Annotated in this window: 44 protein-coding genes and 10 pseudogenes; 17 read left to right on the top strand and 37 right to left on the bottom strand. The window is 69.2% G+C overall.

The features are described 5' to 3' along the window. The 9 genes and pseudogenes from AC3ETA_RS43400 to AC3ETA_RS43360 all read right to left on the bottom strand — a co-directional run. Nucleotides 1-358 (bottom strand): transposase family protein (locus AC3ETA_RS43400; RefSeq protein ID WP_432198418.1); only part of this gene is annotated, 358 nt, incomplete at its 3' end. 88 nt (nt 359-446) lie between these two features. Beyond that, nucleotides 447-962 carry a hypothetical protein gene (locus tag AC3ETA_RS43395; RefSeq protein ID WP_432198417.1) on the bottom strand — a complete coding sequence of 172 codons (516 nt, stop codon included), beginning with the start codon at nt 960-962 and terminating at the stop codon, nt 447-449. A gap of 9 nt (nt 963-971) precedes the next feature. Further along, a pseudogene (locus AC3ETA_RS43390) lies at nt 972-1,232 on the bottom strand (ATP-binding protein); the annotation flags it as partial. Between the two features lie 666 nt (nt 1,233-1,898). Beyond that, entirely contained in the window at nt 1,899-2,930 is a 1,032-nt protein-coding gene (locus AC3ETA_RS43385) for a hypothetical protein (protein ID WP_432198416.1), read from the bottom strand. Between the two features lie 58 nt (nt 2,931-2,988). After that, a complete protein-coding gene (locus AC3ETA_RS43380) occupies nt 2,989-3,216 on the bottom strand; it encodes a hypothetical protein (protein ID WP_432198415.1) in 228 nt (75 codons plus the stop codon). Further along, complete coding sequence (locus AC3ETA_RS43375) at nt 3,213-3,416, bottom strand: hypothetical protein (protein WP_432198414.1); 204 nt, start codon at nt 3,414-3,416, stop codon at nt 3,213-3,215. The genes AC3ETA_RS43380 and AC3ETA_RS43375 overlap by 4 nt, the downstream gene beginning before the upstream one ends. 477 nt (nt 3,417-3,893) lie before the next feature. After that, complete coding sequence (locus AC3ETA_RS43370; protein WP_432198413.1) at nt 3,894-4,466, bottom strand: hypothetical protein; 573 nt, start codon at nt 4,464-4,466, stop codon at nt 3,894-3,896. Further along, nucleotides 4,466-6,976 carry a DnaB-like helicase C-terminal domain-containing protein gene (locus AC3ETA_RS43365; RefSeq protein ID WP_432198412.1) on the bottom strand — a complete coding sequence of 837 codons (2,511 nt, stop codon included), beginning with the start codon at nt 6,974-6,976 and terminating at the stop codon, nt 4,466-4,468. The genes AC3ETA_RS43370 and AC3ETA_RS43365 overlap by 1 nt, the downstream gene beginning before the upstream one ends. Before the next feature lie 480 nt (nt 6,977-7,456). Further along, nucleotides 7,457-7,679 (bottom strand): annotated as a pseudogene (locus AC3ETA_RS43360) (hypothetical protein); the annotation flags it as partial. A gap of 421 nt (nt 7,680-8,100) precedes the next feature. Here AC3ETA_RS43360 and AC3ETA_RS43355 point away from each other — a divergent pair. Then, a complete protein-coding gene (locus AC3ETA_RS43355; protein ID WP_432198411.1) occupies nt 8,101-8,739 on the top strand; it encodes a hypothetical protein in 639 nt (212 codons plus the stop codon). Between the two features lie 37 nt (nt 8,740-8,776). Here the strand turns inward: AC3ETA_RS43355 and AC3ETA_RS43350 are convergent. Next, nucleotides 8,777-8,935: pseudogene (locus tag AC3ETA_RS43350) on the bottom strand (helix-turn-helix domain containing protein); the annotation flags it as partial. 120 nt (nt 8,936-9,055) lie between these two features. Next, nucleotides 9,056-9,379 (bottom strand): hypothetical protein, encoded by a 324-nt coding sequence (locus tag AC3ETA_RS43345; RefSeq protein WP_432198422.1) that lies wholly within the window; start codon nt 9,377-9,379, stop codon nt 9,056-9,058. Between the two features lies 1 nt (nt 9,380). Here AC3ETA_RS43345 and AC3ETA_RS43340 point away from each other — a divergent pair. Then, nucleotides 9,381-9,844, top strand: a pseudogene (locus tag AC3ETA_RS43340) (IS1380 family transposase); the annotation flags it as partial. Between the two features lie 123 nt (nt 9,845-9,967). On the opposite strand, the gene AC3ETA_RS43335 reads toward AC3ETA_RS43340, so the two are convergent. Continuing rightward, nucleotides 9,968-10,684 (bottom strand): NAD(P)-dependent oxidoreductase, encoded by a 717-nt coding sequence (locus AC3ETA_RS43335; protein ID WP_432198410.1) that lies wholly within the window; start codon nt 10,682-10,684, stop codon nt 9,968-9,970. 103 nt (nt 10,685-10,787) lie between these two features. Between AC3ETA_RS43335 and AC3ETA_RS43330 the strand changes: the two genes are divergently transcribed. From AC3ETA_RS43330 to AC3ETA_RS43320, 3 genes and pseudogenes are all read left to right on the top strand, one after another. Next, on the top strand, nt 10,788-11,471 hold the full coding sequence (locus tag AC3ETA_RS43330) for a TetR/AcrR family transcriptional regulator (RefSeq protein ID WP_432198409.1): 684 nt from the start codon (nt 10,788-10,790) through the stop codon (nt 11,469-11,471). A gap of 51 nt (nt 11,472-11,522) precedes the next feature. Continuing rightward, nucleotides 11,523-11,717, top strand: coding sequence for a hypothetical protein (locus AC3ETA_RS43325; RefSeq protein WP_432198408.1), 195 nt, complete (start codon nt 11,523-11,525; stop codon nt 11,715-11,717). 7 nt (nt 11,718-11,724) lie between these two features. Beyond that, a pseudogene (locus AC3ETA_RS43320) lies at nt 11,725-12,099 on the top strand (helix-turn-helix transcriptional regulator); the annotation flags it as partial. A gap of 4 nt (nt 12,100-12,103) precedes the next feature. Here the strand turns inward: AC3ETA_RS43320 and AC3ETA_RS43315 are convergent. The 7 genes and pseudogenes from AC3ETA_RS43315 to AC3ETA_RS43285 form a co-directional block, all read right to left on the bottom strand. Next, entirely contained in the window at nt 12,104-12,412 is a 309-nt protein-coding gene (locus AC3ETA_RS43315) for a YdeI/OmpD-associated family protein (protein WP_488187669.1), read from the bottom strand. Continuing rightward, nucleotides 12,404-12,508, bottom strand: a pseudogene (locus AC3ETA_RS43310) (YdeI/OmpD-associated family protein); the annotation flags it as partial. The pseudogene AC3ETA_RS43310 and the gene AC3ETA_RS43315, both read right to left, overlap by 9 nt. A 122-nt stretch (nt 12,509-12,630) precedes the next feature. After that, nucleotides 12,631-14,004, bottom strand: a complete 1,374-nt coding sequence (locus AC3ETA_RS43305) for a DUF3500 domain-containing protein (protein ID WP_432198406.1) — start codon at nt 14,002-14,004, stop codon at nt 12,631-12,633. A gap of 798 nt (nt 14,005-14,802) precedes the next feature. Then, the gene (locus AC3ETA_RS43300; RefSeq protein WP_432198405.1) at nt 14,803-15,045 is read right to left on the bottom strand and encodes a hypothetical protein; all 243 of its coding nucleotides are present in this window, start codon (nt 15,043-15,045) and stop codon (nt 14,803-14,805) included. 88 nt (nt 15,046-15,133) lie between these two features. After that, nucleotides 15,134-15,787 (bottom strand): GAP family protein, encoded by a 654-nt coding sequence (locus AC3ETA_RS43295; protein ID WP_432198404.1) that lies wholly within the window; start codon nt 15,785-15,787, stop codon nt 15,134-15,136. 184 nt (nt 15,788-15,971) lie between these two features. After that, a complete protein-coding gene (locus tag AC3ETA_RS43290; protein WP_432198403.1) occupies nt 15,972-17,282 on the bottom strand; it encodes an alkyl sulfatase dimerization domain-containing protein in 1,311 nt (436 codons plus the stop codon). 430 nt (nt 17,283-17,712) lie between these two features. Further along, nucleotides 17,713-18,333, bottom strand: coding sequence for a TetR/AcrR family transcriptional regulator (locus AC3ETA_RS43285; RefSeq protein ID WP_432198402.1), 621 nt, complete (start codon nt 18,331-18,333; stop codon nt 17,713-17,715). A 340-nt stretch (nt 18,334-18,673) separates the two neighbouring features. Between AC3ETA_RS43285 and AC3ETA_RS43280 the strand changes: the two genes are divergently transcribed. From AC3ETA_RS43280 to AC3ETA_RS43265, 4 genes and pseudogenes are all read left to right on the top strand, one after another. Further along, complete coding sequence (locus AC3ETA_RS43280) at nt 18,674-20,194, top strand: ricin-type beta-trefoil lectin domain protein (RefSeq protein ID WP_432198401.1); 1,521 nt, start codon at nt 18,674-18,676, stop codon at nt 20,192-20,194. A gap of 417 nt (nt 20,195-20,611) precedes the next feature. After that, nucleotides 20,612-21,226 (top strand): hypothetical protein, encoded by a 615-nt coding sequence (locus AC3ETA_RS43275; protein WP_432198400.1) that lies wholly within the window; start codon nt 20,612-20,614, stop codon nt 21,224-21,226. A gap of 465 nt (nt 21,227-21,691) precedes the next feature. Then, nucleotides 21,692-22,138, top strand: coding sequence for a hypothetical protein (locus tag AC3ETA_RS43270; RefSeq protein ID WP_432198399.1), 447 nt, complete (start codon nt 21,692-21,694; stop codon nt 22,136-22,138). Between the two features lie 273 nt (nt 22,139-22,411). After that, nucleotides 22,412-23,289, top strand: a pseudogene (locus tag AC3ETA_RS43265) (transposase domain-containing protein); the annotation flags it as partial. A 253-nt stretch (nt 23,290-23,542) separates the two neighbouring features. On the opposite strand, the gene AC3ETA_RS43260 reads toward AC3ETA_RS43265, so the two are convergent. The 3 genes from AC3ETA_RS43260 to AC3ETA_RS43250 are packed head-to-tail and all read right to left on the bottom strand — an operon-like array spanning nt 23,543 to nt 27,698. Beyond that, nucleotides 23,543-24,832 carry a hypothetical protein gene (locus AC3ETA_RS43260; protein ID WP_432198421.1) on the bottom strand — a complete coding sequence of 430 codons (1,290 nt, stop codon included), beginning with the start codon at nt 24,830-24,832 and terminating at the stop codon, nt 23,543-23,545. Nucleotides 24,833-24,837: 5 nt separating this feature from the next. Continuing rightward, complete coding sequence (locus tag AC3ETA_RS43255) at nt 24,838-25,653, bottom strand: cupredoxin domain-containing protein (RefSeq protein ID WP_432198398.1); 816 nt, start codon at nt 25,651-25,653, stop codon at nt 24,838-24,840. Beyond that, on the bottom strand, nt 25,650-27,698 hold the full coding sequence (locus AC3ETA_RS43250; protein WP_432198420.1) for a right-handed parallel beta-helix repeat-containing protein: 2,049 nt from the start codon (nt 27,696-27,698) through the stop codon (nt 25,650-25,652). Before AC3ETA_RS43250 ends, AC3ETA_RS43255 begins: the two co-directional genes overlap by 4 nt. 489 nt (nt 27,699-28,187) lie before the next feature. Between AC3ETA_RS43250 and AC3ETA_RS43245 the strand changes: the two genes are divergently transcribed. Then, the gene (locus AC3ETA_RS43245) at nt 28,188-28,829 is read left to right on the top strand and encodes a cyclase (RefSeq protein ID WP_432198397.1); all 642 of its coding nucleotides are present in this window, start codon (nt 28,188-28,190) and stop codon (nt 28,827-28,829) included. Between the two features lie 428 nt (nt 28,830-29,257). On the opposite strand, the gene AC3ETA_RS43240 is transcribed toward AC3ETA_RS43245, so the two are convergent. The 4 genes and pseudogenes from AC3ETA_RS43240 to AC3ETA_RS43225 all read right to left on the bottom strand — a co-directional run bounded on the left by AC3ETA_RS43240 (nt 29,258) and on the right by AC3ETA_RS43225 (nt 32,522). Beyond that, on the bottom strand, nt 29,258-29,773 hold the full coding sequence (locus AC3ETA_RS43240) for a GNAT family N-acetyltransferase (RefSeq protein WP_432198396.1): 516 nt from the start codon (nt 29,771-29,773) through the stop codon (nt 29,258-29,260). A 552-nt stretch (nt 29,774-30,325) separates the two neighbouring features. Then, nucleotides 30,326-31,189: pseudogene (locus AC3ETA_RS43235) on the bottom strand (IS630 family transposase); the annotation flags it as partial. A 70-nt stretch (nt 31,190-31,259) separates the two neighbouring features. Next, the gene (locus tag AC3ETA_RS43230) at nt 31,260-31,940 is read right to left on the bottom strand and encodes a DsbA family protein (protein WP_432198419.1); all 681 of its coding nucleotides are present in this window, start codon (nt 31,938-31,940) and stop codon (nt 31,260-31,262) included. Between the two features lie 354 nt (nt 31,941-32,294). Then, on the bottom strand, nt 32,295-32,522 hold the full coding sequence (locus AC3ETA_RS43225) for a hypothetical protein (RefSeq protein WP_432198395.1): 228 nt from the start codon (nt 32,520-32,522) through the stop codon (nt 32,295-32,297). A gap of 719 nt (nt 32,523-33,241) precedes the next feature. On the opposite strand from AC3ETA_RS43225, the gene AC3ETA_RS43220 reads away from it, so the two are divergent. Beyond that, nucleotides 33,242-33,481: a hypothetical protein gene (locus AC3ETA_RS43220; RefSeq protein WP_432198394.1), complete on the top strand. Its 240-nt coding sequence runs from the start codon at nt 33,242-33,244 to the stop codon at nt 33,479-33,481. A gap of 1 nt (nt 33,482) precedes the next feature. On the opposite strand, the gene AC3ETA_RS43215 is transcribed toward AC3ETA_RS43220, so the two are convergent. Then, the gene (locus AC3ETA_RS43215; RefSeq protein WP_432198393.1) at nt 33,483-33,623 is read right to left on the bottom strand and encodes an ATP-binding protein; all 141 of its coding nucleotides are present in this window, start codon (nt 33,621-33,623) and stop codon (nt 33,483-33,485) included. A 141-nt stretch (nt 33,624-33,764) separates the two neighbouring features. Here AC3ETA_RS43215 and AC3ETA_RS43210 point away from each other — a divergent pair, with 141 nt between their 5' ends. Then, nucleotides 33,765-34,358 carry a TetR/AcrR family transcriptional regulator gene (locus AC3ETA_RS43210; RefSeq protein ID WP_432198392.1) on the top strand — a complete coding sequence of 198 codons (594 nt, stop codon included), beginning with the start codon at nt 33,765-33,767 and terminating at the stop codon, nt 34,356-34,358. Between the two features lie 86 nt (nt 34,359-34,444). Continuing rightward, nucleotides 34,445-35,134 carry a type 1 glutamine amidotransferase domain-containing protein gene (locus AC3ETA_RS43205; RefSeq protein ID WP_432198391.1) on the top strand — a complete coding sequence of 230 codons (690 nt, stop codon included), beginning with the start codon at nt 34,445-34,447 and terminating at the stop codon, nt 35,132-35,134. Nucleotides 35,135-35,199: 65 nt separating this feature from the next. On the opposite strand, the gene AC3ETA_RS43200 is transcribed toward AC3ETA_RS43205, so the two are convergent. The 7 genes from AC3ETA_RS43200 to AC3ETA_RS43170 all read right to left on the bottom strand — a co-directional run bounded on the left by AC3ETA_RS43200 (nt 35,200) and on the right by AC3ETA_RS43170 (nt 42,100). Then, entirely contained in the window at nt 35,200-35,388 is a 189-nt protein-coding gene (locus AC3ETA_RS43200) for a hypothetical protein (RefSeq protein ID WP_432198390.1), read from the bottom strand. Nucleotides 35,389-35,417: 29 nt separating this feature from the next. Then, nucleotides 35,418-36,512 (bottom strand): hypothetical protein, encoded by a 1,095-nt coding sequence (locus AC3ETA_RS43195; protein ID WP_488187668.1) that lies wholly within the window; start codon nt 36,510-36,512, stop codon nt 35,418-35,420. A gap of 242 nt (nt 36,513-36,754) precedes the next feature. Then, nucleotides 36,755-36,922, bottom strand: a complete 168-nt coding sequence (locus tag AC3ETA_RS43190; RefSeq protein ID WP_432198388.1) for a hypothetical protein — start codon at nt 36,920-36,922, stop codon at nt 36,755-36,757. Nucleotides 36,923-37,226: 304 nt separating this feature from the next. Further along, a complete protein-coding gene (locus tag AC3ETA_RS43185) occupies nt 37,227-38,417 on the bottom strand; it encodes an XdhC family protein (protein WP_432198387.1) in 1,191 nt (396 codons plus the stop codon). Then, on the bottom strand, nt 38,410-40,536 hold the full coding sequence (locus tag AC3ETA_RS43180; RefSeq protein ID WP_432198386.1) for a xanthine dehydrogenase family protein molybdopterin-binding subunit: 2,127 nt from the start codon (nt 40,534-40,536) through the stop codon (nt 38,410-38,412). The genes AC3ETA_RS43185 and AC3ETA_RS43180 overlap by 8 nt, the downstream gene beginning before the upstream one ends. Continuing rightward, complete coding sequence (locus AC3ETA_RS43175; RefSeq protein ID WP_432198385.1) at nt 40,533-41,525, bottom strand: FAD binding domain-containing protein; 993 nt, start codon at nt 41,523-41,525, stop codon at nt 40,533-40,535. Before AC3ETA_RS43175 ends, AC3ETA_RS43180 begins: the two co-directional genes overlap by 4 nt. Further along, on the bottom strand, nt 41,522-42,100 hold the full coding sequence (locus AC3ETA_RS43170; RefSeq protein ID WP_432198384.1) for a (2Fe-2S)-binding protein: 579 nt from the start codon (nt 42,098-42,100) through the stop codon (nt 41,522-41,524). Before AC3ETA_RS43170 ends, AC3ETA_RS43175 begins: the two co-directional genes overlap by 4 nt. 418 nt (nt 42,101-42,518) lie before the next feature. Here AC3ETA_RS43170 and AC3ETA_RS43165 point away from each other — a divergent pair, with 418 nt between their 5' ends. Together AC3ETA_RS43165 and AC3ETA_RS43160 are read left to right on the top strand one after the other, a co-directional pair. Further along, nucleotides 42,519-43,097 (top strand): TetR/AcrR family transcriptional regulator, encoded by a 579-nt coding sequence (locus AC3ETA_RS43165; RefSeq protein ID WP_432198383.1) that lies wholly within the window; start codon nt 42,519-42,521, stop codon nt 43,095-43,097. An 89-nt stretch (nt 43,098-43,186) separates the two neighbouring features. After that, entirely contained in the window at nt 43,187-43,594 is a 408-nt protein-coding gene (locus AC3ETA_RS43160; RefSeq protein ID WP_432198382.1) for a hypothetical protein, read from the top strand. Between the two features lie 376 nt (nt 43,595-43,970). Here AC3ETA_RS43160 and AC3ETA_RS43155 read toward each other — a convergent pair whose 3' ends face one another. Both AC3ETA_RS43155 and AC3ETA_RS43150 read right to left on the bottom strand, forming a co-directional pair. Continuing rightward, nucleotides 43,971-44,645: a transposase family protein gene (locus AC3ETA_RS43155; protein ID WP_432198381.1), complete on the bottom strand. Its 675-nt coding sequence runs from the start codon at nt 44,643-44,645 to the stop codon at nt 43,971-43,973. Between the two features lie 257 nt (nt 44,646-44,902). Next, the gene (locus AC3ETA_RS43150; RefSeq protein WP_432198380.1) at nt 44,903-45,382 is read right to left on the bottom strand and encodes a hypothetical protein; all 480 of its coding nucleotides are present in this window, start codon (nt 45,380-45,382) and stop codon (nt 44,903-44,905) included. Between the two features lie 731 nt (nt 45,383-46,113). Here AC3ETA_RS43150 and AC3ETA_RS43145 point away from each other — a divergent pair. Both AC3ETA_RS43145 and AC3ETA_RS43140 read left to right on the top strand, forming a co-directional pair. Then, nucleotides 46,114-46,299 (top strand): annotated as a pseudogene (locus AC3ETA_RS43145) (transposase); the annotation flags it as partial. A 1,058-nt stretch (nt 46,300-47,357) separates the two neighbouring features. Further along, nucleotides 47,358-47,726 carry a transposase gene (locus AC3ETA_RS43140; protein ID WP_432198379.1) on the top strand — a complete coding sequence of 123 codons (369 nt, stop codon included), beginning with the start codon at nt 47,358-47,360 and terminating at the stop codon, nt 47,724-47,726. Between the two features lie 234 nt (nt 47,727-47,960). On the opposite strand, the pseudogene AC3ETA_RS43135 reads toward AC3ETA_RS43140, so the two are convergent. Further along, nucleotides 47,961-48,309: pseudogene (locus tag AC3ETA_RS43135) on the bottom strand (MerR family transcriptional regulator); the annotation flags it as partial.

Below are 48,309 nucleotides of genomic sequence, written 5' to 3'. Positions count from 1 at the left end.
ACTCCTTGACCACCGCCTTGACTTGCCTGGTCAGGTGGGTGGTGCGTCGCTGGTATCGGTCCAGGACTCCGGGCACCTGCTCGCGGAAGGTATGTCGGCAGCCGCGGGTGGGGCACACCAGGCGCCGCACCCGCACACGGACCACCACCCGCCGCCCGTCGACCGGCACGTCAGCCACAGTCCGCCAGCGATAGCCGTGCACCCGCCCCGACGACACCCCGCACACCGGACACGGCGCCATGTTCTGCGGCGTTCGCGCACGCACCACGATCCGCTCACCCTCGTCGACCACGTCGTCTATGACCAGCGGGAACAGGCCCGAAAACACCACCTGGACAAGCTCGTTGACATCCTTCACGCGAATGCCAACGAGGCGTCACGACGCTCCGTCACCACCGAAAGTGAGACAGGGCCGTTAGATTTACACTCCCACATGACAGCAACCGTCAGGAGCCTTGCGTGTCCCTCCTTCGCCACGCATCAGGTCTGTTTCCCCGCCAGCGCTGCCGCTGTTCTGTGCTCGAATGGCGGAGCATCCAAGCATGCAGGGCTTCGATGTCGTGAGCCATCTCGGTATGCGTCGGAATGAGCATCGTGTGGAACGTCGTGTCATACCACCAGGAGAACGTGTCGCCGAACAGGCGCACTGCGTATTCCTTCTGGAGAGCGCCGAACTCGATCGCGATCCAGAGCCGCTGGAAAAAGTAGATGACCTGTTGGAGGTCGGATATGCCTGAGAAACCCAACAGGTCCCGCAGCTCCTGGTAGTCCTTGTCCGCATACTGGTCGACGAGTTCGGCTGCGGCGTGCCGTGCGCGCATCATATCCGGTCCGTGCAGTTCCTGGTGCAGGTCAAAGGTGACGCTCAGTCGACGCTGCCGATCGGCTGACCGCTGGGTCAGGGAAGCTCCCACGAAGACACCGGCAAGGCTTGCCACGACGCCAATGATCGTTTCCATCATGGCCCCAGATCAGCTCGCTGTGGCGTGTTCGGCCTGCGCTTTGGTCTGGGCGAGGCGGTTGGAATCGGTGCCGGTCTCGATGATGTTCCCGCCAAAGGTGACACGGTCGACGATGGCCGCGCAAAGTCGCGGGTCCGTGCACGCCTTGGTCCACCCTCCAAAACGTTCGTTGGAGGCAATGGCGACGCTGTTCTTCTCTTCCCGTTCGGTTAAAACCTGGAACAACAACTCGGCGCCGTGTTTGTCAAGTTCCATGTATCCCAGCGCGTCGGTCATGGCACTTCTCCCTCCGGATTGGGTCGGCCGCCTGGCCGGCGTCGTCGCAGTAACCGGTCGTGGACGGACACGGAGGGCAGCGGCCGGGTGCCCGGCGGCAGGTGCACCAGCCTCCGCTCGGTCAGCGACGTGACTTTCGGCTGCCGGAACCGGTCCGACCCCGCAGGCCCGGACGGCGCCGAGGCCGAGGTGTCGTCCGCCTCCGCGGCCTTGCGGGCCTCCAACGTGACCGCGTCCGAGGTCATCGCTCCCGCTCGCAGGGCTGCGGCGAGTCCGGCGATCAGGGTGCTCGTGGGGCATGTGCCGGCTCCCCAGCAGGACCTCGATCAGCGCTCTCGTGCCGTCCCGGTCGCCGTCGGCCTTGCAGGCAGCGGCCCACCAGGCGTCGTGGACCGGGGTGCACTTCTCGGCGGAACGGACTTGTTCCCGTCTTCCGATCAGCTGCACCGGCACCGAGTAGTGGTTCGTGCGGACGCTGATCTGGCTGTAGCGGTCCACCCCCAGCGCGAACAGCCGGCCCGTCTCGAACGGCTCTGCCGCCAACGGCTTCAGCAACGCCTGTTCCGCGGCGAAGTACACGCCGACCGACCGCGGACGGGAGCGGATCCGCCGAGCGTCGTCCTCCTCGCCGGAATCAACACATTGATGATCTGCAAGCTCTCAGGAGATCCTTCGTGTCTCGAACAAGTAGGTGAACGGGGACTGCGGGGTGGGAGGAGGTGCGAAGCCCGCTGCTGCTCCCAGCGCTCCGAGAACTGCCCCCCAGATATCGGCTTGGTGCAGGGTCCACGCCGCACCAGCGCCCGCAAGTGCCAGCGCCGTTACTGGGCGCCCCCAAGCACGCCGGGCACGGCGAATCTTTGCAGCGTGGTCCGCGATCGACTCTGACCGCTCGTGCAGCATCCGCGGGCGGTCAATTGGTTCGGCGGCCTCAAGGTCACCGACGAACTCCCGAAGGCCTCGAGCGTAGGTTCGGTAGGCCTCGCCGTGTTCGCGCCGATAGTCCAAGATCTCGTCCAAAGGAGCCGCGGATAGGTCCACACCGACGTTCAGGACGTCTTCATGGAGAAGCCGACCTATCCTTTCGGCCCTTGACAGTGCTTGCCCTACTTGCGGCAGCGGGTCGCTTTGCTCTCTGGTCGCCTGACTCAGGTCACCCACCAGATGGATCCGGTGACTGGCCACTTTCGTCTGCGCGGCAAGGCCTAGAGTCAGCAGGACTGCGGCGCGTGCACGCATCGGCATGTCGACCATGTCCGGTCCCAGGTCTGGCCGACGACGGATGATGGTTCCCGAGCGCAGCATCTCGTCCACGATGCGATCGGCGGTAGGGGGATCGGCAGCCATGTGACCCATGGAGATGGACACCGGCCCCGAAAAGTGTCTGCTCGTGATGGAGCCTGAGGAGGACCCTTCCGGGCGACTGCGTATCGCAGCCCGCCGAATGATCTGCGCGGTATCAGCATCCAGCCAGGTCCTCGGCTCGAAGTTGTGCAGCAGACCGGCCTCTTGCAGGGGCTGTGCCAACTCTGCTTCGTGAGTCACCGCCGCCTGGAAGTGTTCTTCGGGCAGAAGAAGGGCGAACCCGTCAAAGAAGAGAAGCAGGCTCTTCAGTTCGCCTACGGACTGAGCATCCCAAATCCAACCCGGATAATAGTGTGCAAGTTCGGGAGGAACCCCCTGAATGGTCATGGAAGGAGTGTGCCAGTACGACGAGCAGTCGGCCGGTGAATCTCGTGAACTGGCGATTTCAAGAAGCTGCCTTGACCGTACGAGCCAGGCTCAACGCGTCCTCCTCTGCTTCATGCGCCCGCTCAGGACGGCAACCCCAACCGATCTTCGCGCCGAAACGCCAGTACTTGGTGAAGCGCTCCAGCGTCAGCTCGGCGTCGATCTCGTCGTTCCACACCGCGTCGAGCCACATCGGGACGGTGTCGAGATGCTCGCAGACCACAACGCTCTCCGGCTGGTGCGTCAAGTAGCGGCGGCTCTTGTCCGCCGAGCGGCCCGCCCGGCCCGTACTTCCCGTAGAGCTGCGCCAGGCGCTCCCCTTTTGGCCTCAGCGAAGGTCTCCAGCTGCCGTACGCAGCCGACCTGTTCTTCGGCGCTGACGCATCTCAGGACGGCCGTGAGGATCTCCTCCGACAGGTCGCGGTTGTAGCCGGTGTGGCCAGTCACGGTATCGAAGATCCGCTCGGCCGCCTCCAACACCCGGTGGCCTGCCCCGCCCCCACGGCCTCGGCCGCCGTGGTCGCGCGGCGTGGCTCCGGGCTCGACATGGCCGACGGCTCCATCGCAGCGACCGTGCGCGCCTGGTGGACGCTGCGGTCAGCGATGTGGGTGAGCCTGCTCATCACTGCCTGGGCGGCACCGACCCGGCCCTTACCGAACTCGTCGCCGCCGCCGACGGGCGCTCAGGCGCCCAGTTCGGGGCCTTCGGCGTGGGCACCTTCCACGGCACCGGCCTCGATCACCGCCAGGAGATGCTGTGCCTCCCCCGACCTGCACCTGCGGCTGTAAGGAGATCGGCCACACTGCGGCGGGCGTCCGCGTCCGCGGGCGCGGGCACGGGCACGGGCACGGGCACGGTGATCAGTGGTAACGCGGGCCGTTCAGGCTTTGTGCTCATGCTCGGGGTGGGTCCCCTCTGGTGTCTTACCTGAGCTCGACGGAGTACGAGCTGCCGTCGAAGGTCCATCCGTCGGTGCCTTCGCCGATGTCCTGCACGATGACGTCGTCGATGAAGTGGTCCTCGAAGTCATCGTCGGTGAGTTCGCCGGCCATCCAGAGCTCCTCGATCGCGTTCCAGTCGCCCCGGCTCCCGTCGATCCGCAGGGGCGCGGCGTCCCGAGTTCCGCGCTGGCGCCGGTCGCTGCCCGTGGTGACCCAGCCGCTGATCTCGTACTGGCCGTCCTTGACGCGGTCTGGGATCGGTTCGGCAGGGACGATGGCGACGTTCTCGTATGCAGCGTGGATGAGGTCGCGGTAGCCGCGGCGGACGTTGTACTCCGGATCCGACAGCCACGCGAGCAGCGTCTTGACGGTCACGTCGAGACCGGCATCCTCCAGGGCCTGGTAGCCGCGGTGGGTTCCGGTGAGCTGACTGAGCTGGGCGTGCCAGTGCTTGGCGTTGTACGACGACAGCCGGTGCCTGGGGGTGACCTGGCCACGCAGAAGGTCACCAAGGGCGGCGCCCAGGGATCCTCCGTGGCCAGTGGGCCCGGCCATCAGTCGTCGCCCTCGGGAATGACCTCGCCGGCCTGGACGAACTTGGCCTTGACCTCGCCGAAGCCAGTACCGATCCGGTACGTGTCCGGAGGCGTGTCGGGCGGCGTCCAGAAGACGGCCGCGTCGACGTTACGCAGGGCGATGAGCGTGTGGCCTTCCTGGACCGCCTTGAAGGCCGTGGTCCAGTGACGGACGGAGGCCTCGGCGACCATGCTCATGCGCCAGTCCGGCCGCCAGAACGGGGACTTCTGCTCCTCGCGCTTGGGCCACAGCAGGCGCAGCGCGATGGACAGCCGGGTCTTGTACGCCTTGTACGGCTCGCCGCCGGCCTGCACGAGTTCCATGCGGGCCTGGCGGGCGGCGGCGTAGAAGGGCTTGAACAGGGACTCGTTGGCCTTGCCGGTCCAGGAGTTGTGGATGGTCGGCATCGCGGCGAGGTGGCCGTCGCGGACGAGCCTCTCCAACTGCTTGATGTGCGGGGTGGTGACCCACACGCGGCCCTGGGCGTCGGGCCGGTCGATGATCCGGCCCAGCGGGTGGGGCATGTCGGTGCGGGTCCACTTCGGGATGTCGATGAGGTAGATCCCGGCGCCGCCCTTGTCGAATGCGGCAAGGGGCCCGGTGTGCAGGAGCTTGTTCGGGGCCAGAGGAACGGCCGAACACGCCGACGGGTAGGACCCGTTGCGGTCAATCAGGCACAGCACGCCCGCCCCGAACCCGGCAGGAACATCGAGCTGATCACGTCGCACCCGCTTGCCGTTCGCCCTGATGAAGGGCACCCGTGTGCTGCTGACATCGGGGTGGACCCACCGCGGCTCGCCGTCCATGTGCTCACTGATCAGTGGCCACGGACCGCTCTCCCGCTCGTCCGTGCGGATGACCTTGATCGGGTGCATCTTCGAGCGGTCGACCGCGTCCTTGAGGATCCTCAGGGCAGGGAAGACATGGCCCTTGGGCTCGTCGTCCTCATCTCCTGGCGCCAGATCGACCCGGTCGTCGTCCCGGTCCTCCGTGACGTCTTCGCGCGCCCGCTCACTGTTCGCTGGGACTTGGAGGCTCCTCTCGGTCGCAGGGTCCTGGCCGGTGCTGCCGGAGGTGCCAACGGAAACGGGTGAGGTGAAGGCGCGTAGCGCGCCGGCGAGGCGGTGTCCTTCGTGAGTCTTCGGCAACTGCGGTGCGGCTGCAGCGGCCTGAAGCAGGGAGGGCAGGATCGCCTTCAGGGTCTTCTGATCATGGTTGGCGACGGCGGTACGCCAGGCCGCCAGCTCGTGGGTGAGGGCGGCGGGGATCCCCTGATGCCCACCGGAGGTGTAAGGGAGGGCGGCTTCGGCCAGATCCAGAGCTGCCGTTCCGCTGCCGGCCGCAGGCACCGAGGCAGCAGGGCCGGGGGCATGGTCACTGGTCCCGGCGTCCGCGTCGAGGAAGCGGGCGTGGAGCAGGTCGGGCTGCAGGTAGGCCGAACCGACGGTGCCGAGGTCGCGTTCAGCAATGGTGATGTGGACCTGGGCGGGGTTCGCGGTCACGGCAAGCGTCAGGAGGACGTCGGCATCCAGGAGGCTCAGGAGCGTGGGATCGTCACTGTCCACGACGGCCAGAACAGGGACAGGCAGAGAGCGGGCGAGGGCCGCCAGAACCTGGGAGGCGTCCGGCAGACGGTCCCCGGACAGCGGAAGCCGAGCGCTGTGGGCAGCCTGGAGCCGGTCCACCACCACGAGGGCCAGGTCATCCACGTGCGGAGCGGTGTCCGCGATCGCCTCGGCAGTCAGGCCGCTGCCGTCATCGATCAGCAGCGGGGCCTGGCCCAGTTGCTGTGCGACCTCCTGCTCGTGCGGGGTGAACCGGCCCTGCTTCAGGCGGGGGTAGTCGCCACTCGTTTCCGCCGCGAGGATCCGGCGGAAGATGTCATCCCGGTTCGGCCCGGACGCGGCGTACAGGACGCGATGCTTGTCGACGAGCGCAGTCCGCCGGGCCGCGGCCAGCCCCAGCAGGCTCCCGCCGACGTTCGGCGGTGCAGCCACCACTGTCAGCCGGCCTGCCGGCAAACGGCCGACGACGCTGTCCAACCCGGGCAGCCCGAACATGGGGCCTGCGGCAGGACTGGCAGTGAGCATCGCACCGATGGCGTCGCCGAGCGTGGCAAGCCTACGGTGCACGCTGCGCTCGTGAGTGCCGGTCACCACGCCTCCTCCAGTCGCCGCGAGCGCGGCCGGGTCGGGCCAAGAGGTTCCAACGGCAGGGTCGACTGGCAGCAGGACCGCGACCGGTGTGGTGCCACGCCGCAGCAACTGCGGCGCGCCCTGAGCCGCTTTGGTGACGAGCTCGCCGAACCTGCTCTGGGCCGCGCTGAGGGTGTGGGACGGGAGTGCCTCTCCCTGCCGGGCTGCCGGAAGCCGGTCAAGCGGGGCCAGCAGAGCGCGATCCTGCCGCTTGTGGATCAGTGTGGTGCGCCCGTCCTCCTCGACACGCTTGACCAGGGCATAGAGATCACTCCGCGCCTCGGTCGCATTCATCGCGACTTGACCGTATCCCAACTGGCCCACTCACCCTCCCATGCCAGCTCGTGCACACCGATACTATCGACGATCCACTCTCTTCAAGGGTCTCACTCGCACTGTTTCGCAAGATCAGTGACTCGCTCAACGCAATCTCGGTGTGGATTGCCCCGTACCGGTCTCTGCTGTCTGTTCAGCACGAGCCACGCCATCCACACCTGCCAGGGATGCCGGGCCGGTAGAAGCCCCTCGATCCGTGTTCGGCCGTCCGCAACCGCGTCAGCGTCATCCTCGCGCTGCCCCACGACAGCAGCCTCCAGTGCCCAATCACCCATGGCTCGCTCGAAGTCCCCTCCGGCAGCACCTCGCGCCGGCCCTCCGCCAGGTGGCTGTACCAGGCGACCGCTCCACGCCCTCGCTGTTAATGCGGCCCCACCCAGAGGACGGCGCCCTCCTCGACCACGGTCGCACTTGGCGCTCTGCTCCGGCTGCTGCTCTGTCGGACCCGTAGGCGGTGTAGCGGTAAGCGACCTTGGTGTCGCCGGTGTCGTCGGTCAGGGTCTCGACGTCGGTGTGGCCGTAGTAGCCGTCCTCGGTCGTGCCGTCGCCGTTGCGCTTGATCTGCGACAGGCGCTCACCCCCGGGGGGGCTGAACTCGTACGACTTTGGTCAGCGAGTCGGCGACCTTCTCCTCCAGGACCTCAAAGGAGAGGCCCGGGTACGCGAGACATCCACAGCCAACACCATCCGGCCCTCCGCCGCCCCCGGCATTGGCACCTCCACCAGGACACTCCCCTCAGCAGACCGGGGAACTCCCCCGACCGGCCGGTGACCACACGCACTCTGCAGACATGGCGGCACGGCCGCAAGACCGACGAGGTGTTCTGACAACTGCCCAAGCAGCAGGCCCAGTCGCGTTCCGCCGCTACCTCGCGGACACCAGCCATGAGAGTTGTGAGGCTGTCTCAAGAGTAAGAAGTCGCCACCTGGTACGAACAACCAGCGCTGCTTGTCCGTACCATCTGTGCACCGAGGCATCATGCACGACTTCCTGCCAGGCCGCCTAGACCTCCCCCAAGCGGGCTGTCACTTCCATGTGGTGCAGCCCGCAGGACGTTCATTCACCGAGAAAGGCCAGTCCCATGCCCGAGACAACGACTCGCGCCACAGAACTGACATCCCACTACGTCGCCCAGGTGACAAGCGACCTCGAACGCAATGCGAAAGAGCAGGAACGTATCACCGCGGAGATCGCCTCCCTGCAAGAGCAGCTTGCCGCGGTGCAGCACGACCACGCAGTGCTGGTGAACGTGCAGCAGGCGCTCGGCATCACCCAGGCGCCGGCCCACTCCGAAGCCGAGGCCGAGAGCGCCACGGTCCCCTCACCCCGGCAAAACACCGGCGCCGCACGCGGTGGGAAGACGGCCCGCAAGTCCACCGCCACACCGAAGAAGGCAGCAGCCAAGAAGGCAGCAGCCAAGAAGCCCGTTGCCAAGCCGGCCGATGCCGCGAAGGCGACCCAGCCCACCCTCGTCGAACTCATCCGCCGCCACCTCCTCGAGTTGAAGGAACCGCGCTCGGCTGCGGAGATCTCCGCCGCGCTCGGCCAGGCCCACCCCGAGCGCCAGTTCGCGGACAAGGTCGTACGCGTCACGCTCGAAGGGCTCGTGGCCAAGAGCCAGGCAGAGCGCACCAAGCAAGGAAGGTCTGTCTTCTACACCGCGCCCAAGTCAGCAGCAGTTCCTGAGGCCGAGGCACAGCACGCAGAGACTGAGCGCTGACAGCTCCGCGTGGAGGGGCAGTTGCCTTCAGGTCCGGTCAGGGGCGGCGCCAGGTACGGACCTCCAGATGGATGATGTGGGCGTCCGGGCGGATGCGTCCGGTCTCGACCAGCCACAGGTGCACGGCGGCGGTGACGTCGCCGCCTGCAGCATCGACGCGGCAGGCGAAGTCGGCGGCGTCAAAGCCGCCGGTCTGCGGCGCTGGCCTCGGACAGATCACCGAAGAACTGAACGGGTCCATGCTCAAGCTCAACCCACAGGGCCCTGATCTCATCATCTCGTCCCTGTCGGAAGCGTCCTACGGCATGAGCCGGAGCTACTCCGGATCGTGCTCGGGACCTCCGAAATCAGGGCTGACGAAGTCTGGGCTGGTGAAGCTCGGGCGCGCCTCCGGCTCGGTTTCGTCCTCCGCGCTGCTGAGGCCGGGGCGGCTGTATCCGAGGTGTGGGATACGGCCGCGCAGGGATGCGGCTCTGTCGGGTGCCGGCGTCGTGCTGAAGTCGGCGAGCGCGTCCCGCAGGAAGGAGATGATGCCGCGTTCCAGCAGGGCTTCGCGCCAGGCTTCCCGTGCCCGGTTCACCTCGGCGCTGAACTCGCCGGCCGTCTCGGTCTCCGTCCCGTTGCGCAGTGCGTGGAGCAAGGTGAAGAGGCGTATCGGGTCGTGCCCGCGTGTCCGCGTCGAGGGCGGCGGCCGGGCGGTCTCGCGGGCCGGGGGCGTGCCGCTGGTCGAGACCGTCCGCGGCCAGCTTGGACACCGCGATATCAGCGGCGCTGACGCCGTGGTGGAAGGCTCGGGCGGTGCACATCCGGGCCAGATCTACTGGACGCGGCTCGGGCAGTCGCACTGGGCGGGGACTGCCCAGCCAACGCGGGATCGCACACGGCGGCCGACCACATCACCGTCGTCCAACTGGCCCTGGCCCAGCTGCCGAAGAGGAACCGGCGCGGGCGCCGGACCCTGATCCGCACCGACTCCGCGGGCTGCACCCACGACTTCGTCGCCTGGCTCGCTCAGCGAGGACAGCGGCTGTCCTACTCGGGCGGTATGGCGATCACGAGGCGATCCACCGGCCGTCGGCGCATCCTCCGCCGCCCCTGCACCGCCCCGCCGGCAAGTCCTCCGGTGCCCTGGTGGTGGAGGCAGCGTCCACCGGTCGGCCGCGCCTGTGTCCGGGCTGCATGCCGATGGCCGACTCGGGTTGTTCGCACCACCACCTGTCCAGCATGGCTAGGCGTGGTCATGAGGGCCGCCGGTGTGGGCGAGGGCACTGGCTGTTCGGCAGCCGACGATCGCCGGGGCTTCCTGGACGAGCATGTCGTTGGTGAGCGCCTCCACCATGAACAGCGCAAAGTCCACCCGGCGCGTCAGGTTGCTGGACAGTACCGGGTCACCCACGTGCCGGCTCCACACGGGCAGGCCCTGGCTCTCGCCCTCCTCCAGGGAGCTGCCGCGCACCACGGTCCACCGGGTGTCGCTGGCGAACACCCGTCGGCACGCCTCGACCTGGTCGTCGATCTCGACGGCGCGGACGAGCTTGCCCAGCACCGCGGCGGTCCGGACGCCCATGGTGAACGTCCGTGAGTACTTGTCCTTGCCGTCACGCGAGATGTGCCAGCCGCAGGAGAAGACCAGGCGAGCGCCGGGACGTGCGTGGTCGAGAACCGCCTGCGCCGTACCCGACGCGTACTGCTGCACGCCCCAGGGCACCAGGACCGTCAAAACGCCGTCGCACCCGGCGACCGCCCGCCGGATCACATCCGGGTCGTTCGTGGGTCCGGGGACGACGGTCATCCGGCCTTCGAATGCGGCCAGCTTCGGCACGCTGCGCTCCCTGCACACGCCGACCACCTCGTAGCCGCGTTCCAGCGCGTGCCTGGCCATGTACTGCCCGAGCTTCCCCGAAGCCCCGACGATGCAGACCCTCTTCACTCGATCCGTGCCCATCGCCCAGCCCTTTCACCAGATGTCCACCTTACGTCGTAAGGCAAGCTAGCCTTATGCTGTAAGGTAGTCAAGAGGAGCCGAAGGGAAAGAGAAGGATGGGAGCATGCGCGAGAGAGGCAAGGACCGACGCGGGACGTCAGCGCGCACTCCGCTCAGCCGGGAGCGCGTGATCCGCACAGCGGTGGCGGTGGCGGACGAGAAGGGGGCGGCCGCGCTTACCATGCGCGCCATCGCCGAACCGCTGGGCGTCGAGGCGATGTCGCTCTACCACCACGTGGCAGGCCGGGAAGACATCCTCGACGGCATGGTGGACACGGTATTCAGCGAGATCGACCTACCGGCACTCGAAACGGAGTGGAAGAGCGCCATGCGCCACCGCGCGGAATCCGCCCGTGCCGTCCTCAGGCGCCATCCCTGGGCCATCGGCCTCATGGACTCCCGCGCCCGGCCCGGCCCGGCGACCCTGCGTCACCACGATGCCGTCATCGGAGCGCTGCGAACTGGAGGGTTCTCCGTCCCCATGGCCGCGCACGCGGTCTCACTGATCGACAGTTACCTGTACGGCTTCGTGCTCCAGGAACTGAGCCTGCCGTTCACAGGCGCGGCAGAGCCGGACGAGGTCGCGGGCGCCATCCTGCGCGAGATGCCCGCCGGCGCCTACCCCCACCTCACCGAACTGGCCGCCGAGCACGTTCTCAAGCCCGGCTACGACTACGCCGACGAATTCGCCTTCGGTCTCACCCTGATCCTCGATGCCCTCCACCCGGACGAGACCACGAGCACCTAGGCCGACTCGTTGGATCACTCCCGCGGCGAGGTTGTCGGTGATGATGTCCGTGTGACCAACCGCGTCAGCGCTCTGATCTCGGCCTTCGGTGTTCCTGCAAGCACGGTGTTGCTCGCCGGCGCCGTTCGCGAGTACCGCTCCGGGGCATCGGCTCTCTGGATCGCGGCTGGAGCTGCGATCTTCCTCAGTGCCTTGTACGCGCTCGTGCGGGACGTGCGACGACTGCGTACAGGGCAGGCGACCTGACCGGCTGGTGGCCATCCTTCTCATGCTGCAACGGCGCGAGCAGGTGACGGCGGCAGAGGTGTCCCGAGAGCTGGAGGTCTCCGAGCGCACCGCCCGCCGCGACCTCGACGCCCTGGCCATGGCCGGGGTGCCCGTGTATTCCGTGCAGGGCCGAGGCGGCGGCTGGCGCCTCGTGGGCGGCGCCCGTACCAACCTGTCCGGGTTGACCGCCAGTGAGGCCCGCGCCCTGTTCCTGGCTGTCGGCCCGGCCTCGGCTGCGACGCCGGCCGTGAAAGCAGCTCTGCGCAAGCTCGTCCATGCTCTGCCGGAGCCCTTCCGGGTGCAGGCCGAGGCAGCAGCGTCGTCGCTGGTCACAGACCCGCAACGACGTTCCGGCAGACGCCCGGTCACGACGTCGGCGGGCCCGCCGGCTTGGCCCGCTGCGGGTGGACCGTCTCGTGCCGGACCAGCATCGCCACGCACTCGGCGATCTTCCGGGTGCGTGTCTCGGCCCGCTTGACGGCATTGACCCGGCTGATGAGGGCGAAGCGATTGGTCCTGGTGAGCACCACGAACATCGCCTGCGCCGCTGGGTCGGCGGCGATCGCGGCCCGCAGGTCGGCCGGCACCTCCGCTTCCGACGACGGCGCATAGGCGGCCGTCCACCGCCCGTCGGCCTTCGCGGCGTCCACCGCGGCGCGGCCGGCGGGCAGCATCAGGCCGGCCGCCTCCAACCGGGCCACGTTGGCGACGTTGCGTAGGGACCAGACGCTGCGGGGCCGGCGCGGGGTGAACCGCCTCCAGGAACTCCCCTCGTCGCGCTTCCAGCGTCCGCGCCCGGCACTGCGATGCCTCCGGCTTCACCTGGCGGGCACCACAATGACGGCGCCCGCCCGGCGCCCCTCAGGCCCTCCGTCGCGGAGTGGACCCGGTGTCAGTGGTCGTGCGCCAGGTGGAGCTTGAGCAGGTCCACACCGTAGTCGTTGCCGTTGGGGGTGCGGATGATGGTGTGGATGTGCTGCTGGGTGGGAGTTCCGTTCGGGCCGCCCATGCCGCCGCCCGACCCGGCCGTCGCCGAGGCGGAGGCCGTCGCCGACGGGGTGGGGGAGGCTGAGCCGGCGTCCTCGTCCTCGTGGTAGGCGAGCGGCGACTCGGCGTCGTACTCGATCAGCACGACCGGGGAATGCACCCGGTAGTAGAACGCGGAGTGGTCCTCGGTCTCGCCGATCCAGTAGAAGTACGTGTCGTCGAGGTGCTTCTCGATGTCCCGCAGCCAGATCCGGGAGTGCCCCTCGTCGATGGTGCCGGTGTAGACCTCGACCAGTTCGAGCAGCAGCTTCTGCTGCTTGCGGTTCAGCTCCGATCCTTTGAGGCCCTTGTAGGGCAGGACAGCATTGTCGTTGCCCGCGCCGACGGTCAGGTTGGCGCCGGTCTTCTCCTCGCTGCCCGGCGCCGCGACGGCGAGCTGGGGGTCGTTCAGCGAGCGCACCATCTTGAGGCCCGCGGCGGTCTCCTCGCGGAAGAGGTGGTAGTCCACGCCGTCGTACGTGATCTTCGTGGGCTCGGAGCCGCGGAAGGTCGGGGTGGCGACGACCTGGTCGCCGAGGACGAAGTAGTTGATGACCAGGTGGTGGCCCTCGAACTGGAAGCCCCAGGGGTCGGTCGCCGACGGGGTGCCCATGATCGTGAACCAGTAGGCGTCGTAGTTGAGGGCCTTCGCGGTGTCGCCGCTGTACTCGCCGAGGAAGTGGTTGAGCTTGCGGATCTGGGTGGCGTTCTCCAGCCCGCGTGCCGACAGTGCGGCCTTGAGCAGCTTGACGGCGAGCTTGTACTGCTTCTCCGTCATGTCGCGCAGGGCGAGGCCCTCGCGGTCGTTGGCGTCGACGTTGGTCCACTCGAGCCACTGGTCGGCGTCGATGTCGAAGAGTGTGGCCGACTTCTGCTCGCCGGTCAGCGCGTTCACGAAGGCTGCCCCGGCGCGGACCACTGGCGTGGTGGAGACGCCGGTGCGGTGGATCGCGTACAGGTCACCGAGGACAGTGCCGTCGGTGGTGACGCCGACGAAATCGTCGTACGCGATCGTCTGTCCGAAGCCGCCACCGGACGGCGGGCCGGACGGGGAGGCGCTCGCCGCGGCGTCGGCGGTCGCGGAGGACGTCTCCTCCGCGACGGCCCGGCCGGCGGCGTAGCCGCCCATGACCGCGACGGCGGAGACGCCGCCTGCGAGGAGGGCCTTGTTCATGAACCAGCGGCGGGAGCGGTGGGCCGCCTGCGTTCTCGGCTTGTGTCCGTGCTCTGAGTTGACCATACCACCGACAATTTCGTTGACAATTAGGTCTCGCATAGCAGCAGCCTGTCAGCCGCATAGGAGTTCACTCCCCCTTCGCCCCAGGCTGCTGTATCGCGTCAAGCCGCTTGAGGAAGATCCTTGGGTTTCGTCCCGGTGCTCTGGTCCAAGCGCTCACGCGACAGAAGGACGTCGCAGCGGTCGAGCCATGGTGCGAGACCAACGGCAACGGCGCCAAGAAGCAATGACGCCGTCGGCCCGCAGGGCCCGCACCGTCGCGCTCGCGGCGGCCGTACTCGCTGCCGCGCTGCTTACCGCCGGATGCGGACCGGACACTGCCCCGTCAGGCAACAGCGCACCGGTACCGCGTACTTCGGCGCCGTCCACCGCCGATCCGGCCGCTCCGGCCGCTCCGGCCGCTCCGGCCGCTCCGGCCGAGATGCAAAGGCTCCTCGACTCCGCCGAATCCGCAGCCGACGGCGCAGAGACGGATGCCGCAGCGGACGACTGACATGATCCGCCTCGCCGCCCCCGCGCGGGACCGCCAGTTCGCGAACCGCTCGGGCCGGCGCCACGTGGGGAGCGGCGTCTTCCCGGGAGTATCGGGAGAGTGTGCCGTCATCCCCCTGCCGCCGGTGCGGCACACTCCCTCGGGCAGCCGAGACAGGGCCGGCAGAACGGCAGAGGGCCCCGGCGGTGTGATCGCCGGGGTCCTTCGTGCTGTGCCGGCTCCGTCGCGGCGTGGGCTGCGGGCCCGGGTGAAGTGCCCGCTCCGCCGCCGCCGAAGTGACGGGCGGTCCATGGTTGCAGCACCGTCCCTCACGCACGTGCGCTCGCAGGACGCCGGCTCGCCCTGACCCGGGCCGCCTGACCGCGTCGCCTGCCTTCGGCGCGTTCACGGTCGCGGAAGCGACGGGATTCCTCGCAGCGGCGGATGCTGGTCAGTGCTGAGGCGTGGGAGACGCCGGCCGTGGCGAGTTGGGCGGTGCGGGCCCGCTGGACCCCCGGGTGCGGTCGTGCCCGGACCACGGCGGTGACGGTGGAGATCTTCAGCTCGGACACCCGCTCATCGGCGGGCCGCAACGTGGTGGGGCGAGGCGGGGCTCGCGCTCGGTCGCCGAGATCAGCCGCGCCCTCGGGTTCGGCGGTGTCACAGTCCGCCGACGCCGTTGGCGATCAGCACCAGCCCGACCACGGTGATCACCAGCACGACGATCGTGGTGTTGTGGGTCCTGAGCCATGCCTTCGCCTCGTGGAGCGGACCGAGTATCCGTACGCCCACCAGCACGCGCAGCAGCGGTGGTAGCGCCACGGTGGACGAACCGATCAGGGTGAACACGGCGACTGCCGTGATCGTCCCCCAGGTGGTCAGTGCGGCCGAGCCGATCGACATACCCCCGGCGGCGGCCAGCAGAAGTATCTTCGGATTGGCCGCCGACAGGAGCAGTCCGAGCCGCAGAGCCCGGCCCCACGTGGCCCTGTCCAGCGCCCGCATCCACGCGGGATCCGTCCTTTCTCCCCGTGTGCACCACCGCCGCACGGCGACGAGCAGCAGGAGGACGCCGAGACCGATCCGGGCCCATGAGGCCCAGGAGGGAGGCTCGGCAGGGATACGGGCCGCGGAGGCCAGTTTCGTGAACAGGAAGGCGGCTGTGGCGATGCCGGCCGTCCAGCCTGCGAGGAAGGCGCCACCTGCCGCCGCGGGCCGGGGGGCGAGGAGCAGCAGGATCGCGGGGACGACGGGAAACGGCGAGAGGGCGATGCCGAGTGCCGCAGGCGCTATGTCACCGGTCACCGATCCCACTCGCGACCTCCCCGGTGCGGCGATCGGCGAAGAGAAGAGCGGTGCATCGTGCAGGACCTCCTGCAAGGGCCGGACGCGAGCGCCCCGTGGTTGCCGTGGGCCACGCCGTGAAGGACGGTTCCTCACCGGCCGTGCGAACCGTCGGCATCGGCCCTGCCGGTCCTTGTCCGTGGGGACGTCGGAGCTACGGGGTGCCCGTCGGCGTGCCGGTAGTCGGGTGGGGGGTGACGGGGCGCTCCGGGGCACCGTCGCAGGCGCGCTGTGACTCGGACGCCGCCCAGCGGAAGATGCCCCGTGCCATCAAGGACGCCTCCGCCTCGGCCCGGGCCTCGTTGACATCGGCCCGCGCACGGTGCACCGCCGGGCAGTCCGGCTCGGCCAGCACGGCCAGCTCGGCGAAATGACCGGCCAGGCGGAGGTCTCCGGCGTCGGCGTGCCGCCGCGCGGCGTCGGCCAGCGCTGTGGCGCCTCCGGCGAGTTCGGCGAGCGCGCCGGCCAGCCGTGCTTCGGGAGCCGGTTTCAGATGTGCGGGGTTGCCGTCGTACCAACCGCCGTACTGGCGCCACAGATTGCGGACGATGAACTCCGGCTCGTCGTACCAGGCCCGCAGGTAGGGCCGGTCGTTCAGGTGCTCGGGCGCGCGGACGGTGTGCACCAGCTCGTCCAGCCGGGCACCGGCGTTGAGTCCGGTGAGGGTCTGCTCCACCAGGCTCTCGAGCCACTGCGCGGTCTCCTCCAGTGCCTGGCGGATGCGGTCGGCGCCGAAGACGGGAGCACCGTGCGAGGGGAGCATGGTCTGGGCACCGAGTGCGGCCATGCGGCGCAGGGCCAGGGCCCATTCGCGGGGGTAGCGCTGGACCTTCTGGGGGTTGCCGCAGTTGGGGGCGAGCCAGATGAACATGTCCCCCGGGCACAGGATGCGCTGGTGCGGGAACCAGGCGACGGTCGCGTCGTCGGTCTCACCCTGGACGTGGAACAGCTCGCAGGCCAGGCCGGAGCGGGTGAGGGTCATGCCGTCCCGGTAGGTGACGTCGGGGCGGCGGTAGCCGGTGGGCCAGGCCAACTCCGGTAACTGGAACTGCCGTTGGTTGATCACAGCGTTGTAGCCGCCGGTGAGGACATACCGGTCGAAACGCGCCTCGATCCTCTCGTGCGCGATGACGGTGACCCCCGGTCCGTCCTCGGCCTCGAAGGGCCCGGTCCCTGACACGTGGTCGATGTGGCCGTGGGAGAAGATCGCGGTGGTGACCGGTGCCGCGCTCCAACGGCGCAGGTCGTCGTGGAGTGCGTGCGCGTCGTAGGGGTTTCCGGTGTCGAAGAGGATCAGCTCTTCGGCCGACCGGAAGGCGATGACATTGCCGAAGCCGGGCCGCCAGCCGACGCCTTCGGCGACGTCGATGACTCCTTGGCCGCTCTGCGGGGTGCTGATGATGCTGTCGTCGACGGCGCCGTTCCACACGCGGTCGGCGTACTCGGTGACGCAGAAGCTGCGCATCTCGCTCCTTGGTGGGCCGGGTCGGCAGAACCGCCCGTGGCGGGTGTCACTGTCCGGCGGGCGCCGGTGATCGACGGCGGGGCTGCCGACAGGGGCGGGAGCACTGTCCGCAGCAAGGGGGCGCGTGGCGGCTGAGCGAGGACGGGCTCGGGGCGCGGGTGGGTCTTCCCGCAGGCGGGGGCACAGGGCGTGTCGGCGTCCTTGCCGGGTCGGGGCTGGTCCGGTCCGGCGGGGCAGACCTGCGGCCGGCTCCGCACAGCGGGTTCAGCGGGGCCGGCTCGGCGTGGATGCTGCCCCGACAAGCCCGTACCCGTACCTCCCATGCGGTGGGCACCCCGTTCCACTGCTGGACACCCCCTTCGTGTGCGCGCCGCAGGCGCGGACGGGAACGTGTGGGCGTGGTGGACTGCCGGGCGAGGCGCCCGGCCGTTCACGGCCCGGCCTGCTCCGGCGTGTGCCGCGGTGCCGGCAGGTTCACCGCACCGCTGACGAACGCCCACAGCTGGACCCTTACCTCCTCGGCACTCGGGCGCGGCGTGCGGGTAAGTGCCACCGACACCAGGTCGGTGACGCCGCCGAGGGTGGCGGCGGCAAGCAGCTCCGGGTCCTGGTGCGGTGGGAGTTCGCCCGTGTGCTGGGCCCGGGCAATGTTGCGGGCTCCCATGTCGATGAGGAGGGAGCGGCGGCGTGAGTGGGAGGCGGCGACCTCGCCGTCGCCGGCGAGGCCGCCCAGGATGAGTGGGGCGAGCGGTTCGGCGTACAGGAAGTCCACCCAGTCGCGCAGGCGCTGCCACTCGCGTTCGGCCCATGTCGCTTCGTCGTACTCGCGCAGCGCGCAGGCCTCGGCGAGCCGCTCGTAGAACGCTTCGACCACGGCGATGAGCAGGCCGTTGCGGGTGCCGAAGTACCGGTAGGGCAGGCCTGCGCTGACTCCGGCGCGGGTGGCGACGGCGGCGACCTCCAGGGTGCCGTTCTCTGCGAGTTCCTCGGCGGCGGCCTGCAGCAGCAGCGCCCGTGAGGCGGCAGCCCTCGGCCGTGTGGGTGGGGTCACCCCGGCACCTTAAGCTGAGCTCAACTCACTCCACAAGGCCCGGCGGGGACACGGGTGTTGATGCTCGCCCGCTCCGGCTCAGGCGGCGACCCGCCGGAGACCGTGGCGGCCGGACACCACGACGCAAGGATGGCCGGGGCAAGGCGGCCGGTTGTCGGCGGCGGCCGTCGGATCCGGACGGCCGACAGCGCAACGCGCCGCCGTCCCTTCGGGGTCTGCGGAACGCAACGGCGGAGGGCGTGGGCATCGACCCGGCCTTCTTTGTCCTGTTCTCGGTGTTCCCAGCCGCTTCACACACCCGTAAGTAACCAGGGGTAACCCCCACTTTCAGGAGGCGGGCATGTACCGCAGAAGACACAGGCTCAGACACGCATTCGCGGTCGTCGCCGCGTCGGTGACCGTCCTCGGCGGCTTGGCAGGCACGGCGTCGGCCGACGGGGCCGGTACCCCGGCAACCGTGTCGACGCCGTTACCGGCGCAACTGGAGCGCATCCGGGCGGCGGAGGCGACATCGCTGTACGGGAGCCCTGCCGAGCGCCCCTTCGACGACCGGCTGACCTCGGTCGCCTCGCTGGGCGACAGCGAGATCTCCGGAGAGGGCATCGGCACCTACGAGCGGGGTACCGACGGGCCCGACAACTGGTGCCACCGCTCCCCCGACGCGGCGATCCACCGCACCCACATCGGCACGGACAGAAGCTACAACCTCGCCTGCTCCGGGGCCCGGACGGGCCACATCGTCATCGGCGGCACCAAGCAGCACGCCGACGAGCTCGTCCAGAGCGACCATCTGGCCATCAAGGCACGGAACACCACCGTGAAGATGGTGCTCCTGGTCGTCGGCGCCAACGACGACCTGCGTTTCGGCTCCGTCATGACCGACTGCGTCAAGCGCTGGCTGCTCTTCAAGGGGCCCTGCGAACCCACCTACGATCCCGGCTGGCAGGCGCGGGTCGACGCACTGACGCCCAAGGTCGAAAGGACCGCACGGGACCTGCGGACCGTGATGCGCGGGGCCGGGTACGCGGATACCGACTACCAGCTGGTCGTCATGGGCTACCCCAGCCCCATCGGCCCGGACGTCTACGACAACCCCGGCTTCAGGGGGAAGCTGTGGGGCGGATGCACCGGCCACGACTCGGACGCGGCATGGGGCCGCAACACGGCCGTACCCGCCTTCGAGCGCGGAATACGCGAGGCAGCGCGCCGCGCCGGCGCGGTCTACCTCGACAACTCCCGCCTCTTCCACGGGCACGAGGTGTGCATGGACAACGCCTGGGCACGAGGGCTGACCATCGACCTGCTCAACCCCTTCCCGCCCGATGCCAACTCCCTGCGCCAGTCCTTCCACCCGAACGGCCGCGGCCACGGCGCCTTCGCGGCCTGCCTGACCCAGCTGCACACCGTCGACTGGCGCGAGGCGAGCTGCGCAGACCCGGCAAGCACGGGCAAGCCGGTGCTCTACGAAGGCGCGTGGGACGACATGCTCCGCCCTCTGCGCAACGAGGCGACCGGCGGCTGCATCGACGTGTACCGCTCGAAGACCGCGAATGGCTCGCAAATCGCCGGCTGGGACTGCCACGGTGGCCGCAACCAGGCATGGTGGTACGACCCCGGGCAAGGCATGCTGCACAGCGCCCTCACGCACGACCGGTGCCTGGACATGCCCCGCAGCGACTACACCGCCGGCGCGTCCCCGCACCTGTGGAACTGCCACGGGCAGGAAAACCAGCGCTTCGCCCTCGTCGAGGGGACCATCCGGCCGAAAGCGGCGACACGCATGTGCCTGACGCTCACCACTCCCCGGGACAAGCTGCACCTGCGCGCCTGCGACGGCTCTGCACAGCAGCGCTTCGCCTGAACCGACCGGCCCCACGGGCGCGGTCGCCGGGGCGGCGAACGACGCGCGGGCAGGGCAACGGCGGGGCGAATCCCGACAGCGGCCGGGTGCCGGACTTCGGACGGTACCCGAGCTCGAACAACCGTCCAACAGGGCCAGCACCCACGAGGACCGACGAGGCGGTCGCGAGCGGGGTCCCGACGAGCAGGCCGTGGAACCGCTCGGGCCGGCGCTCCCGAAGCTGTGCGGCCGGTGCAGTCAGGCATCCGCTGCCGGACCTCGTCGCCCCGGCAGGGGCGAGCGACCCCGGGAGGACGGCACTGGCACGGCCGTCGCGCTCTCGACGCTCGCACGTGGACGGCCGCGCTGCCGCCGTGGCGCCGATGGCACCCCGGCTGTGGACTCTCCCCCGGTGTCGGTGAGCGGAACGACCTGACGGTGCCGGCGCGTGACCACCTGCGCCAGCAGGCTGCGGAGATCCTGCGCCGGCACTCCGTTCTTGATCTCGCAGCGGCCCAGGACGCAGCCAACTCCGCCCTGATGCGGTGGGGCAGCCCCACCCCGGGGCTGGAGACCGCCGACACGGCCGAGTTCGATGTCGCCGCCTCAGACCGCGTCCTGGCCGAAGAACACGCCCGTCGGCGACAGGCGGCAGATCTCGACCACGGCAACGAACTGCACCGCCTGGCCCAGCTACAGCAGGTGCTCACCGACCCCGATCTGCGCCGGATGTGGTGGATCGCCCGGTTTCCCGAACGCTTCAAGGACCTCAAGCCGCTGGCCGAAGAACTGGACGGACTGCCTGCGCCGCAGGGCGCTCAAGACGATGACCTCCGCGGTGACATCCGGCGTCTCACCGACCAACTCGTCACCGCCCTGCAGACCCGGCAGCAGCGCGAGGGCTTCCTCCGTGTCCGTGCCCAGACCCTTCAGGCCCTCGGCCCGTTGGGACTACGTCGGGGTGCGGGGTCGAGACCGCAGGATGCGGCGGATGCTGAAGAAGACCAGGCAGAGCATGCGCAGCGCCATGCAGTCCGAGCCTGCCATGACTGATTGCGATCGCAAAGCGTATGTTCAGGCCGGGTGCGTTGGCTACGGCGCCCACAGCCGGAGACATCGCTGCCGTACGGACGGCGTGCACGCAAGCGCTGTGGGCGTAAGCCGGCCGGTCCGGAGGAGTGGCAGGTGAAGCGACCGTCAAACCGTATGAGGAGGTGGCGACATCGCACCGCCGGTGTCTGCGAGGAGCTCTCGATGCAGAGGAGTTCTCGATTCAACGGTCCCGGGGCGGCGGAAGACAGCACGTGTCCGGCAAGATGCTGCCGAGAGGGGTCAGTTCCCGGCGGGCATCGCAAGTGCCTCCCGTGAGACATCTCAGGGGGTTGACAAGTCAAGTCGTCCGCTTGAGCCGGGTGAGGGAGGCGGGGCGTGCCTCATGGGTCGGCGTACGTCAACATGGTCTGCCGGGCGGGAAATGTGGCGCCTGGTGGGGGCGAACGATCGGTGAGGGTGGGGTCCGTGGATCAAAGCGAAGACCAGATCTTGGCTGAGGAGCTTGCTGCTCTTGGCGCGGTGGGCGGGGGTAGTGGTCGCTTGGTCCGGGTGGTGGCCAAGCTGATGAGAAAAGACGTCCATGAGATCGATCTGCTTGTTCCCTTGCCGTTCGACGATGCGGTGGAGCGCGTCTCCGGTGTGCTCGCGAGGGCGGGCCGCGTAGTCGAGACCATGCCAGTTGGCTCTGGCGAGGACGAGACGATCCGCGTTGTCGCCAGCGGCGGTGCCGGCGGTCTGAATCCCATAGTGGTGACCGCACGAGTGCTCAAGGCCGATGAGGACAGCTCGGAAGTCTGGCTTCGTGCAGCTGCCAAAGAGGGTCTGATCAGGCAGCGAGCTGGAGAGAAGACCGCCGTCCGTCTCGCCGCCCAGCTGAGTAAGGCAACCGGAGCGGACAGGGCAGGCGGGTGAGCCGCGGGCCGACAGCAGCACGGACTGTGCCTGAGCGTCTGACGCTTCCGAAGACAGAGCCAGCAGCGGCGAAGGCGCGTTCTTCGTCGAACGGCTGCCAGGTCTGCAGACAGTGATGGAGCTGACCGAGGAAGCGGTTGGGCCAATGCCACGAAGTTGACGCCGCGGAGGCCGAGTCAAGGGCGAGTCCAGGATGGGTGGTTCTGGCGGGTGCAGGGCGGGATCCCCTGGTAGAAGGAAGTCGACCAAGACGTCCCTGACCGGGGGATCCCGTTGTCGAGCCAGTTTGCCACCTGCACCGTGACGCGTACTACGACTGTTGCCGCGGGCGCCTTCGCCCCCGGTCACCTGGGTGGGCTGACTGCGCACATACCGTTCGAGTTCGTTGATGATGTGCTCAAGGAGACCAGGACGGTTCAGGCCCGTGTGCGTACGCTTCCGTCACGGGTCGGCGTCTACTTCGTCCTGGCCCTGGGGCTGTTCCCGGTTCTGGGATACCGGCGTGTCTGGGACAGGCTCGTAGCTGGCCTGTCGGGCATCGACCTGAGCACTCCTTCGGAAGCCGCCCCGCGGCAGATGCGCCGGCGTCTGGGGCCAGAACCATTGCGCCTGCTGTTCGACGTTCTGGCGGTGCCGCTGGCACAGCCATCCACGCCAGGCGTCCGCTACCGGCGCCGGCGGACTGTGGCGTTCGACGGCTGCAGTTCCCTCAAGGCGCCGGATCTGCCGCGTGTCCGGGCTCTGCTGGGCAAGGTCCGACACTGCTGGGGCATGTCGGGCTACCCGTCCCTGAGGCTGACCGTGCTATGCGAGACGGGACTCGCGGCCTGCTCGGCGCGGTCTTCGGCCCATCCGAGAACGGTGAGCCCGTCCAGGCGACCGAGCTGCTGCCCAGGCTGACTCCGCAGATGCTTCTGCTGGCAGATCGGGCCTTCGACGGCGACGACTTCCTTCGCGGCGTCGCCAGCACCGGCTCCCAGTTCCCGGTGCGGCTGTGTGCCCACCGGCGCCACGCGGTGCTGGCGGTTCTCCCCGACGGCTCCTACCTCAGCCGCTTCCACGGCCTGCGCGTACGGGTGATCGAGGCCGACATCACCCTCACCACCAGCAGCGGACACCGCATCACAGGCCGCTACGGGCTCGCGACCACCCCCGATGCCTCCTGACCGAAGTCATAGAGGCCCCCGCAGGCGGCAGTGCGATGACGGGGCGGGCCGGCATCGGCTCGACGGAGAAAGGAGAAAGATGCACCCCTCCACTCCTGCCGAGGTGCGCGCTGACCACCCGCACGGGACACCCGCCTCCGAGGCGGGCACTCGGACACCGTCTCCGGCCTGCTCGCGATCGGTCGGCCGGTCGGCCGGTCGGCCGGTGCCGGATACGGTCGCACCGGGTCTCGGGCTCTCAGGCCACCAGCAGCCGTATGCCGCCGAGCGTGTAGCACACCATGACGGCCAGCAGCGGGACTCCGCCGACGACGGCACGCGCCGGGGGCAGTAGGCGGACCGACCGGTCGTGTGCCGCGATGACACCGAGTATGTGTCCGGAGACGACGGCGGTGACCTGGAGCGTTGCGATGCCGCTGGGCGAAAGGGGTGGATCCGGGGTGGCAGGGCCGTCCGCGCCGGCGCCGAACGCCAGGGCGATGGTGCGCGGTCCCTCCGTGGTGAGCAGGGTGAAGTAGTGGGCGATCAGATAGCCGGCGGTGATGGGCACCAGTGAGTGCGCGAACGCGGTGACCGGGTGCGGAACCGGTCCTGCGATGAGCCTGGTCGCGCCCGCGGCGGCGAGGTAGAGGAGGGCGACGGCGGCCACGGTGGCCAGCAGGCCGAGTGTGGCCGTGGCGGTGCGGCCCATCGGGGAGGTCTGCACGGTGGTGATCCACGAAGGCGTCCCGGAGATGCCGTCGTACGCGGTGCCCCCCAGCAGCACGCAGACCGTGGCGACCAGGCCCGGGGCCGCCGGGGTGCCGTCGAGCTGGTTCAGGGGGCTGCGCAGCACGAGCCGTCCGCCTCGTGAGCGCCCCAGCGGGGAGAGCCTGCCGAGCAGCGCGGAGTAGGCCTCGAAGGCGTCGCCCCGGTCGAACCAGCCGCGTCCGCAGACCGCGGCCCCCGTCAGTTGCACGGCCGCGTAGCCGAGCAGGAAGGCCAGCAGCACGACGCTGGAGGCCGGCGCGGGAGAGGCCAGTTCGAGCCAGGTGAAGACGAGCAGTCCGGCCGCGGCGGGCCAGTTGCCCAGGCGCTGCGCCAGGTCGGGCCGGTGCCCGTCGGCGGGTAGGCGCAGCGCACGGCATGTCAGGGTGTGCAGGGTGCGCAGCGGGTTGAGCAGTCGCCAGACGGGGCCGAGCAGCAGCGAGGCCAAGACGATCCCGCACCACAGCAGGACGTACACGGCTCCGGGAGCCGGGTTGCGGTCGGGGTCGTCGGGTCCGAACCACAGATGCGCCAGGACGGCGGCGGCTGCGGCGAGACCGGTCGCTCGCAGGATGCGGCGGAGCACGGCGGAATCGGCCGCCCGCTGGAGCGCGGCCGGCAGAGGGCGGCCGGGGCTGTCCCCGTTGAACCGCGACACAGGCCACAGCAGCCCGAGGGCGAGGAACGAGAACAGCACGGCGGTGAACGCCCCTGCGTAGGCGTGGAAGGCCGAGACGGGCAGGTCGTGCCGGGTGCCGACGCCGTGTGCCAGGTCCGTCAGGCCGGTCACCGGACCGCGATCTGCGTCAGCACCAGCTGGGAGCGGTGCGTCTCGACCTCGAACAGCCCGGTGCGGTCCACCACCACGTGCAGGGTGGTGGTGCGGCCCGCGCGCAGCGGCGCGGACCGGTCCACTCCGTGGATGTGGAGCTCGTCGTCGGTGTCGCTGGTGACACGCAGGGCGATCGACTGGCCTCTGCGCAGTTCCACGCGACCGGGCGCGGGGTTGACCTTGCCGTCCGAGACCGTGATCTCCAGGGTCCGGTCCGCCTTCGGTGGCTGCGCCGGCGTCGACTCCCCGGCGGAGGCTCCGGGGAGGGGCACGGTGTCCTCGACAGGGTGGCCGCGGACCGCCCACGTCGTGTGGTCGTCGGCGACGAGCCGGACCGTGACCGTGCGGGCCCCGGCCGGTACGTCGGCCGCGGGCAGATGGTGCCACCCTCCGTACAGCCGGGCCACCTTCCTGCCGTCGACCAGCAGATGGGCGTGGCCTTTGCCCAGGACGGCGGCGCCACCCGCGCTGTCCGGAGTGAAGCGGAAGCGGCTGACGTCCACGCGGATGTTCCAGCCGCTCTCGGAGTCCGCCCGGACGGACACCCTGATACCAGGTGCCCGGTCCTGCGGCACCTGCCGCAGTCGCTCGTGCGCAGGGGCGTCGTCGGCCGGGAGCAGGGTCCCCGCGGGGCCGGTGGCGACTTCGTGACCCGTACCCGGCCGGTGGTGGGTCTCGGGGCGCTCCGAGCAGGCCGTGCAGAGGGTCAGGAGCAGGCCGGCCGCCACGGCGGGCGCCGCAAGGCGGCGACGGGTTCGGGGGCTTCTCATGACGGCTCTCCGGCGAGAGCCCTGGTGCGGGGTGCGGCGTTGCGGTTCTCGCGCGGTGGCCGTGCCGCGGCCGCCACCGCCCACACGACCCAGACCAGACCGAGCAGGCCGCGCAGCCATGCCGGGCTCAGGGGAGTCCATGGGATCATCAGCACGGCCTGGTCGAAGGCGTCGAGCAGGGTCAGCAGGCCCAGCGCCGCCGTTGTCCAGCCGAACACGGGGCTGCGTTCGCGCAGGGCGTGTCCCGTCACGATCCACCACCCTCCGATCAGGACCAGTGCCAGCGGCGGGGCGAGAGTCGTGGACAGCGAGGTGGTCTCGCCCGCCACGTCGAGGGCCAGCCCCGCGGCCCCGGCCACGACGGCCACGGTGGCCCAGCGGTGTCCGCGGAGCCTGCGCCACCACAGCATGCCGCCGACGAGCACGAGCACGGCGGCGAGGCCGAGGGCGATCTGCACCTCCACGCGTTCGATGCCGCGCGCGCCGTACCAGTCGCAGCCGGAGGGCAGCCGCCGGGCCCCGACGTCGTATTCGGAGCACACCAGCAGGTGGGCGGTCTTCAGCGGCTCGCCCAGGAGGCGGTGCGATCCGCCGGAGAGTGTGCCGGGCCGATCCCCGCAGCGGGGCAGCGTACGGGGGTTGCTGCCGGACGTGTCGTCCTGCCAGCAGTTGCCCCGGCCCTGGCCGTCCCACCAGAAGTCGGTGGCGTTGGGGTGCGGGCTGCCGTCCTTCGCGGTGCCGAGGTGGTTGCCGTGGAAGCGGTTGTGGTGCGAGGTGTCGCTCTGGCGGGACGGGGTGTTCTCTCCGCGGATGTACGCGGGAACGGCGTTGAGGAAGAAGGCGGTGCGCTCGTGGCCGTAGACCCAGTTGCCCTCGAAGAGGTTCCAGTTGCCGCCGGCGATCAGGACTCCGGTGCCCGGGGGCACCGAGGTCTGAGGGCAGACGACGCCTTGCTCGTAGCCGCGTTCGGCGGGCGGCTTGGCACACGTGCCGTCGGCGACGTGCGGGTAGTAGTCCTCGTTGTTGTCGTGGATCAGGTTGCGCTCGAACCGGGCGTGGTTCTGCGGGAGTCCGGGGTGGCCCGGGAAGACGCTGTCCATCGAGGCGCCCGCCATGTTGTGGTCGAACTCGTTGTCGTGGGCCCAGACCGAGTCGCCCGCGGTGCCCGAGTAGCCCAGGAGGTTGTGGTGACTGCGGCACCCGGTGATCTCGATGGCGTAACGGGGCACGGCGTACCCACGGCCATCGTTGATGTCGGAGGCGCTGCCGGGGTAGATGCCCGAGTCGCCGTTGCCGTAGGACTCGCAGTCCCGGTAGAGGCCGTGGTCGCTGGCGAAGGTCAGGAAGCCGTACTCGTCGTTCCAGCGGGTGAGGACCTGGTCGATGGCGAATCCGTCCGTGGCGAGGATGTAGACGGAGTTGAATGTCGTGCGTTGGGCCGTGAGGTTGCGCAGGTAGATGCCGTCGGAGGAGTCCGCCCGGATGGCGTTGAGCTTTCGGTATCCGGCGTCCACGACCACGTCGAGCGGTCCGGCGCCGGTTCCTTCGATCTGGAGGTCGCGCTTGCCGAGGACCGCGATCAGGTTCTGGTTGTGCGGGCACTGCCGCTGCTGGGCGAACGTCAGCACCTGGTAGCCCAGGGCCGACCGCGGGGCGTCGAGTCGGGAGCAGGCACCGGTGGGCTCCGGCTGCGAGGGCTCCTCCTCGTAACGTCCGGGGAGGACGGCGATCGTCGTCCCCGGACCGTCCACCGCGTCCACCGCCTGCTGGATATGGCGGAATCCTTTGCGGGTGCACTGTTCGTAGAGCCGGAGGTTGCGTCTGCGCAGTTCCTCGGAGAACCTGGCGATGCGCCGCTCGAACGCGGCCCTGTCGACCTTGCACACCAGCAGGTCCGGGTCGCTGGCACGATACTCCGGGACACTGCCCGAACCGTCCGGGAAGACTACTTCGCGCTCCTCGTGCGCCCACGCCCCGGGGACCGCGGTGAGCAACATCGCTGCCAGAACGGCCAGGACGCTTGCGGTGCGGCATGCCCATGTCATTCTCATTGGCGGGACCGTAGCCCCATCTCCGTGACCCAGGAAGCTGAATAGCAGTCAAGAAACGACAGCGCCTGCTGCCGCCCGACGGCAGGGTCGGACCTCCGCTTGTTGTGGCCACCTTTCCCGCACGCCCGGCCCGCCGCCGCGAGGCCGGGTGCGCCCAGCGTCCCGGGCACCGGCAGGCGAGGCGGGAGAGATGGGCGAGGCGGGAGGGGTAGGTGAGGTGGAGGGAGGCGGGCCGTATGTGCCGCGCCGGACCGATCGCTCGTGGCGCATCCCTGTACATCGCCACCTCGTCGTGCTGACATGTGCATGCAATCGGACCCGTGCCCCCTGCCCCGGACCGGCATTCACCGCCCGACTCGGCACTCCCCGCAGAGGACCTCGCGGACGCCGCGCACGCCACGGCCCAAGTCGGCGGCTTCCGGACGGACGGGAGCCTTCCACGGGCCATCCGCACCGCCCCGTACACCTGCGAGGAGGATGCATATGAGATCCGTATCCGTGCTGCCGCGTGTCATCGTGGCGGCGGCAGGCTGCCTGACGCTCGTTGGGCTGACCGCATCCCCGGGGGTCGCCGCCGAGACCCCCCTCACCTTCGACTGCCAGGCGAAGCCGCCGCTCGTCTCGCCGCAGACCTTCACCCTCGATGCCGGTGCCGAGGCCACGGCGCCCGACAGTGTGGCGTCCGGCAGCGCCTTCGACGTCGCCCTGGCGCCGGCCCCGCTCACCGTGCCCGGATCGGTGAACGGATATACCGTCAAGTCGATCAAAGACATCAAGCTCCGGGCCAAGCTGCCGACTGACGCGACCCTCACCGGCCAGAACCTCACGGGAGGATCTGGCATCGGCTCGGGCACCCCGAGCGTGGCCGTCAGCGGCAGCGAGATCGTCATGACCGTCCCCGGTCCGATCAATGGCGGGAGTACGTTCACGCTCCCCACCCTGAACCTGGATCTGGTCGCAGGAGCCTCGGGCGGCACGGTCAGCACCCAGCTCGCGGGCACCTCCTACAACAGCCCCGGCCTCACCTTCACCGCCAGGGTGCCCATCCTCTTCATCACGGCGGACGTACCGACTTCGTGCTTCTCCAGCCCCAACCCCGTGCTCAGCTCGACCACCATCAGCTGAGTCCCGCCCTCCCCGGCCGCGGCAGACCCGGCTTCCGGCGGCCGGGCAGGGCAGCATCCTGCGGCGGCCGGGGCCCGGTGGAGCCGGACTCCGCCGCTCGGGCGCCGCCTCTCCGGCGCGGCCGGAACACCGTGCCGGAGAGGCGGCCGGCCGGCACCGTCCTGCGTCCGGCCACCGCCCCGGCACCGAACCGGTCCTTCTCTGCCCACCAGGCACGACGACGTTCTCGGTTGCAGCCCGCCTGCCCTCGCTGCCACCGGGTTCCGGCACCCGAGGGGAAGCCGCGATGCAGGGCAGGTCGATCGTGGTCTCGGCGGTCGAGGAGAGTTCGGCTTTCGCCCTCCGCGCGGCCTCGCGCAGGTGCCGAAGCGCGGTTCACGACCGAGATCACCCGCGCCGCCAGAGGCTCGGGCAAGACGCCGAGCGTGTTAGACAAGAGAGCGGCGGTAGCGCAACTTGTTGAGGGAAGCCCCACCGGTGGTGTCTTCCACGGCTGCGCCGTCTGCGTGCCAGCCGGCAGCTTCGTAGAAGCGCCGGGCGCGACGATTGTCTTCCAGGACCCACAAGGTGGCATGTGTGTACTCGGCCTGTCCGAGAGTCGTCAACGTGGCCAGCATCAAGTGCTTCCCAATTCCAGCGCGCCAGACCTCGGGCATCGTGTAAAGCGTTCCGATTTCCGCGACGGCAGAGGTTTCCGTAGACGGGCCGAAACCTGCGAATCCGACAATCCCCTCCTCGGTTTCGGCTACCAGTACTCCCGACAATGGCCATCGTGTCTCCGCGATGAGTGTCTTCCACTCGGACTCTTCGCGGCTTGGGTCCATGGCGTCGAGGTAATGCTGGGGGACAAGACCGGCAAACGCTGCCTGCCAGGAGCGTACGTAAACACCGGCGACCGCTGATGCGTCATCAGGCCATGCCTGTCGGGTCTGCATGGTCGTCATTCTTCAAGTCCCGTCAATCCGGGCCAAGTTCTTTTCCCAACGGCGATGCCGAGTGCTCGGCTGCCTGCTCCAGTAGTGCCCGTGCGGAGTCCGCGCAGCGCATTGCGGTCTCCTCGTCGACGCCGAACACCTCGGCGAGATGGAGCGGGGTCGAGCCGGTTGACGGCCCTCGCGCGCAGCCGCGCCCCGAGCGAGGTGCACGAGCTGTGGTGGCAATTGGCCGACCGTCGGCGACCAGAGGCAGAGGCCCTGGAGGACCTTTTCAGGCGGCTGCGAAGCGACGACAACGCAGAGCTGGGACAACTGCTGGCAGAGGCCGACGCCGGGATCGAGGGCGGCAGCTCAGCAGAGTAACGGTCAACCGTCGCGATCCTGATGCGTGGCCTGTTATGCGGGTGAGTGAGGACGTCGGTCAGGTGACGTGCCCTCAAGCCGGTGTGCGCCATTGGCCAGGAGGGTTCGGGTCTGCCGGGTCTCAGCGTGCTGCGGTCCGAGAGCAATCGGACCCGCGGCGCTGGCCGCGACCCTCATCTGCCTGTTCGTGACGGCTGGATGCGGCTGCAGGGCTCGGGTCTGCGCGGGATGGCTGCGATGGTTCGAATTCGCCAGGGTGAACTGCCACAGCGGGCCGAAGTGCGCCTCGATCGGGTTTACCCACAAGGCGTGGGTCGGGGTGAAGCACAGTTCGACCTTGTTCTGCTTCGCCCAGCGGCGGATGTCCACGTCGGTGAGGGCGGAGAGGTTGTCCAGAATGATGCAGATCGGGGCGCCGTCGGGCTGGGCGGCCCGGATCGACTTCAGCACGGCGAGCGTGTTGGCGGTGCCCTTGCGGCGGCGGTTGACGCCCCACAGCCGGTCGTCACCGACGCAATAGCAACCGTGGAAGCAGGTGACGCCGTGGGTGCGGCGGTGGGTCGCCGGCAGGCGGTCGGGCTTTCCCTGCTTCGCCCAGCAGGAGCCTGCGATGGGCCGGATCCTCAGGGGCCCGAACTCGTCGAAGGCGAAGCCCCGGTCCTGGAAGTGCTCCAGGACGAACTCGATGCGGTCGAACTTGGCGTCGCGCTCAGAATCGCGCGACTCCTTCCAGGTCTTCGTGCGCTGGAAGGTGACGCCGCGGCGCCGAAGCAGGCACCGTAAGGCTTCACGGCCGATGCGGATCGCGCGTCCGTGCACGCCGCGTAGGCGGGCGGCCAGTTTTCGGATCGACCAGCGGGTGAGGGGGTGGTCGAGCTTGGCGGGGCAGGTGGTGGCCGTCTGAACGACGAAGTCCTCGCCGTCAGCGCTGGGCAGGCGGGGACGGCCTCCCGCCCATCGAGGGTCCAGGCAGGCCAAGCCGATCTCGTTGAACCGGTGGATCACCTCCCGCACCCTGTCCCCGTCGGCCTGGACCAGCTGGGCAATCACCGGAACGCGGTTCCGGTCGCACTAGCGGCGCGGGAGGGTCCGGTCTTGGACGACCGCGAGTAGGGCTGCATGGCGCGGCGGTTCAGAACGTGGTGTTCTCCCACTCTCCGGGCCTGTCGTAGATCTCCTGCAGCAGTTGGGCGAAGGTGTCACTCTCCATGAGCAGGGCACCGTATTCCAGCGGGATCCGCTTGTCGTTGATCACCGCGGTGGGCGTACCGGGGCCCTCGGGTTCCTTGGCTCCCCCGGCCTTCTCGTAAGCCTTCTCGGAGGCGGTGACGAAGGCGCGGTATTTCATGGATCTCACGGCCGTGTCGAACCTCGGGCTCCGCAGACCCTTGACCTGACCGGCCAGTTCCGGCAGGTAGGCGTCGGTGTAGCCGTCGACGCTCTCCTCGGGCTGGTTGGCGTAGAGCACCTCGTGGTACTCCACGAACTTGCCTTCCTCCAGCGCGGCGCGTAGTGCGTTGACCGCCTTCTTCGATCCGCTGCCGCCGACCCGGTCGTCCAGGAAAGAGGCGAGGGTGTACTCGGCCATAGCCCACCGGTCGAGCAGCGCCTCCCGCAGTTGCGGGCCGCCGCCCGTGGTCTCGAACTCCTCGCAGTACGGACAACGGGGATCCTCATACAGGTGCACCTTCACTGGCGCATCGGGATCACCGACTGTGATTGTCGTGCCGTCCGCACCAAGCCTTTCCGGCAACTTCTCAGCGCTCGCGAAGTCAGGCTCGTGCTCAGCCGCTCGCTGCCCGCACCCCGACATCACCATCACCATCACCACAGCCGCGCACAACACAACCCATCGACCCCCACGCACCATGCGTCATCCCTCCCCAGAGAACAGCGCGACACTAGATCATCAGTACGAGAAACGCGCCGGCAATAGCTCGTGCCCAGGCCCGCCAAGGCGCTCCGTCAGCCCCGGCCTTCTGGACGGCGCCACCTACCCCGCTGCCGTCACCCCGCGCCACGGTGACGTTTGCCGCGGTCGTCACCCTGCCGCGACCGTGACGGGCGCGCTGGCCGCCCTCCTCACGTGAACCAGCCCTGCGGCAACAGCCCGCTGGTGAACGGGGAAATCAGGCAGTCTCAGGTGGGAACCACACCCGGCCGCGCGTCAGCGCGGATCCGGCCAGTTCTCAATCAGTGGACCAGACGCGCAGTTGCGCTGCGACTGCCTGCACGCTGGCGCCTTTGTGCTTGGCGCGAGTGACGAGCGCGAGGCGTCCTCCGGCTCGTAGTCCAGGACCACGCCGTTGGTGTTGAGGAAGGTCTCGGCGACCGGCCAGGCGAAGAACTCGTTCTTCGCTTCCAGCGGCTCGTGCAGCGCGATGGTCTCCAGCATGGCCACCGCCTCAGCCAGTCGCTCGCGTACACGTCACGGCCCATGTAGTGGGCCTGAGCTTCGCCGAACTAGCGAGGACTTGGCCTTCCACCTGATCAGCTCCGGTGCCAGCCGAAGCAGTGCGATCATGAAGGTCCAGAACTGCCAGTTCGGCGGTTCTTCTTCGAGTACGAATTCACCTCCTTCCGTCCAGCTTGAGCCAGAAGGTCAGTGGTGCCCGAAGATCCGTCAGTGGGAGACTCTATGGCGCCGCGCCTGCCCTGGCTGCCGCTCCCCATCCAAAGTGCCTCCCGTCTTGGGCTACTTGTTCACTTTCCGGCTCCGCGCACATGCCCTTGCAGGCCACGGCCGCCGAAAGGGCTCGCCGCCACCCGGATCGGAGGGAGTGGCCTGTCAGGCACGGGCATTGCCCTTGGCCGCAGGCACCGTCGCGTCGGCCCGTGGCCAGAACGCAGGCCCTGGCACAGCGGACCTCACGGTCGCCCCGCCGGAGTGGAACGTGTTCGCCGCAGCCCTCTCCGCTGCTCCGCAAATCCGCTCGTTGGCGGGTGTCGCCGGTTTGGAGAACAACAGTCGCACAGGCCATCCACGGCGTGCGCCGCCGGATTCGGCGGCGCAGGGAGTCCGCCGCGGGCCCACCTGCACGCGCGTGTTCGCCATGGCGGCTGGGGTCCGTGCGGTTGGGTCGAGCAGTTCGGTCTGCCCGGCATCATGGGCACATGGAAGACGATGCCCCGACCGTGTCGGTGCGCTTGTCGCGTGCGGACGCCGTCGTGTTGTTCGACTGGCTGATGACCACGGATCTTGACTCGGTGCCAGTCGCCCATCCTGCCCAGAAGCAGGCACTGGCCGATCTGCTGTCACGGCTGGAGTGGGCCGCGGACGCCGATGTGGCCGGGGCGACCGACGAGGACATCGCGGCGGCTCGGAGCGAAGTCGCCCGGGACATGGGCTGGTAGTTCAGCCGTGCTGAGCGCGGTTCCCCTTGGCCAGCAACTCGCGTCGCTGACGGTTCCGGTAGGAGTCTCCGGTGAGGGTGAGAACCGCGGCGTGGTGGACCGGACGGTCGATCATCGCGGCCGGGCGACGCGCTGCTGGCACGCTGGGGGGCGTGGCGCAGCGCGGGCAGGCCAGACGTCGTCGGAGAAGGTCTCTCCCCAGCATCCCAAGGGCAGGTTCGAGGTGGCCGGGTGCACGCCACCTCACTAGACGACTGGTCTACTCGGCTGTTAAGGTTCACGCATGCCGGTCACCACGCGCCACACAGACACCCGTCGGGTCATCCTCGGCACGGCTCAGCGGATCATGGCTCACAAGGGCTACTCCGCCGTCGGCATCAACGAGGTGCTCGCGGAAGCCGGTGTGCCGAAGGGGTCCTTCTACCACTACTTCGCCTCGAAGGACGCTTTCGGTGAAGCGATCCTGAAGAGCTACTTCGCGGACTATCTCGCGGACATGGACGGCATTCTCGCCCGGTCCGGCCAGTCGGAGGCCGAGCGGCTGATGGCTTACTGGCAGCAATGGCGCCAGACGCAGAGTGTCGAGGAGTGCCAGGGCAAGTGCCTGGCTGTGAAACTCGGCGCCGAGGTCGCCGACCTGTCGGAGCCGATGCGCCTGGCCCTGAAGGAGGGCACGAGCGCCGTCGTCGACCGCATCGAGCGCGCCATCGCCCGCGGCGTGGAGGAGGGGTCTCTCTCGGTCGACGGCGATCCCCGCGACGTCGCTCAGGCCCTGTACGACATGTGGCTCGGAGCGAGCGTCATGTGCAAGATCCATCGCAGCCTGGCGCCGCTCGACACCGCCACGGCGGTAACCCGCAGGCTGCTGCACCTGTAGAAGACCCGGTTCCCATGGCCACCCCGGTCATGGGGCTCTCTTCACCCCGAATTAGTAGACTGGTCTAATTTATCAAGGAGTGTGCCATGAAGGTTCTGATCGTTCTCACCTCGCACGACGAGCTCGGCGATACCGGCCGTAAGACCGGGTTCTGGCTGGAGGAACTGGCGGCGCCGTACTACCGCTTCAAGGAGGCCGGCGCGCAGATCGTGCTCGCCTCACCCAAGGGCGGGCAGCCGCCGCTGGACCCCAAGAGCAACGAGCCCGGCTTCCAGACCGACGACACCCGACGCTTCGAGGCCGACCCGCAGGCGACCGAGGCACTGGCCGGCACGGTGCGCCTCGACTCGCTCTCGGCCGACGACTACGACGCGGTCTTCTACCCCGGCGGCCACGGCCCGCTCTGGGACCTGGCCGAGGACACCGTCTCGGCCCGGCTGATCGAGTCGGCCCTGCGCTCGGGCAGGCCGGTGGCACTGGTGTGCCACGCACCCGGCGTACTGCGGCACACCCTCAGCGAGGACGGCACCCCGCTGGTCGCGGGCAGGAAGGTCACCGGTTTCGCCAACTCCGAGGAGGAGGCCGTCCAGCTGACCGAGGTTGTCCCCTTCCTGGTCGAGGACGAGCTCGTCAAGCTGGGCGGCGTCTACTCCAAGACCGGCGACTGGCAGCCTTATGTCGTGCAGGACGGTCTGCTGATCACCGGGCAGAACCCGGCCTCCTCGGCTCCCGCAGCCGACGCCCTGATCGAGCTGGTGGCCAAGGGCGGCGTGTGAGCGCGTGACCGACCGGGCTGAGCCGGCTGCTTGTGCCGGCTCAGCCCGGTCGGCATCCGTGGCAATCAGCCGCTCTTGCGTGTCGTCCACGGCGTTTGAGGGACACGGTGGGCCGTCATCTGCGCCACCACCTTGTCGTGCAGCTCGCGCAGCGGCTCCAGCTCGGCCGGCAGCGGCAGTGTCACCGCGGTGCAGTCCTTACGGCGGGTCAGGGTGGCGGCCAGTTCACCGTTGGGCTCCTCCCAGAGACGCACGCCCCAACACCGTGATCGTGGTGGACTGCTCAGATGGCCCGGTGTCCGCTTGGACTGCTCAGATGGCCCGCGTGTCCGCGTCCCCGCGGGACTTCGGCAACGTCAGATCCTTCTTGTTGCGCGATGCAGGAGCCGTCGGTGCGGGCACGGCAGACTGTGTGCGCTCTGCGCGCTTTGTCCAGCGGTCGATCTCCTGGCGCTGGGACGCGGTGACGCGTGTGCCGGCCTTGGCCGCGGCCACGACGAGCAACTGCGCCTGACTGTGCAGCGTCGCCTTGGACATGCGGCGCCGTGGACGGTGTCGCAGGTGAGAGACTCAGTCCTCGCTCATGGCGTCGAGCGCCGTGTTCCCTGAGCACCCTGCGCACCGTCTCGAAAGCGGCCCGCGCGGTCAGGTCCGCCATCTCCTCTTCTGCTCGTTCGGCGGCCCGCTCTGCGTCTGCGGTCGCCTGTGCGCGGGCCTGCTCGGCCACGAAGTCGGCGGCGGCGCCCGCGATACGTTCCTCGGCCTCGGTCCGGTCGTGCGCGGCGGTCGCATTGGCGCGGGTCAGCAGCTCGCGGGCCTGCCGGGAGTTGCGGGCCGTGACGGCTTCATCCAGGCGCGCGAACAGCTCGCGCCGGACGCCGGCCTGGTCCTGCAGCCACTGGTGCGCGTCCCGCACGACGTCATTGAGGTCGGTCCGTGTCGCCGAGATGGCTCCGGTCAAGTCGGCAATCTCGCGGCACACGCGGTTCACCACGACAACCGACTCAACGTTGCGAGCGCTGGCCAGCCGGCGCAGCAGCACCTGCGCGCGGGCCTCAACGTCCGGTCCCTTCCTGGTCTTCGCCGCGGGCCATCTCGCAGGCGGGGCCATGGTGCGGGCTTTGACGAAGCGTTCCACCGCGGGCGTCGTCAGGCCCCGTTCGGTCATCACGCATTCGTCCAGACCGAACCACTCGGTGCGACGCGCGAAGGCCTCGGTGCCGATGCGGACACGGCGCGCGGTTCCCTCGCTGTCCAGGCGGATCCGGTGCACGTACCGGCGGCGGATGAGCGTGTCCCGGTCGGCCTGGACCATCGTGCCGAGTACTGGCTCCATGCCGTTGTCCCACGCCGGGGCCACCGTCTGGTCCAGGTGCACCCGCAGGGCACCGTGCCGCCATCGGACGTCGACGACGGAGCCGAGCGGCGCCCCGTCAGGGCGGCCGTACTCGAAGCTGGCCTGTTCCCCGTGACCGGCGAGCCAGGCTGCGGCCGCCGACTTCACGTACAAGTGGTCGGCGCCGGCAACGCCACGGGATCGCCGGTTGCACACGTGCCGGTGCCCCTCAGGGCCCGGGTGGTGGGCGAAGTGACAGACCCGGTCGGTGTACAGCTTCGTGGTCAGCTGGAGGCCGCAGCCTCCGAGCAGCAGCCCGCAACAGACGTGTCGTCCTCGTGGCGGTGGCGGAAGGGGGCCGGCTCGATCGCCTCCAGCGGCAGCATCAGCGGCTCCTCCGAGTCCGCACCGCCCAGAACCGCTGTCTGAATCTGCCGCCTGTCATCACGCACGAAGCCCCCGCCTCTCGTCGCAACTCATCGTGCCACCAGCCCTGTTCGTCCTCCGGAGAGCCCGCCCGGCAGTGCCTGACGGCCTAATACGTCGTTCCTGACCGGTGGGCGGCTGCGGCTGCGGCCGCGTACCGCCACCTCACAGGCTGTGCAGTGACCGGACGCTCACGTGGCGTTCCATCCAGGAGGGGCCGGAATCGTGGTGCCCGCCGGGGCGTACCCGCTGGGGCAGGAGCTCGCCGTCTCCGAGGGGCCGGCGGACGTGGCGGCCGGCGGACGTGGCGGCCGGCGATCACGACCGACGTTAGGAAGCGATGTCCGTGATCCCCGGCGACGGTTCCCGCTCGCCGGGTGAGCTGCGGCGGGCGGGAGCCGGAGCCGTTGTCCTGTGGTGGATCGGCGTTCGCGTACCGGTCAGCGGGACGCCCGTCCCGCCTCTGCGGGTCGCGACGATCTCCGCAGCGATCGACAAGGCTGTCTCTTCGGGGGTACGGCCTCCGAGGTCGAGCCCGATGGGGGACCTCAGCCGCGCCAACTCCTGTACGCTCAGGCCCACTTCACGCAACCGGCGGTCCCGGTCGATGTGGGTACGGCGCGAGCCCATCGCGCCCACGAAGGCGACCGGCAGCCGCAGCGCGACCTCCAGCAAGGGGACGTCGAACTTGGCATCGTGAGTGAGGACACACAGTACGGTCCGTGCGTCGGTCCGGGTGCCCCGCAGGTAGCGGTGCGGCCAGTCCACGACGACCTCGTCCGCTTCGGGGAAGCGTGCCGGTGTGGTGAACACCGGCCGGGCGTCGCACACGGTGACGTGATAGCCCAGGAACTTGCCGACCCGCACCAGCGCCGCGGCGAAGTCGACCGCACCGAAGACGATCATCCGCGGCGGTGGCGTGCTGGACTCCACGAGCAGGGTGAGCCCGTCGGGACAGTGCGAGCCGTCCGGCGACAGCTCCACCGTGCCCGTACGTCCGGCGTCAAGCGCGGCCAGGGCCTGTGCCGCGGCCGTGCGGTCGAGGTCCTCGTGGATCCCGAGGCCGCCTTCCGTGGAGCCGTCGCCATGGACGAGCAGCGTGGCCCCCAGGTGCGGCGCCGGGCCCTCGATGACTCGGGCCATGGCCACCGGCTTGCCCTGGGCCACCACGTCCAGGGCGGAGCACAGCAGCGCCCTGACGGGCGTGTCCGCGAGCACGGGCGTGACCATCACATCCAGGACACCGCCGCAGGTCAGACCTACGGCAAAGGCCTCCTCGTCGCTGTAGCCGAAGCGCTCCAGCACGCTCTGCCCGGTCTCCAGGGCCTGGGCGCACAGGTCGTATACCGCGCCCTCGACGCACCCACCGGACACCGAGCCGATGACCGTGCCGGCCCTGTCCACCGCGAGGGTCGCACCGGGGCCCCGTGGGGCGCTGCCGCCGACGGACACGACGGTGGCGACGGCGACGTCACGTCCCTCGGCCAGCCAGCCCTTCAGCTCCGGAAGCAGGTCAAGCATCGCTGCCCGCCGTCAGGACGCGGTCCGGGCGGATGGGCAGGCTGCGGTGTCGTACGCCGGTGGCGTGCCAGACGGCGTTGGCGATGGCAGCCGCGGCGCCGACGATGCCGACCTCGCCGATGCCCTTGATGTCGACCGGGTCGTCGGGGTCGGTGTCGTCCACCCAGTCCGCCTCGATGCGCGGGACGTCGGCGTGGGTGGCCACGTGATAGCCGGCCAGGTCGGCGCCGACGGGCCCGCCGAAGGCCGGGTCGCGCACGGCCTCCTCGTGCAGTGCCATGGAGATGCCCCAGATCATGCCGCCGGTGAACTGGCCGCGTGCGGTCAGCGGGTTCACGATGCGGCCGGCGGCGAAGATGCCGAGCATGCGCCGTACGCGTACCTCGCCCGTGGCCGGGTCCACGGCCACCTCGGCGAACTGGGCGCCGTAGGAGTGCCGTTCCATGTTCGCGAGTGCGGCGATCTGCGCGGTGGTGTCCGAGCCCGCGGTGATCCCTTCGGCGGGGATGACCATGCCGGGGACGAGTCGTTCCCTCAGCTCGCGGGCGGCCGCGATGATGGCCATGGACCAGGAGCGAGTGCCCATCGAACCGCCCGCGATCATCGCGAAGCCGAACTCGCTGTCCCCGATCCGCACGGTCACCCGCTCCGGTGCGACGTCGAGGGCGTCGGCTGCGACGAGGGTGAGCGCGGTGCGCGCGCCGGTGCCGATGTCGGCCGCCGATATCCGCACGGTGAAGCGGCCGTCGGCCTCGGCGGTGACGGCGGCGGTCGAGGGGGCGGCGCCGGCGGGGAAGGACGCGGCGGCGGTGCCGGTGCCCAGCAGCCATCGGCCCTCGCGCCGGACACCCGGCCGGGGGTCGCGCTCGGTCCAACCGAAACGGCGAGCGCCTTCCTGGAAGCAGGCGCGCAGGTTGCGGTTGGCGAAGGGCAGGCCGGAGACGGGGCCCTTGTCCGGTTCGTTGCGCAGGCGCAGTTCAATCGGGTCGATCCCGCACTTCTCGGCGAGTTCGTCGAGCGCGGACTCCAGCGCGAAAGCCCCCGGAGCCTCGCCCGGAGCGCGCATGAAGGTGGGGCTGGGCACGTCGAGGCGTACGACGCGGTTCTCGGTGTGGTGGGCGTCGGCGTCGTACATCACCCGCGCCACGCCGGCACTCGGCTCGACGAACTCGTACACGGTGGCGGTGCGGCTCACCGAGCGGTGGTCAAGGGCACGCAGCCGCCCGTCGGCGTCGGCGCCGAGCCTGACTCGTTGGACGGTGGGGCTGCGGTGCCCGGCCAGCGCGAACATCTGGGGCCGGGTCAGCGCGACGCGCACCGGACGCTGGAGGATCGTCGCGGCCATCACGGCCGCCACCTGGTGGGCGCGTACGCCCTTGCTGCCGAAGCCACCGCCGACGTGCTCCGAACGCACCCGCACCGACGCGGGATCCAGTGAGAACAGGTTCGCCAGCTCGCCGACGACCCAAGTAGCGCCCTGGTTGGAGTCGACCACCTCCAGCCGGCCGTCGTCCCAGCGGGCGGTCGCCGCATGGGGCTCCATGGGGTGGTGGTGTTCCTCCGGAGTGGTGTACTCCTCGTCCACGACGGCGGCCGAGGCGGCCAGTTCGGCTTCCAGGTCGCCCTTGTCCGTCACCCCGGGCATGTGTCCGTCCACGGGATAGGAGTCCGGGTGCTCGCCGGTGAACTCGATGTCGTGCGGCAGCGGTTCGTACTCGACGACCAGTGCCTCGGCCGCCTCGCGCGCCTGCTCGGGCGTCTCCGCGACGACCAGGGCCACCGGCCAGCCCAGGTGGGGCACGGTGTCGTTCTGGAAGACGGCGCAGGTGGGGTCGGGCCTGATGCCCAGCATGCCGACGTAGTCGGTCTGAAGGCGCGGGGCGCTGCGGTGGTCCAGGACGGCGACGACACCGGGCATCTCCAGGACGGCGGCGCTGGCGATGCCGCGGATGCGGCCCCGCGCGACGGTGGACAACACCAGCCATCCGTAGGCGAGTTCGGTGAAGGGGATGTCGCCCGCGTAGCGTGCCGCGCCGGTGACCTTGTCCCGGCCCTCCACCCGGACGTGACCGGTGCCGACGGCGCGCCGCACGGCGGTTGCTTGCGCGGTGGTGGTCATCGTGCGGCCTCCTCGGCGAGCTCGCTCAGCACGGCCACGGTCAGGTTGCGCATCAGGGTCACCTTGTATCCGTTGTGCGGCAGCGGGCGGGCCGCGGCGAGTTCGGCTTCGGCGGCGGCCGCGTACGTCTCGGCCGTGGCGGGCGCCCCGATGAGGGCCCGCTCCGCGGTGCGGGCGCGCCATGGCCGGGAGGCGACCGCGCCGAACGCCAGGCGTGCGTCGTGCACGACCCCGTCGCGGACGTCGAGTGCGGCGGCGACGGAGCCGATGGCGAAGGCGTAGGAGGCGCGTTCGCGCACCTTCCGGTACCGGGAGCGGGCCGCGACCGGCACCCGGGGCAGTGTGACGCCGGTGATCAGCGCACCCGCCGGCAGGGCCGTCTCGCGGTGCGGGGTGCCGGCGACGGGAAGATACAGCTGCTCGATCGGCAACTCCGCCTGTCCGTCAGCGGTTTCGTAGTGCAGGACGGCGTCCAGGGCGGTCAGGGCAACGGCCATGTCCGAGGGGTGTACGGCCACACAGGTCTCGGACGCGCCGAGGATGGCGTGATTGTGATGCTCGCCGGTGACGGCGGGGCAGCCGCTGCCGGGTTCGCGCTTGTTGCACGGCTTGGTCGTGTCGGAGAAGTAGGCGCAGCGGGTGCGCTGGAGAAGGTTGCCACCGACGGTGGCCATGTTGCGCAGTTGGCCGGAGGCGCCGGCGAGCACCGCCTGGGCCAGCATCGGATAGCGGCCGCGTACTTCGGGATGGGCGGCGAGGTCGCTGTTGGTGGCCGTCGCGCCGACGCGCAGTCCGCCGTCCGGAGCCGGCTCGATGCGGTCCAGGGGCAGTTCCCGTACGTCGACGAGGCGGGCGGGGCGTTCCACGCCGCTCTTCATCAGGTCGACCAGGTTGGTGCCGCCGGCGAGGTAGCGCGCGTCCGGATCGGCTTCGAGGAGGGCGACGGCACCCGCCACGTCGGAGGCCCTGCGGTAGTCGAACTCCTTCATGCGGCGGCCTCCCTGGACTGCGTCCGCAGGTCTGGGGCTGGCGAGGCGTCGGCCTCGGCGGCACGCGCGACGGCCTCGACGATCGATGTGTAGGCGCTGCAGCGACACAGGTTGCCGCTCATCCGCTCACGGATCTCGTCCGCGGTCAGCGGCGGCGGCCCGGCCGCCGGACGTACGTCGTCGGAGGCGGCGCTCGGCCATCCGACGGCGTGCTCCCCGAGCATGCCGATCGCCGAGCAGATCTGTCCGGGGGTGCAGTAACCGCACTGGTATCCGTCGAGTTCGAGGAACGCCTGCTGCACCGGATGCAGGTGGTCGCCGTCCGCGACGCCTTCGATGGTGGTGATCTCACGTCCTTCGGCCGCGACCGCGAATTGCAGACAGGCGACCGTCCTGCGGCCGTCGACGAGAACGGTGCAGGCACCGCACTGCCCCTGGTCGCAGCCCTTCTTGGTGCCGGTCAGATCGAGGCGCTCGCGCAGCGCGTCGAGCAGGGTGGTGCGGTGGTCGACGGATAGCGTGTGCTTCTCGCCGTTGATGTGCAGAGTGATGACGCTGGACGTCGTTAAGGCCATGAACAACTTCCTTCAGACTTGCGGCACTTGATGCCGCGGCTCTCCGGCCTGGCGTCTGGCGCGTGTGGACGCTGGAGACGCCGTCCCGGCCGGCTGGGGCGCGCGTCGCCGTGACGGTGTTCCGGTGGTGCGCGAGATGCCGGCGATCGGGGGCGCTTGGCGTTGGAGGGGGGCGTGACGGTGGTGCGCTTGTGCTTGTGGGGGGGCTTGGAGTGGATGAGGTACACGGCGGAAGATGAACAGCGCTGAACAGCGTTGAACGGCTGCAGAGGACTGACGTGTCTGTCGCGTCCGGAGCTAGAGTGGACCTCAACCGGACATCTGTCCGCTACCCGCAAAACGTAACGGACAGCTGTCCGCTTGGCAAGGGTGCGCTTGGGAGAGCGTGCGCTCCTGCCACGTGCCTCAAGGAGTGACGGTGCAGCACAAAAAAGACGCCCCTCTGCGCTCGGACGCGCAACGCAACCGTGAAAACATCCTGAGCGTCGCCCTGACCGAACTGACGCGGTGCCCGGACGCGCCCCTCAGCGCCATCGCCAAGAAGGCGGGGGTCGGGCAGGGCACGTTCTACCGCAATTTCCCCAACCGCGAAGCTCTTGTCCTGGAGATCTACCGCCACGAGATGCAGCAGGTCGCCGACAGCGCGACGCAACTGCTCCACGAGCTGCCGCCGCACCAGGCCCTGCGCACCTGGATGGACCGACTGGCCGAGTTCGCCATGACCAAGGCGGGCCTGGCCGACGCGATCCGCCTCGCCACCAGTACGCCAGGAGGGCCGGCGAAACCCTCCCCCACCCCCGTCGCCGAGGCCGCCGAACTCCTGCTCCGCACAGCCGAGGAGACAGGCACCATCCGCCCGGGGGTCACGGCCGACGACTTCCTCCTCGCCATCGCCGGTCTGTGGCAGATGACCCCGACGGAGGACTGGCGCCCGCGCGCGGCACGGCTTCTCGACCTGGTCATGGACGGGTTGCGGGCGGGTGCGGCGCGGGCGTGATCAGCATCGTGTGACCGCGCGCGACCGACGGTCGCCTCCTCGTGGGGTAACGCGTTTCCGGCCCCGCGGCAGGTGCCGGTCTTGTGGCCGTGAGCCATCTCCTTCAACCGCATGCGCACGCGTCCGGACACCAGATCATCCGGGCCGCGGACGTGGTCGCCGACACTGCCATCGACCTCGTGGGCGCAATCAGCCGGGCGGTCCTGGACAACCGCATGCCCGCCCGCCGACTGCGCGTCAGCCCCCACGCCGTGAAGCGGCCACTGTCCCGCTACCCCTACAAAAGCCTGCACGTCGACCGACGCACCTACAAGGCCACCATCAGCATCGACATCCTGTTGACTGGCCCGCTCAGCCCACAACTTCACAGCCTTGCCCAAAAGCCGCGCGGCAAAGGAGGAAAACGATCATGGACCACAGGCACATCGAGCAGGAACTGGCCGACGCACACGAGCTGCGTGCCTCGTCGTCGCCTGCCGAGTCCGGCCAGGAGGTAGCGGGCCCGTCATCAGCCGAATCTCGGGCCCGGCATCCGACCCACCGCCGGCTCCGGCTGGGCTCCCGCCGACCCTCGACGTCTGGCTCGCCGACGTCCACCCCCGGGCCTGGACCCCCGGATCTGCTGGCGGCGTTCGCGAGTGCGGGCTACCGCCCGAGCGCGATCGACGACTGCCGGCTCTCCACGAACGCATCGAACGTGGCGAAAGCCCGCGAGCCCTTGCCGGGCTTGTGGTGCACCGGCTTGAGCTCCGTCGTGAAAGGAGCCGGCACGATCGCGGCGGGAGACACCCCGCACCTCGGGGTGTTCGCGCAGCCAGGCCGCGAAGGTGCGCGCAGTGCGGGCCACGAGGACGTCGACAAGGCGGCGGTTGTTCATGTCGACGAGAATCGTCGCGTAGCTACGACCCCGGCGTCGGCGAGCTCGTCCACGCCCAAACACGGGACAGGCTCCGCCGCCGGAACGGCCAGTGCGCGAAGTAGTCGGAGAAGGGTGTCCTTGCCGGTGGTGAGGGCCAGGAGTCCGCGCAGACTGACTCCGGCACGTCCTCCCAGCAACAGCGCGGTATACGTGAGCTGCGCGGTGAGGGCATTGGTGCGGCGTGCGTGTCGATGTGTCAGGTCCGGTATCTGCTCGGCGAACGTCCGGCACCCACAACTGTCGTTGCCGCACACGAGACGACGTGCCCGCAGATCGAGTCGCATCTGTCGGCCAGCGACGGGACGGTCCGCCAGAGACCGCTGGTAGTAGCAGTGCACACGCGAGGATCTCCATCTGCATCCCGGACAGGCGGCCGACCCTGCCGAGGAGCGCACCGCGAGCCGGACCTCGGTGTCCCCGAAAACCACTCCTTCTACGGCCACCCCAACCCTCGGAAGAAGAAGGCCGGCGACGCGAGCCGCATCCCCCACGCACAGGTGATGCCTCCTGCGCGTGATCGTCACGCGCCCCCAAATCAGCGACAGAGCCCGGAAGTGATCCAGAACCACATTTCGGCCGTCGCCGACAGTCGCGGAACGGCCGAGCCGTGCGAACGAGTAGGGCCGCATGAGTCAGACTGGATCACCGTGCTGGTCGGATGAGCCAGGCGTCCAGCGGCAGCCGCGGCGCTGCGCCGCGGCAGAATCACCGAAAGCGTCTTCAACTCCTCACCAGCGACAGAGTACGAGTCGTGGCGGGCAAGCTTGACCACAGAGGCTAGCAGGGTCGAGGCCAGGGCCAGACTGAGTACAGTTCGGAGAACACGCCGAGCGGAAGCCCACAGCATGGGCTTCCGCGATGGCGCTGCCTTTGGTCGGTGTAGGAGTCAGTGCCGCTTGTCGATTGCCCGGAAGCTGCCGACAAGCGCGAACGGCACCGTGGCCCCGTCGAGTACTACTGTTCCAGGGATTGCGCTGCTGGAGTCGCGGGGCCCAATCTTCTCAATCGCGGCGCCGTTGTCGCAGGTAATCCCGTTGAAGAATTCAACGGTCTTGCCAGTCTCGTTTCGGACGTTGAAACTGGTCGCGGGACTACTGATCACTGCGATGCAGTCACCTGCCTCGGCCGAATACGTTCGCTCGTTGACGTAGATCCGCCCCCGGTCGCCGGTCCCGTAGTTGTAGCTCGTCTGGCCGTCACCTCCTGCCTCGCCGTCCCTTCCCTGGGGCACGGAGGCATCGGCCTCCTGCACCGATGGGGCGACTTTAGGTGCCGAACTTGAAGCCGAGGCATAATTCACACTGGTCGCAGCAGCGACGGTGACGCCTACCGCCAAGGCGATCGAGACAACGGTCCGCGTACGCATTCCGCTTCCCTTTCTCACGGGCATTTTGGTCTCCATCTCTCAGTGATGCCAGTCGACCCGACCGACTATGGATGAAGCTACTCATGCCTACTTCTGTCGCCACCCAAGAGATGCTCGAGGGGCATCAGAAGGGGGCTGATCGGGCGTTCAGACTCCCGAGATCACATATATGACGGACCATCAAAAAATAGCGGATTAGCCAGACTTGGCCATAGGGTTGAGCCATTCGAGGGACTGTCTGACACTCCGTCACACTCATGGCGGCGTGTCGTGCATTGACAATGCTCCACGCAACAGTCACGGGGCCATCGGGTGTCTGGATACATCCCACTCAAACGCCTGACGACTTGAACTCTAGCGGGAATGCACGCTGCTCCCTGACAGGCTTGACGGACACCGTGACAGGAGAAGCAGGTCGCGGGCGATCCATGTCTCGTCCGCTGCAGCGGTTCGGTGCAGCGCTGAAGAGCTAACCCGGCCCGCACTCCAGGCACGCCTCGCCGGCCTGGAGGACAGGGCGCGCATGAGGGAAGCCTAACTTGACTCTGTCGGGGATCTTGGAGTTTCCCGGCGCGGCGGCGTGATCAGCGGGCATGCTCGGACTGTTCCGAAGACCGATGTAGTTGCCGAGGTACTCGTTGTCCCTGCGCCCCCGTCCCGGTGAGCAAGTCCCGCCTTTGACTGCGCAAATCACGCGGGCGAGCAACCCGGGCGGTACGACGGCGATATGGGTGCGTGACCGCCATGATGGGCTGTGGTGCGACGAGGACTTCGCCGACTGGTACCCACGCGACGGTCGTCCGAGCCTCTCACCTGCGCAATTGGCCACGGTCTGCGTGCTGCAGTTCCTGCTCAGCCTCTCGGATCGGCAGGCTGCCGAGGCGGTGCGCTGCCGCATCGACTTCAAATACGCCCTCGCGCTGGAGCTCGATGACCCCGGTTTCCACCACAGCGTGCTCTCCGATTTTCGCGAGCGTCTCGCTGAGGGCGACCGTGCCGACCAGCTTTTGGACCTCGCGCTGGTCCGGCTCAAGGACGCCGGGCTCGTGCGTGAACGCACGACGCAGCGCACCGACTCCACTCACGTCCTGGCCGCGGTGCGTGACCTGACCCGCCTGGAGCTGGTCACCGAGGCGGTCCGCTCCGCTCTCGAAGAGGTCGCCGGCATCTCCCCGCACCTGCTGGACGAGCTGGTCGATGAGGACTGGGGGCTCCGCTACGGCCGGCCGGTCCGCCTGGGCAAGAACCCCACCAAGCCCATGACCAGGATCCTTGCCACCGGAAGGGACGCCGTTCGGCTCCTGGAGCACCTCCACCGGCGCGGAGCGAGCCTCATGCCCGGTCCTCGTGTCCAGGTTCTGCGGCAGATCATGGTGCAGAACTACCACCGTGATGCCGCTGGACACCTGCGCTGGCGCACCGCCGAGAAGGAGGGCGGGGCAGGACTGCCGCCGTCGTCGAGGGCGATCGTCTCGCCCTACGGCACCTCGGCCCGCGACGCACGACACGGGCACATCATCAGCTGGAAGGGGTTCGCCGCTCACCTGACCGAGACCTGCGCTCCCGAGGGCCCCAACGTGATCACGGATGTCGCCACCACAGCGGCCACCACCCACGACAGCCAGCCCGTGCCCGGCATCCACACCCGCCTGTCCCATCGCGGACTGCTGCCCACCGAGCACCTCGTCGACGCCGGCTACACCTCCCTGCCCCACCTGGAACACGCCTCCCGTGAACACCAGGTCACCGTCTCCGGGCCGCTGAAGAGCAACCCCACCCACCAGCACCGCCGAGGCGAGGGCTTCGCCCGGGACGACTTCCACATCGACTTCGATCGTCAGCAGGTCACCTGTCCCCAGGGCCAGGTCAGCCAGGGCTGGCACGGCCCCTACCCGACCTCCTCGCCCACCGCGGCCCCGCTGATCGTGGCCCGGTTCGCCAAGAGCCAGTGCCAGCCCTGCCCGGCTCGCGCTCAATGCACCACCTCCCGCGAAAGCCACCGCATCGTGGGCTTTCCCCCACGAGAGCCCGCGACCTGCAACTCCGCGTCCGCACCGAGCAACAGACGCCAGAGTGGAAGGCCCGCTACGCGGTCCGCTCCGGGGTGGAGGGCACAGTCAACGAGTTCGCGCACGGACACGGCATGCGACGCTGCCGTTACCGAGGACAGGGAAAGGCCCACGTCCAGCACGTCCTGACCGCCATCGCCGTCAACATCGAGCGCCTCAGTGGACTGCCACCAGCCGTGGAAGCATCCACGCCCCGCCAGCCGACTGCCTTCCAGAACTACCTCGACCAACGCGAGATTCCTCGACTGAAGTCCTGGCGCACCCTGAGTAGTTGACCTCGACGGCTACAAGATCCCCGACAGAGTCAAAGCCAGCGCAGCCCTGCACAAGCATCAGCACTCGGCATGACGACGTAGGCCGTCACGGAACTGCGGTCAGAGCCTTGAAAACGGCCAGGGATGCTCCTCGCATCACTCGCTCTGGTGTTCAACGAAGTGGGGAGTTTCGAGAAGCGTGGCCCGGGGGGCGGTAGCCCGTCCGGGATCCTCACGGACGGGCCACACCAGTGATCAGCTGCCTGCGGAGAGGTCCCGGGCAAGGAGCCTTGCCGTGAGCTCCATGCACCGCGTCCGGGCCGCAGAGAAGCCATAGGGCATTTTGGTCACCGCTTCGAAGGCACTCATCTGGGCGTCCTCCTCGCCGCTCGCCTCGGCGTCGTAGATCTCGAAGAGCTTCTCCTCGGCCACGTCCAGCCCAACCGCTTCAATGGCCTGGAGCAGGGCCTTGTGGTGGGCACAGTGCTGAGTGGCAAGTTCCTCGACCTGCGGATCGTGGGGATCGACGGTGTCATCGAGGGCGGCGTCAGCCGCGTCGAGGCGGTCTGCCTCGGCCCGTAGGCCGGGATGAGTCGCCAGGACG

The organism is Streptomyces sp. bgisy027 (assembly GCF_057710365.1).
This window is presented reverse-complemented; position numbering and strand designations above follow the sequence as displayed.

What these genes read in the sequence shown, in the direction of transcription:
- AC3ETA_RS43395 (WP_432198417.1), bottom strand. Translation starts at nt 962, where the DNA reads ATGATGGAAACGATCATTGGCGTCGTGGCAAGCCTTGCCGGTGTCTTC.
- AC3ETA_RS43385 (WP_432198416.1), bottom strand. Translation starts at nt 2,930, where the DNA reads ATGACCATTCAGGGGGTTCCTCCCGAACTTGCACACTATTATCCGGGT.
- AC3ETA_RS43370 (WP_432198413.1), bottom strand. Translation starts at nt 4,466, where the DNA reads ATGGCCGGGCCCACTGGCCACGGAGGATCCCTGGGCGCCGCCCTTGGT.
- AC3ETA_RS43365 (WP_432198412.1), bottom strand. Translation starts at nt 6,976, where the DNA reads ATGAATGCGACCGAGGCGCGGAGTGATCTCTATGCCCTGGTCAAGCGT.
- AC3ETA_RS43355 (WP_432198411.1), top strand. Translation starts at nt 8,101, where the DNA reads ATGCCCGAGACAACGACTCGCGCCACAGAACTGACATCCCACTACGTC.
- AC3ETA_RS43335 (WP_432198410.1), bottom strand. Translation starts at nt 10,684, where the DNA reads ATGGGCACGGATCGAGTGAAGAGGGTCTGCATCGTCGGGGCTTCGGGG.
- AC3ETA_RS43330 (WP_432198409.1), top strand. Translation starts at nt 10,788, where the DNA reads ATGCGCGAGAGAGGCAAGGACCGACGCGGGACGTCAGCGCGCACTCCG.
- AC3ETA_RS43315 (WP_488187669.1), bottom strand. Translation starts at nt 12,412, where the DNA reads ATGCTGCCCGCCGGCCGCGCCGCGGTGGACGCCGCGAAGGCCGACGGG.
- AC3ETA_RS43305 (WP_432198406.1), bottom strand. Translation starts at nt 14,004, where the DNA reads ATGGTCAACTCAGAGCACGGACACAAGCCGAGAACGCAGGCGGCCCAC.
- AC3ETA_RS43290 (WP_432198403.1), bottom strand. Translation starts at nt 17,282, where the DNA reads ATGCGCAGCTTCTGCGTCACCGAGTACGCCGACCGCGTGTGGAACGGC.
- AC3ETA_RS43280 (WP_432198401.1), top strand. Translation starts at nt 18,674, where the DNA reads ATGTACCGCAGAAGACACAGGCTCAGACACGCATTCGCGGTCGTCGCC.
- AC3ETA_RS43255 (WP_432198398.1), bottom strand. Translation starts at nt 25,653, where the DNA reads ATGAGAAGCCCCCGAACCCGTCGCCGCCTTGCGGCGCCCGCCGTGGCG.
- AC3ETA_RS43250 (WP_432198420.1), bottom strand. Translation starts at nt 27,698, where the DNA reads ATGACATGGGCATGCCGCACCGCAAGCGTCCTGGCCGTTCTGGCAGCG.
- AC3ETA_RS43245 (WP_432198397.1), top strand. Translation starts at nt 28,188, where the DNA reads ATGAGATCCGTATCCGTGCTGCCGCGTGTCATCGTGGCGGCGGCAGGC.
- AC3ETA_RS43240 (WP_432198396.1), bottom strand. Translation starts at nt 29,773, where the DNA reads ATGACGACCATGCAGACCCGACAGGCATGGCCTGATGACGCATCAGCG.
- AC3ETA_RS43230 (WP_432198419.1), bottom strand. Translation starts at nt 31,940, where the DNA reads ATGTCGGGGTGCGGGCAGCGAGCGGCTGAGCACGAGCCTGACTTCGCG.
- AC3ETA_RS43225 (WP_432198395.1), bottom strand. Translation starts at nt 32,522, where the DNA reads ATGCTGGAGACCATCGCGCTGCACGAGCCGCTGGAAGCGAAGAACGAG.
- AC3ETA_RS43220 (WP_432198394.1), top strand. Translation starts at nt 33,242, where the DNA reads ATGGAAGACGATGCCCCGACCGTGTCGGTGCGCTTGTCGCGTGCGGAC.
- AC3ETA_RS43210 (WP_432198392.1), top strand. Translation starts at nt 33,765, where the DNA reads ATGCCGGTCACCACGCGCCACACAGACACCCGTCGGGTCATCCTCGGC.
- AC3ETA_RS43205 (WP_432198391.1), top strand. Translation starts at nt 34,445, where the DNA reads ATGAAGGTTCTGATCGTTCTCACCTCGCACGACGAGCTCGGCGATACC.
- AC3ETA_RS43185 (WP_432198387.1), bottom strand. Translation starts at nt 38,417, where the DNA reads ATGCTTGACCTGCTTCCGGAGCTGAAGGGCTGGCTGGCCGAGGGACGT.
- AC3ETA_RS43180 (WP_432198386.1), bottom strand. Translation starts at nt 40,536, where the DNA reads ATGACCACCACCGCGCAAGCAACCGCCGTGCGGCGCGCCGTCGGCACC.
- AC3ETA_RS43175 (WP_432198385.1), bottom strand. Translation starts at nt 41,525, where the DNA reads ATGAAGGAGTTCGACTACCGCAGGGCCTCCGACGTGGCGGGTGCCGTC.
- AC3ETA_RS43170 (WP_432198384.1), bottom strand. Translation starts at nt 42,100, where the DNA reads ATGGCCTTAACGACGTCCAGCGTCATCACTCTGCACATCAACGGCGAG.
- AC3ETA_RS43155 (WP_432198381.1), bottom strand. Translation starts at nt 44,645, where the DNA reads ATGCGGCCCTACTCGTTCGCACGGCTCGGCCGTTCCGCGACTGTCGGC.
- AC3ETA_RS43150 (WP_432198380.1), bottom strand. Translation starts at nt 45,382, where the DNA reads ATGCGTACGCGGACCGTTGTCTCGATCGCCTTGGCGGTAGGCGTCACC.
- AC3ETA_RS43140 (WP_432198379.1), top strand. Translation starts at nt 47,358, where the DNA reads ATGCACCACCTCCCGCGAAAGCCACCGCATCGTGGGCTTTCCCCCACG.